44 protein-coding genes, 2 tRNA genes and 7 pseudogenes (1 of these 53 running past the window's edge) are annotated in these 57,671 nt (G+C 36.6%); 19 read left to right on the forward strand and 34 right to left on the reverse strand.

Annotated features, from left to right (window positions below; translation table 11 throughout):
* Positions 1-878: tyrosine-type recombinase/integrase (locus tag ACFIJP_RS05740; RefSeq protein ID WP_375626204.1), on the forward strand; the 878-nt coding region annotated here is incomplete at its 5' end.
* A 200-nt stretch (positions 879-1,078) separates the two neighbouring features.
* Here the strand turns inward: ACFIJP_RS05740 and ACFIJP_RS05745 are convergent.
* The 3 genes and pseudogenes from ACFIJP_RS05745 to ACFIJP_RS05755 form a co-directional block, all read right to left on the reverse strand.
* A pseudogene (locus tag ACFIJP_RS05745) lies at positions 1,079-1,283 on the reverse strand (helix-turn-helix transcriptional regulator).
* A 68-nt stretch (positions 1,284-1,351) separates the two neighbouring features.
* Positions 1,352-1,940 (reverse strand): annotated as a pseudogene (locus ACFIJP_RS05750) (lambda exonuclease family protein).
* A gap of 68 nt (positions 1,941-2,008) precedes the next feature.
* Positions 2,009-2,263 (reverse strand): hypothetical protein, encoded by a 255-nt coding sequence (locus ACFIJP_RS05755; RefSeq protein ID WP_375626205.1) that lies wholly within the window; start codon positions 2,261-2,263, stop codon positions 2,009-2,011.
* Positions 2,264-2,322: 59 nt separating this feature from the next.
* On the opposite strand from ACFIJP_RS05755, the pseudogene ACFIJP_RS05760 reads away from it, so the two are divergent.
* A pseudogene (locus ACFIJP_RS05760) lies at positions 2,323-2,848 on the forward strand (antA/AntB antirepressor family protein).
* A 51-nt stretch (positions 2,849-2,899) separates the two neighbouring features.
* Here ACFIJP_RS05760 and ACFIJP_RS05765 read toward each other — a convergent pair.
* Positions 2,900-3,199, reverse strand: a pseudogene (locus ACFIJP_RS05765) (BrnA antitoxin family protein).
* A gap of 6 nt (positions 3,200-3,205) precedes the next feature.
* A pseudogene (locus ACFIJP_RS05770) lies at positions 3,206-3,399 on the reverse strand (hypothetical protein); the annotation flags it as partial.
* A 176-nt stretch (positions 3,400-3,575) separates the two neighbouring features.
* Between ACFIJP_RS05770 and ACFIJP_RS05775 the strand changes: the two are divergent.
* A pseudogene (locus ACFIJP_RS05775) lies at positions 3,576-3,935 on the forward strand (hypothetical protein); the annotation flags it as partial.
* 326 nt (positions 3,936-4,261) lie between these two features.
* Here ACFIJP_RS05775 and ACFIJP_RS05780 read toward each other — a convergent pair.
* The 3 genes from ACFIJP_RS05780 to ACFIJP_RS05790 form a co-directional block, all read right to left on the reverse strand.
* On the reverse strand, positions 4,262-5,239 hold the full coding sequence (locus ACFIJP_RS05780) for an outer membrane protein (RefSeq protein ID WP_375626207.1): 978 nt from the start codon (positions 5,237-5,239) through the stop codon (positions 4,262-4,264).
* A gap of 560 nt (positions 5,240-5,799) precedes the next feature.
* Positions 5,800-6,072 carry a hypothetical protein gene (locus tag ACFIJP_RS05785; RefSeq protein ID WP_375626209.1) on the reverse strand — a complete coding sequence of 91 codons (273 nt, stop codon included), beginning with the start codon at positions 6,070-6,072 and terminating at the stop codon, positions 5,800-5,802.
* Positions 6,066-8,441: a mechanosensitive ion channel domain-containing protein gene (locus ACFIJP_RS05790; protein ID WP_375626211.1), complete on the reverse strand. Its 2,376-nt coding sequence runs from the start codon at positions 8,439-8,441 to the stop codon at positions 6,066-6,068. The genes ACFIJP_RS05785 and ACFIJP_RS05790 overlap by 7 nt, the downstream gene beginning before the upstream one ends.
* Positions 8,442-8,620: 179 nt before the next feature.
* Between ACFIJP_RS05790 and ACFIJP_RS05795 the strand changes: the two genes are divergently transcribed.
* The 4 genes from ACFIJP_RS05795 to ACFIJP_RS05810 all read left to right on the forward strand — a co-directional run bounded on the left by ACFIJP_RS05795 (position 8,621) and on the right by ACFIJP_RS05810 (position 14,424).
* Positions 8,621-8,998 carry a hypothetical protein gene (locus ACFIJP_RS05795; protein ID WP_375626213.1) on the forward strand — a complete coding sequence of 126 codons (378 nt, stop codon included), beginning with the start codon at positions 8,621-8,623 and terminating at the stop codon, positions 8,996-8,998.
* A 92-nt stretch (positions 8,999-9,090) separates the two neighbouring features.
* Positions 9,091-11,604, forward strand: a complete 2,514-nt coding sequence (secD, locus tag ACFIJP_RS05800) for a protein translocase subunit SecD (protein WP_375626215.1) — start codon at positions 9,091-9,093, stop codon at positions 11,602-11,604.
* A 99-nt stretch (positions 11,605-11,703) separates the two neighbouring features.
* Entirely contained in the window at positions 11,704-13,455 is a 1,752-nt protein-coding gene (ybaL, locus tag ACFIJP_RS05805) for a YbaL family putative K(+) efflux transporter (protein ID WP_375626217.1), read from the forward strand.
* 15 nt (positions 13,456-13,470) lie between these two features.
* Positions 13,471-14,424 (forward strand): YbhN family protein, encoded by a 954-nt coding sequence (locus tag ACFIJP_RS05810; protein ID WP_375626218.1) that lies wholly within the window; start codon positions 13,471-13,473, stop codon positions 14,422-14,424.
* A gap of 1,308 nt (positions 14,425-15,732) precedes the next feature.
* On the opposite strand, the gene ACFIJP_RS05815 is transcribed toward ACFIJP_RS05810, so the two are convergent.
* A tRNA-Lys gene (locus tag ACFIJP_RS05815) sits at positions 15,733-15,808 on the reverse strand.
* Between the two features lie 437 nt (positions 15,809-16,245).
* Here ACFIJP_RS05815 and ACFIJP_RS05820 point away from each other — a divergent pair.
* Positions 16,246-17,814, forward strand: coding sequence for a TerC family protein (locus ACFIJP_RS05820; RefSeq protein ID WP_375626220.1), 1,569 nt, complete (start codon positions 16,246-16,248; stop codon positions 17,812-17,814).
* 608 nt (positions 17,815-18,422) lie between these two features.
* On the opposite strand, the gene ACFIJP_RS05825 is transcribed toward ACFIJP_RS05820, so the two are convergent.
* The 4 genes and pseudogenes from ACFIJP_RS05825 to ACFIJP_RS05840 all read right to left on the reverse strand — a co-directional run bounded on the left by ACFIJP_RS05825 (position 18,423) and on the right by ACFIJP_RS05840 (position 20,449).
* Positions 18,423-18,551 carry a hypothetical protein gene (locus ACFIJP_RS05825; protein WP_375626294.1) on the reverse strand — a complete coding sequence of 43 codons (129 nt, stop codon included), beginning with the start codon at positions 18,549-18,551 and terminating at the stop codon, positions 18,423-18,425.
* 308 nt (positions 18,552-18,859) lie between these two features.
* Positions 18,860-18,991, reverse strand: a complete 132-nt coding sequence (locus tag ACFIJP_RS05830) for a hypothetical protein (protein WP_375626221.1) — start codon at positions 18,989-18,991, stop codon at positions 18,860-18,862.
* Between the two features lie 406 nt (positions 18,992-19,397).
* Positions 19,398-19,821, reverse strand: a pseudogene (locus ACFIJP_RS05835) (YbfB/YjiJ family MFS transporter).
* Between the two features lie 551 nt (positions 19,822-20,372).
* Positions 20,373-20,449, reverse strand: a tRNA-Arg gene (locus tag ACFIJP_RS05840).
* Between the two features lie 263 nt (positions 20,450-20,712).
* Between ACFIJP_RS05840 and ACFIJP_RS05845 the strand changes: the two genes are divergently transcribed.
* Both ACFIJP_RS05845 and ACFIJP_RS05850 read left to right on the forward strand, forming a co-directional pair.
* A complete protein-coding gene (locus ACFIJP_RS05845; RefSeq protein WP_375626223.1) occupies positions 20,713-21,486 on the forward strand; it encodes an NAD kinase in 774 nt (257 codons plus the stop codon).
* A 145-nt stretch (positions 21,487-21,631) separates the two neighbouring features.
* Entirely contained in the window at positions 21,632-23,035 is a 1,404-nt protein-coding gene (locus ACFIJP_RS05850; RefSeq protein WP_375626225.1) for a DEAD/DEAH box helicase, read from the forward strand.
* A gap of 58 nt (positions 23,036-23,093) precedes the next feature.
* Here ACFIJP_RS05850 and gltX (ACFIJP_RS05855) read toward each other — a convergent pair whose 3' ends face one another.
* The 7 genes from gltX (ACFIJP_RS05855) to ACFIJP_RS05885 all read right to left on the reverse strand — a co-directional run bounded on the left by gltX (ACFIJP_RS05855) (position 23,094) and on the right by ACFIJP_RS05885 (position 33,433).
* On the reverse strand, positions 23,094-24,467 hold the full coding sequence (gene gltX / locus ACFIJP_RS05855) for a glutamate--tRNA ligase (RefSeq protein ID WP_375626227.1): 1,374 nt from the start codon (positions 24,465-24,467) through the stop codon (positions 23,094-23,096).
* Positions 24,468-24,477: 10 nt separating this feature from the next.
* Complete coding sequence (locus tag ACFIJP_RS05860) at positions 24,478-26,139, reverse strand: NAD+ synthase (protein ID WP_375626229.1); 1,662 nt, start codon at positions 26,137-26,139, stop codon at positions 24,478-24,480.
* A gap of 123 nt (positions 26,140-26,262) precedes the next feature.
* Positions 26,263-27,642 carry a class II 3-deoxy-7-phosphoheptulonate synthase gene (locus ACFIJP_RS05865; protein WP_375626230.1) on the reverse strand — a complete coding sequence of 460 codons (1,380 nt, stop codon included), beginning with the start codon at positions 27,640-27,642 and terminating at the stop codon, positions 26,263-26,265.
* 68 nt (positions 27,643-27,710) lie between these two features.
* Positions 27,711-29,102: a glutathione-disulfide reductase gene (gor, locus tag ACFIJP_RS05870; protein WP_375626232.1), complete on the reverse strand. Its 1,392-nt coding sequence runs from the start codon at positions 29,100-29,102 to the stop codon at positions 27,711-27,713.
* 204 nt (positions 29,103-29,306) lie between these two features.
* Positions 29,307-29,876, reverse strand: a complete 570-nt coding sequence (locus ACFIJP_RS05875) for a DUF2059 domain-containing protein (RefSeq protein WP_375626233.1) — start codon at positions 29,874-29,876, stop codon at positions 29,307-29,309.
* 105 nt (positions 29,877-29,981) lie between these two features.
* Complete coding sequence (rpiA, locus tag ACFIJP_RS05880) at positions 29,982-30,686, reverse strand: ribose-5-phosphate isomerase RpiA (RefSeq protein WP_375626235.1); 705 nt, start codon at positions 30,684-30,686, stop codon at positions 29,982-29,984.
* 482 nt (positions 30,687-31,168) lie between these two features.
* Complete coding sequence (locus ACFIJP_RS05885) at positions 31,169-33,433, reverse strand: ComEC/Rec2 family competence protein (protein ID WP_375626237.1); 2,265 nt, start codon at positions 33,431-33,433, stop codon at positions 31,169-31,171.
* A gap of 112 nt (positions 33,434-33,545) precedes the next feature.
* Here ACFIJP_RS05885 and gltX (ACFIJP_RS05890) point away from each other — a divergent pair, with 112 nt between their 5' ends.
* The 7 genes from gltX (ACFIJP_RS05890) (at position 33,546) to ACFIJP_RS05920 (ending at position 41,612) form a co-directional block, all read left to right on the forward strand.
* Positions 33,546-34,976: a glutamate--tRNA ligase gene (gene gltX, locus ACFIJP_RS05890; RefSeq protein ID WP_375626239.1), complete on the forward strand. Its 1,431-nt coding sequence runs from the start codon at positions 33,546-33,548 to the stop codon at positions 34,974-34,976.
* A 262-nt stretch (positions 34,977-35,238) separates the two neighbouring features.
* The gene (gltA, locus tag ACFIJP_RS05895; protein WP_375626240.1) at positions 35,239-36,534 is read left to right on the forward strand and encodes a citrate synthase; all 1,296 of its coding nucleotides are present in this window, start codon (positions 35,239-35,241) and stop codon (positions 36,532-36,534) included.
* 722 nt (positions 36,535-37,256) lie between these two features.
* A complete protein-coding gene (locus tag ACFIJP_RS05900; protein WP_375626242.1) occupies positions 37,257-38,009 on the forward strand; it encodes a transporter substrate-binding domain-containing protein in 753 nt (250 codons plus the stop codon).
* 491 nt (positions 38,010-38,500) lie between these two features.
* Positions 38,501-39,253, forward strand: coding sequence for a transporter substrate-binding domain-containing protein (locus ACFIJP_RS05905; protein WP_375626244.1), 753 nt, complete (start codon positions 38,501-38,503; stop codon positions 39,251-39,253).
* A gap of 79 nt (positions 39,254-39,332) precedes the next feature.
* The gene (locus tag ACFIJP_RS05910; RefSeq protein ID WP_375626246.1) at positions 39,333-40,055 is read left to right on the forward strand and encodes an ABC transporter permease; all 723 of its coding nucleotides are present in this window, start codon (positions 39,333-39,335) and stop codon (positions 40,053-40,055) included.
* Positions 40,052-40,759: an ABC transporter permease gene (locus tag ACFIJP_RS05915; protein WP_375626248.1), complete on the forward strand. Its 708-nt coding sequence runs from the start codon at positions 40,052-40,054 to the stop codon at positions 40,757-40,759. The genes ACFIJP_RS05910 and ACFIJP_RS05915 overlap by 4 nt, the downstream gene beginning before the upstream one ends.
* Before the next feature lie 79 nt (positions 40,760-40,838).
* A complete protein-coding gene (locus tag ACFIJP_RS05920; RefSeq protein ID WP_375626250.1) occupies positions 40,839-41,612 on the forward strand; it encodes an amino acid ABC transporter ATP-binding protein in 774 nt (257 codons plus the stop codon).
* 20 nt (positions 41,613-41,632) lie between these two features.
* Here the strand turns inward: ACFIJP_RS05920 and lpxB are convergent, their stop codons facing one another.
* From lpxB to ACFIJP_RS05985, 13 genes are all read right to left on the reverse strand, one after another.
* Positions 41,633-42,829, reverse strand: coding sequence for a lipid-A-disaccharide synthase (gene lpxB, locus ACFIJP_RS05925; RefSeq protein WP_375626252.1), 1,197 nt, complete (start codon positions 42,827-42,829; stop codon positions 41,633-41,635).
* A complete protein-coding gene (locus ACFIJP_RS05930) occupies positions 42,822-43,694 on the reverse strand; it encodes an LpxI family protein (RefSeq protein WP_375626253.1) in 873 nt (290 codons plus the stop codon). The genes lpxB and ACFIJP_RS05930 overlap by 8 nt, the downstream gene beginning before the upstream one ends.
* A 2-nt stretch (positions 43,695-43,696) precedes the next feature.
* Positions 43,697-44,521 (reverse strand): acyl-ACP--UDP-N-acetylglucosamine O-acyltransferase, encoded by an 825-nt coding sequence (gene lpxA / locus ACFIJP_RS05935; RefSeq protein ID WP_375626255.1) that lies wholly within the window; start codon positions 44,519-44,521, stop codon positions 43,697-43,699.
* Between the two features lie 24 nt (positions 44,522-44,545).
* Positions 44,546-45,013 carry a 3-hydroxyacyl-ACP dehydratase FabZ gene (gene fabZ, locus ACFIJP_RS05940; protein ID WP_375626256.1) on the reverse strand — a complete coding sequence of 156 codons (468 nt, stop codon included), beginning with the start codon at positions 45,011-45,013 and terminating at the stop codon, positions 44,546-44,548.
* A gap of 1 nt (position 45,014) precedes the next feature.
* Entirely contained in the window at positions 45,015-46,061 is a 1,047-nt protein-coding gene (lpxD, locus tag ACFIJP_RS05945) for a UDP-3-O-(3-hydroxymyristoyl)glucosamine N-acyltransferase (RefSeq protein ID WP_375626258.1), read from the reverse strand.
* A gap of 65 nt (positions 46,062-46,126) precedes the next feature.
* Positions 46,127-48,523, reverse strand: a complete 2,397-nt coding sequence (gene bamA / locus ACFIJP_RS05950; protein ID WP_375626260.1) for an outer membrane protein assembly factor BamA — start codon at positions 48,521-48,523, stop codon at positions 46,127-46,129.
* A gap of 203 nt (positions 48,524-48,726) precedes the next feature.
* The gene (locus tag ACFIJP_RS05955; protein ID WP_375626261.1) at positions 48,727-49,875 is read right to left on the reverse strand and encodes an RIP metalloprotease; all 1,149 of its coding nucleotides are present in this window, start codon (positions 49,873-49,875) and stop codon (positions 48,727-48,729) included.
* A gap of 15 nt (positions 49,876-49,890) precedes the next feature.
* Complete coding sequence (locus ACFIJP_RS05960) at positions 49,891-50,706, reverse strand: phosphatidate cytidylyltransferase (protein ID WP_375626262.1); 816 nt, start codon at positions 50,704-50,706, stop codon at positions 49,891-49,893.
* A gap of 731 nt (positions 50,707-51,437) precedes the next feature.
* Positions 51,438-51,998, reverse strand: coding sequence for a ribosome recycling factor (gene frr / locus ACFIJP_RS05965; RefSeq protein WP_375626264.1), 561 nt, complete (start codon positions 51,996-51,998; stop codon positions 51,438-51,440).
* A 37-nt stretch (positions 51,999-52,035) separates the two neighbouring features.
* A complete protein-coding gene (pyrH, locus tag ACFIJP_RS05970) occupies positions 52,036-52,755 on the reverse strand; it encodes a UMP kinase (protein WP_012755043.1) in 720 nt (239 codons plus the stop codon).
* Positions 52,756-52,913: 158 nt separating this feature from the next.
* Complete coding sequence (gene tsf / locus ACFIJP_RS05975) at positions 52,914-53,837, reverse strand: translation elongation factor Ts (protein ID WP_375626265.1); 924 nt, start codon at positions 53,835-53,837, stop codon at positions 52,914-52,916.
* A 101-nt stretch (positions 53,838-53,938) separates the two neighbouring features.
* Positions 53,939-54,718 (reverse strand): 30S ribosomal protein S2, encoded by a 780-nt coding sequence (gene rpsB / locus ACFIJP_RS05980; protein ID WP_375626266.1) that lies wholly within the window; start codon positions 54,716-54,718, stop codon positions 53,939-53,941.
* A gap of 167 nt (positions 54,719-54,885) precedes the next feature.
* Positions 54,886-55,722, reverse strand: a complete 837-nt coding sequence (locus tag ACFIJP_RS05985; protein ID WP_273788136.1) for a cell envelope integrity EipB family protein — start codon at positions 55,720-55,722, stop codon at positions 54,886-54,888.
* 145 nt (positions 55,723-55,867) lie between these two features.
* Here ACFIJP_RS05985 and ACFIJP_RS05990 point away from each other — a divergent pair, with 145 nt between their 5' ends.
* Both ACFIJP_RS05990 and ACFIJP_RS05995 read left to right on the forward strand, forming a co-directional pair.
* Complete coding sequence (locus ACFIJP_RS05990; RefSeq protein WP_375626268.1) at positions 55,868-56,329, forward strand: RidA family protein; 462 nt, start codon at positions 55,868-55,870, stop codon at positions 56,327-56,329.
* A 133-nt stretch (positions 56,330-56,462) separates the two neighbouring features.
* A complete protein-coding gene (locus tag ACFIJP_RS05995) occupies positions 56,463-56,885 on the forward strand; it encodes an HIT family protein (RefSeq protein ID WP_375626270.1) in 423 nt (140 codons plus the stop codon).
* Between the two features lie 7 nt (positions 56,886-56,892).
* Here ACFIJP_RS05995 and clpA read toward each other — a convergent pair whose 3' ends face one another.
* On the reverse strand, positions 56,893-57,671 hold the end of the coding sequence (gene clpA / locus ACFIJP_RS06000; protein WP_375626271.1) for an ATP-dependent Clp protease ATP-binding subunit ClpA. It continues 1,573 nt past the right edge of the window; only the last 779 of its 2,352 coding nucleotides appear in the window; the start codon falls outside the window, past its right edge — the gene reads right to left on this strand; its stop codon occupies positions 56,893-56,895.

The following is a 57,671-nucleotide window of genomic DNA, read 5'->3' on the forward strand; positions in this document are numbered from 1 at the left end:
TTATACTTCCTAAATCAAAAACCGGTAAACTTGTTGAAGGTTCATTTGCATGGCTGCTTAAACAATACTTTAACAGCGTTCATTGGCATAGCCTTGCTAAAGCTACGAAAAGACAAAGAGAACTTATCCTTATGAAGGTATGTGATGCTATAGGAAACATTCCATACAGAGAAATAAAGAAATCACATATTACAGCGGGTGTTGAACGCCGCAAAGAAAAACCAACAGCTGCCCAAAATTTTCTAAAAGCCCTTAATGGACTTTTTAATTGGGCGATCGATCAAGAACTTCTGGAGAATAACCCAGCTTTAGGAATAAAAAGACCTCCTCTCAACAACAAAGATGGATTTGCTGTTTGGACAGAAGAAGATGTTGAAAAATATTATCACCATTGGTCACATGGTTCACATGAACGCGTCTGGATTGATGTTCTTCTTTACACGGGTTTGCGTCGTGGTGATGCGGTACGAATTGGTTGGAAAGATGTCAAAGATAATATCATTCATCTCAAGACAGAGAAAAGTAAATTCCAAACAGATGTTTTTCTACCCATTTTGCCTGAATTAGCAGAAACTCTAAAAATTGGTCCTATTGGAAATGAAACATTCATTTGCGGAAAAAACGGAAATAAACTCGTAAAAGAAAGTTTTGGAAACTTATTTCGTGAAGCGTGTAATGCGGCGGGAATCAAAAAATCAGCACATGGCTTAAGAAAATTAGCAGCAACACGCGCCGCTAATTCTGGTGCAACAGTATCACAACTCAAGGCAATTTTTGGATGGACCGACGACAACATGGCATCTCTTTATACAAAAAGCGCAGATCGCAAAAGGCTAGCTATAGAAGCGATAAAAAAGCTCCAAAAAAATGAGGGATAGTGCTATAAAAAACATTAATGGAATCAATAACGATAAATTTCCCCCATATCGCAATAACTCATTTATTTTATTTAAAATTATTGAATCTCTTTTGGGCACCATGTGATTTTTTAAACATATTGAAATATATAGATTTTTTCTTTAAATAGCCATTTTCAGACCAGCTTTTAGACCACCTTCTACGGTTTATACAACTTTACCTAATTTACTCCTATTTTCTCCTTATTTTTCTTTGGAGTGACGGTTAAGATCTCTTTCTTTCTCCACCTCACTGCTCTACCTAGCTTATATAGTTCTGGAAATACCCCTTTGAAATACCCAATTACAAATTGTGGTTGTGGATACACTAAAAAGCTTTGCACATTCACGGGTTGTTACATATCTATCTCCATCATCAAGTATCATCTCATTGCCTTTCTCTTTTTTATATTAATTAAATGGGCGGGGGTGTTGGGGGAAGCACCCCCATAGGTTTAAGCGGCTTTTGTCAAAATCTTGTGCATCTCTTGTTCTATTTCCGCTAAGAAGGTTTCAACAGTTTTATTAATCTCTTCAATGTGTTTCTCATCATGGAGGATGCGTTTGATTTTCATTCTCAAACCAGTAGATTTACCTACAAAGTTTGGATTATAGTTCATGAAATCACACCATTTGCGTCCGGTGCATGCCATTTGGAATTGCATCTGTACGTGATATTCTGGCTTGATTTCGTCATATACAAAAAAACGAAGATGAGTCGTTGATTGTGAACATTTGACTTCAATTAAACCGTCCTCTCCAATGAACCCATCAGGACTTGCATCAACTATTTCTATTGTAGGATGTTGGATGAATCCACATTCTATTATATCGACATTATAAATGAATGCATATTCTTTCAAGGTATCATCCTCATGTTCAATGCCCCATTGCATAGCAGGTGTTGTATGAGATTGGCTTATTTCCCCTGTTAAGCGCTCTTATTATGAGTTTCATTTTGTAATCTTCACATTTGCTTTTCAGCAAACATTTTGCTGCCTTACTGAGTACGCTGTAGACATTAGATGCGGTGACTTTACCCAAGCGTGCTTGAAACTATTCTGCTGTTCGTTGCTCCATCTCACACCGCCGTTTGTTGCTCTTATTGTGCTTTATTCATTTGCGAGAGCATTGCTTTTTTTCAAAGAAAACAAAGCGGTTTGTGCTTGTTTATAAGACATATCTGTGAAGTTTTTTACTCCTATGAAAGAGAGAAGCTTACTTTCATCCGATCTTGTCTGTTCTATTAATTCTCTGATCTCATTCATTTGTTCAAGAGAGACACCTGAAAGAAGCATTGTTCCATCGTGCGTAGGTGAGAGTAGAACCAACCGCTTGGATGTTATTTTTGCTCCCTGTAGCATCAAAAGGAAATATTCCTTTTATTGAGTGTCAATCAAAAACATCTAAACACAAGGAGTTCTTTATGAACAATCTTATAGAAATTAGAGAACAGGTTATTAATCCGGAAGCTGTTCAAACAGTAAACGCACGCGAGTTGCACACATTTTTTGGAATAGGAAAACGTTTTTCTAATTGGATTACAGATCGTATTAATCAGTATGAATTTGAAGAAGGAAAAGATTTCATAAAAACACAAGATTTGCGGTTCCCAAAATTGGGAAGCGTAAAATCTAGGGCTGTTACAGCAATTAATTATCACCTTAGATTAGATATAGCAAAAGAGTTCTCAATGGTTAAACGCAATAAGAAAGGACGTCAAACATGTCGCTATTTTATTGAATGCGAAAAAAGTTGAAAAGCCAATCTGTTGATTATGAATTATTTTCTTATGAGTGTTTAAAAAAACTGCCGGTGTTGAAGAGATCTTAGGATTGATGATAAGACGTTTGTTAGATGCAAATGGACTCGAAAAAGAACTTGAACATTATAAAGCTCTCATTAAAGAAGTAAAACAGGTCTTAAAAAGATCTTTCATGAAAGCTGCATAAGTAAAAAACAGAAATCCCCTCCTCTTTCTTAAAAATGAGGAGGTGGTTGCTTTAGATACCACTTGCTTTTTTAAAACTTCCCCATACGCACGCGCCAGTCTCTCCCCGGTTTCTTACAAAGAGGCAATAACGTTTTGGTAAAGAAATAAAGTAACCGCCTATTTGGGAGATTCAACTGGTAGACGCCCATATTTGCGGCGTTCTTGTGCTACATATAAAAAAAGAAGCAGGTAAAACTTCTTTAGCTGGCTTTAGGCCTACAAGTTCTTCATCTGTTAGTGGTGGAGAATCCACAGCGTCCCAATCTTCTTTTGTGTAGCCACATCCTGTTTCAAAGGTTTTTTTAGTCATTGAAAACCTCTCTTTCTTATTCTCTTGAGGAAAATTGATAATGGACACCGCTTCATTGCCAAGCTTTGCAAAAACAACAACTACGATGCCATCAGAAAAATGTCCAATAGCCCTCATGCGATTTGAATTTGTGCACCAATAAGAGCATGTTCCCAGTCAAAGTAAATAACATCAGCAAAATCAAGCTTATGTTTATCAATGTTTAAAGCTCTTTTTGGTCCATCCTACACTATCTTCATATACTTTTATGTACACGAAAAATATCACACCATCAATAAAATTAAAGTGTACAATAATTCGCACAAACCATTTAAAATAGAGAAACTATGAATAAAAAAAACGGCATAGCATATCGGTTCGTGCGTTTGTGAAAAAGATGCGTGTCTCTCCTAATACGGTTGTTTCACGATTTAAAACAGGCAAATTTGATGAGGCTCTTTTTGAAGATGGTTCTATCAATGAAGCTCTTGCAATAGCCATATGGAATGAGAATCCAACAAAGCGCCCTGCTTCACTTTTAGCGCCTGATGGACAACCACAGACAAAGATAAAACAAGCCTCCACAGATGGAGCCAATGAATACAAAATAGAACTGGAGCAGATGCAAGTTCCGCTTGAAAGCGAAAAAATTGCACTTGAACGACTACGCGAAACAACCGTTGACCGTGAAGAAGTAAAGAGAGCAGCCCGTGAGTTTGGAAGAGCGCACCGTAATGCCATGTTGAATTTTCTTCATCTTCTAATTGTTTAGATAGAAAAACTATCTTTAAGTTTACTTTTTTAACGCTATAACGATATTATCATGTGATAACCGCAATAATACAAAAAACGAATCATTCCTTCTTTGCAAATAAATATTTTAACTATACCTTGTGAACCAAAGAATTTTTATTCTTAACAATTAAGAATTTAAATAATTCTCTCTTATCTCCTCATCATCACTCAAAATCAAAGACCCTTTCTTCACTATAAAATAGCATTTACAATGCATACCATTTAAAAAATAAAGGCCCTATCAAAGAGATAGAACCTTTTAAATTTAAGCTCCTTTATCCTACAAAACTAGAATTTGTAAGCTATTCCTGCGCGAAAATCATTCGTCTTATACTTAACTTCAATCTCGTCTTTAAATTTCTTTTTACCAAAATCTGAGTAACGATACTCCGCACGCACAACAAGATGATCTGTCATTGCAAAATCAACACCACCACCGAGAGTATAACCAATCATCGTTTTTGTTGCATCCGATGTCCTACTAAAGGGCTCACCTCCCTTAATTACTGTCGACAAAATATCCTGAAACTGTCCATAAGCAATACCACCAGCAATATAAGGCATCACACGCCCCGCAGAAAACCCAACACGCACCCGTGTAGCACCTGTCCATTTTTGTTTTAACGTATGATTAAAAGTTAAACTGTCTTTATCCTCTGCAACAGAGCGAGACAAGCCTCTACTCTGTTTCCTGACAAATTTTGCCCTTTTTCGACTTTTTCCTTCAGTGCCCGCTCCTTCAGTGCCCGCTCCTTCAGTGCCCGCTCCTTCAGTGCCCGCTCCTTCAGTGCCCGCTCCTTCAGTACCCGCTCCTTCAGTACCCGCTCCTTCAGTGCCCGTTCCACCAGCACTCGATTCATCAGCATGAAATCTTGTTTTTGTATCCTTTTTTTCCGTTAAAAGCATATCCGTATCAATCCCCACAATAAAATTATTACCGAGATCAAAATTAACACCTGCATAAAAACCACCTATAAATCCAGAAAGCTCAGGCATATACTGTTTCTCGACAGGTATCCATGGTTTACTTTTACTCTCCTCATCAGGATAGAGAGGAATATCAACATCACGCGTCATTGCAGAAGTCTTACCTGAAAAGCCACCCACTTGCCCCCCGAAATAAATACCTGCCCAAGAAAAAGGTGAAGAAGCAACAACTTCTGAGGCAACGTGTACTGGCTCCTCATGAGCCACCACATCTGCAGCCTGTACTATAGAAGATGAAATCAAAGAAAAAAAAGATGCTGTTATAAATTTTGTATTCATAAAATTATACCCCATTGCTAAATTTAAATATAATCAAAAATAACATTTAGAAAAACAAAGTTTTATAAAATCTTATGCCGAAAAATCGCATGTACTCCTTTATAGTTACATTTAAATCTATCACTAGATTAATATATCATTACATCAAAATTTAATATTATCAAATAAATTTTAAAATATTAGAATAATGAATACTTCAAATAATAAATATTTAATAAAAATACCTATTATATTTTTTAAATGATAAAATATAAAACATTTTGTATCAAAACAAACGCAAAAAATAACAAAATAGTATATTTTATAAATTTTTTTATGAGAAAAATTCTAAAAATGATGTAACTATTTTTAAAAAATCGATATTCATTAAAAATATTATAAATACCTCAATATTTTTATACCCAAAATGCATACTTTAGATTCCATATAGTATAAAAAATATACTTATTTTATACTACAATCATACCTTTTTTCTACCATTTTCTAAAGGATGAGATTATTAATACGACAATATCATTATCCTTCTAAACATTATCTCTAAATAAAAATTCTCAATCATTTTATTTAAAAATTGCTCTTCCCCTACTGATTTCTATATTATCATCTGCCTTTATTGCAAAACGGTCTTTATTAGGAAAAGTTATAAAACATCCCTTCATACAAATTGTAATTGTTTGATGAGTATTTAAAGAAACTTTTGAAGGTATACTTCCCTCGACAACAATGAGAGACTGTACCTTTAAATCTGTATTCTTCACTGTTGCGGCAAAAGCTGTTATGGTAAAAATATTCAATAGAATAACTGTAATCAAAGCATAAATATATTTCAGCATTCTAAGATTCCTTCCTCAGCAAAACGCTTATATAAGACAAATCGAAGAGCATTGGTTACATGAGAAGGTGAGGTAATATTAGGCACATAAATAGCTAAATTAAAGGAAAAACTCTTATGATCAAATGCTGTAAAACTCACCTGCGGGGTAGGATTTTTTAAAACGCCTTCTGTTGCAAAAGCAATCTCCAACAAAATTTCAGCAACATGCTCTGGAGCAACTTTAGATGATACAGTAACTGGTATATCAATTCGTCCTACTTTATTACGTCTAGTCCAATTACTAACGTTGTTATTAATAAGGCTTGAATTGGGAATAATAATCGTCTTACGCTGAATGGTCTCAAGTTCCGTTGCACGCACACTAATACGCTTAACAACACCACCTACTGATCCAGATTCTATATAGTCTCCTATTTTAAACGGTCTGCCAACTAAAATAATAAGTCCAGAGACAAAGTTTTGGACAATATTCTGTAAACCAAAACCTATACCAAGTGAAAGTCCTCCAGCAATAAGAGCGAAATTTCTAAGATCCAAACCTGCCATTGACAATCCCGTCAAAGCAGACACAACAACGCCTCCATAACTTATCACTGTTTTAATAGAATTCCGTATACCAGAATCAAACTCTCCATGAACCAACACCACACTATCTAACCAACCAATAAATCGGCGAATAAGAAACCAGCAAACACAAAAAGAAATAATTCCTGTTATAATAGAAATCAAAGAAAGAGTAATATTTCCAATCTGAAAACCAGTAACCAATTGCCACAATACTGCTTTCAAATCAGAATAGGAAAATCCAAACTGTACAGCAATTGGCATTGCACAAAATACAACAACAAATAAATTGAGAAAAACGCTCACAAAAACTCCCAATTGATTCATCGTTTTTTCTTCTAAATGAAACCTCTGCATCAAAAGATGACCAACCGTTGTTTTCATAAATTGGCCTTTAGTTCCAAGTGCTTGAGCGCTTTGTATTCCTAAATACATGAGAACTAAAAATGCTCCACCAATCATAATTTGCTGCATAATAAAACGTGCAAGACCAACATAACCTAAAAGATTTAACACAAAGAGCAGTACCCCCAAGCCAATAAGAGGAATGCGTATATAAAATGGCCAAAAGTATGGTTCTTTTTTTTCTCCTTGAAAACGCTTACGTCTAAATCGCAAAGGTACAAATGATATTATAAACAGCAATATCGCTACAAGAAAAACAGCAATAAAACTTTTAGCAATTGTCAAAGATAGAGGCGCTGAAATGATTTGATAAATACTATCAAGAACAGCATCAAATGCCAACACACCCGCTAAAGAAGTGAGTAAAATCACTAATTGATAAGCAGACGATGGTGCAATACTGAAAAGACGCGCATGGGGCATATTCGAAGATAAAAGAACAATTGCTAAGCGATTGATTAAAAATACTAAAATAATCTGACAACCTATCATATCAAAAACTGTTGTAAGCTTACCTAGATCTAAGTTAAAACTACGAAACAAAAACAACACAAGATAAACGCAAAGAGTACATATAAGCGAAGGTAAGAGAACTGAAATAAAGGCGATCAATAAGCGTTGTAAATAAGATATTTCCTCATTAGACTTCCTAAAGTGGCAATACACATGAACAAGAACTTTTCGAGAAAAATACGAAAGACCCAAAGTGATAAAAAGTGGAATTAAAAAGGAAAGAAATAGTTGTAACAACTTGAAATAAAATATAAAATTCCACCAAGAATTTAACAACAAAAGAAAATCTGATGAAGCCTCTTTTGTTTTTTGGGCGAGCTGTTTAACCATCGGAATCGAAAACTCAAACCTATACGTAAGCGTGCGTTTAAAAAGCTCCCGAGATTGAGAAATAGAAAGTTCAGCTATCCCATTTGCCGCTAAGAAAATTTCTTCAAAACGAAGCATGATACTGTTAATTTTAGCTTTTTGCTCTATCAAGTAAGAATACTCTTTCACTGAGCTTTTCAGTTTTTTTACGTCACGATGAAGCTCTGTTAATTGATCAAGAAGTGTATTAATCTCATTAAGAGGAGGACGCAAAACAAATGCTGCCTCAATAGCACGTTCACTGATATCTTGTGCACGTAACCGCAATTCTTCTAAAGAACGCTCATCTTCTGACTTTCTGTCAAAATCTCTTTTTAAAGTTTCACTATTTTCTTCAAGAGTCTCAATAATCAACTGCTGTTGTTGAATAATTTCATCAACTGAATAAGAATCTATTGTTTGTTCGACAATTGTATTTTGTGCACCCTTATTCCCCCATGCACCAGAATTAAATACAAAGATAATCCCCAAAAGAAGGAAAAGTATGTGGATGTTTTCTCTACAAAATGAATACATATCGACCTTATGCGCACAAAAAGGATTTTATCCCCCCTCCTTAATATGGTATAAAGCAGATATTTTCAACTTTTGTAGAATAATCTTATAAAAGCTTTCCCTTATCCTATAATACTGATAATAAGAGAAAAGGATAATAAATAAGCTGAACTCAATAAGATTAAAGAAGGCACTCTAGCATGTGTTTTTTGCACCTCTATTGCAAAAAAGAAAATTTTCTTCCTTTGACAACTTGGATTTTTCTATCCAGTTTAGGTGTATTCTTGACGAGCAACCTAGGAACGCGTGCCTATTTGATCAAACAGTCACACACTAATAATACCATTAAAACGAATAGATTTGATTTACACAATAAGCGTGATCAGTTGAATGTTACCACAACTGAAAACAAAAAACTTGTAACACTCCATACAGAATCTATTTTTACGAGAACCCTTCAAAAAATCCTAACATTGGATTTCTTTTTAATAAAGATTCCAGCTATTGATACGCGATTTCGTAGCGTTAAAACGCAATATTTCTCAAATAAACGCGCTCCTCCTAATGAACACACTTAAATTCTCTTCCTTGAATATAAAACGATCATCTTAATTTTACTTGTGCTTTTAACTTTGAATAACTGTTAGATTGCCTATTAGCGGAATATATCATGCGTACACCTGGTTGGTTAACTACCCTTTATTGTTTTATTCTTTTAAGCAGCATTTATGTTGCCTTACCCAATTTATTTTCATACGAACAAGTTAAAAACTCGAAATTCTTACCCGACACCCGTGTAGCACTTGGTCTTGACCTTCAAGGAGGCTCTTCTCTCCTGCTCGAGGTTGATAGCAAAACGTTAAAACGCGATCAGTTACACATAGTTTTAGGCAGTGTACGCAATGTATTGCGTGAAAAACAAATCCGCACCTCAAGTGTGCGTATCGTTGAAGATAGCATTATTGCCCTTATTTCTGATCCATCGCAAACTGAAAAAGCACTCTCTGCTTTGAAAACATTAATAACCCCCATACACAGTAGCTTTGGTACAACAGAACATAACATCACGATCAGTGCTCAAAATGAAACTCTCCGCGTCACATTAACGGAAGCTGGTATAAAAGACCGTGTAAGCAATGCTATTGAACAAAGCTTAGAAATCATCCGTCGCCGTATAGATCAAGTTGGTGTTTCAGAACCAGCCATCCAAAAGGTCGGAAATGATCGTATTATGGTCCAATTGCCCGGACTACAAGATCCAAAACAACTACGTGATCTTTTAGGAACAACCGCTAAGATGAGTTTTCATCTTGTTCCTTCTAATGTGGACCCCAATAATCCCCCTATAGGTGTTTCTATTCTTCCTGGATATACTGATGCAACACAACATTATGCGATTTATGATCAAATCGCTTTAGATGGAAATGTCCTGAAAGATGCCCGTGCAGGTTTTGACCCCCAAATACCAGGACGTTCCATTATTTCATTTACTCTAGATTCCGCTGGTGCAAAAATATTTGCCGATATAACACGACAAAATATTAACCGTCCTTTTGCTATTGTTTTAGATAATAAGGTTTTAACCGCTCCGACCATCAATAGTGTCATTCCCAATGGACAAGGTCAAATTACAGGAAACTTTGACCCAAAAGAAGCCTCAACTCTGGCTGCTTTGCTTCGTGCTGGTTCCCTCCCCGCACCACTCACGGTCATTGAAGAGAGAACCGTAGGTCCAAATCTTGGTGCTGATGCCATCCAAATGGGACTTTACACCGGCATAATTGGCTTTATTCTTGTTGCAATTTTTATTTTTCTTCTCTACCGCATTTGGGGATTAATTGCCAATATAGCACTAGCTCTACACACGATTTTAACATTTGCTGCACTGAGTCTTTTGGGAGCTACGCTTACCCTGCCTGGTATTGCTGGTATTATTTTAGGCATCGGTATTGCTGTTGATGCTAATATTCTCATCAATGAACGTATCCGTGAAGAAAGTCGAAAAGGTGTGGGTGCTTTTGCAGCCCTAGATCGTGGATTTAAACACGCTTTTGCAACCATTGTTGATGCAAATGTTACAGCAATTATAGCGACCGTCTTACTATTTTGGTTCGGTACTGGTCCCGTTCGTGGTTTTGCCGTAACAATGTTGCTTGGTATTATCATCTCCATGTTTACAAATATCACCATTGTACGCATCATCATGATTTGGATCGTTCGTAAATGGAAAATTAAAAAATTGCATATTCACTCTGCTTTCAACATCCTGCCACAAAACACAACTTTCCACTTTATGAAAGCACGCTTCATTGGTATTGGCGTCTCAATTGTTTTGTCAATGGCTTCAGTTTTTCTCTTTTTTAAGCCTGGATTGAATTTCGGAATTGATTTCATTGGCGGAAGCCAAATGAGTATTACCACGAAAGCACCAGCAGATCTAGCAACTCTGCGTTCCAAGCTTTCTACTCTTAATATTGGTGAAGTTACCTTGCAAAATATTGATAACGAAAATACCGTATTAATTCGCATGCAGAAACAAAGCGGTAGCGAAGCACAACAAACCATCGCCATTGATAAGGTCAAAACAGCTGTACAAAATATCTATCCCGATACCACATTCGATCAAATAGAAGTGGTTGGTCCCAAAATTTCAGGCGAGCTTGCCACAGCTGCTTTTACTGCTGTTATTCTTGCGGCTATTGCCATGTCTCTCTATATATGGTTACGCTTCGAGTGGTTCTTTGCCATTGGAGCAATTATCACTCTCATTCTAGACACCACAAAAATGATTGGCTTTTTTGCTTTATTTCAATTTGATTTTAATTTAACGGCTATCGCTGCACTCTTAACAATTGTTGGATATTCTATAAATGATAAAGTTGTCGTCTATGATAGGATGCGCGAGAATATGCGTCTTTATAAAAAAATGCCGTTGCGCGAGCTGATTGATCTGTCAATTAATCAGGTTCTTGTACGTTGTTTTTTTACATCAGCCACAACAATTCTTGCTATGCTCCCCATGGCGATATGGGGTGGAAGTGCTGTGCATAATTTTGCATTGCCCATGGTCTTTGGGATTATTATTGCAACATCATCCTCTATCTTTATTGCTGCTCCTATTTTACTCCTGCTAGGAAATTGGTGGCGTGAACGAAATAATCGTGCGAATACCAAAGTGAAATAAAAATGCCCTTTAATACGTATGATACATTTCGCCTCTCTTCTCATAGAAATATAATCATTTTCATTCATTCGCTTTTTGATCAAGAATAGTAAATAATCCATGCTCCACGACACACCACTTATCACAACTATTGTTGCAGGTTTATGTTTAGCATTTCTCTTGGGAATGATTGCTAGCCGTTTGCGTATTTCACCACTTGTAGGCTATTTGTTAGCTGGTGTTATTGTGGGACCCAATACAGGTGGATTTAAAATAGATTCCGTCATCATTAATCAACTTGCTGAAATTGGCATTATTTTGCTGATGTTTGGTGTTGGGCTCCACTTTTCATTAAAAGATCTTTTATCTGTCAAAGCTATTGCTGTCCCCGCTGCTATTGCACAAATGGCATTTTCTACTTTTCTAGGTTTGTGCCTTGGTTTGATTATGGGATGGGGCTTCAGTGGTAGTTTGATCTTCGGTCTTGCTTTATCCATAGCAAGTACTGTTATCCTGCTACGTGCTTTGCAGGAGCGTCATCTTATTGAAACAGAAAAAGGACGCATTGCAGTTGGATGGTTGATTATTGAGGATTTAGCAATGGTCCTTATACTTGTTCTCATCCCTTCCTTGGCAAGTGCCATCAGCAATACCAAAAAAGAAGCGTTTGATCCTCTTGTTCAATGGTTGGATTTAAGTATTTGGGGTATTTTTGGTCTCACCATCCTGAAAGTGATTGTATTTATTGCACTTATGCTCGTCATTGGGCGACGCGTTATCCCATGGCTTTTAAAAATGAGCGCACAATCGGGATCCCGTGAATTATTTCGTCTTAGCGTCTTTGCTATTGCATTAGGAGTAGCTTTCGGAGCCGCTCATTTATTTGGTGTTTCCCTTTCTCTTGGTGCTTTTTTTGCTGGTATGGTCATGAGCGAATCAGAATTAAGCCACCGTGCCGCAGAAGAATCTTTACCACTGCGCGATGCCTTTTCTGTTCTCTTTTTTGTTTCTGTAGGCATGTTATTTGACCCAGAGAAACTCTTAACTCATTTTTTTCCTCTCTTAGCAACCTTATTCATTATCGTAATCGGAAAATCTGCTGTTGCCTTTTTCATCGTTAAGGCTTTTCGCTATTCTAATGCAACAGCTTTGACTATTTCTGCAAGCCTTGCCCAAATCGGAGAATTTTCCTTTATCCTTGCTGGTTTAAGTTTAAGCTTAGGACTTTTAAACAATGACGCTCATGATTTAATTCTTGGAGGAGCAATTTTTTCTATTTTGCTCAATCCTCTTGTTTTCATTGCCTGTAATAAAATTAAAAAACGTCTAGAAAAAAATTCTGCATCTTCACAAAATGCCCAAACAATTATTGATATTGATCCACAAGATCCCGACCAAGATTTTTTACCGATGACCTTAAAAAATAACCATATCGTAATTATTGGCTATGGTCGTATCGGTAAGTGTGTTGCATTATCTTTAATAAATAGAGGTGAACCTATAGTGATCGTAGAAGAATCAAAACGCCTCTCTGATAAAGCGATTGCAGATGGCTTTGAGGCTATTTGCGGTAATATCATTCAACAAGAAATAATGAACGCAGCAAATATAAATAATGCACATAAAGTTGTTATTACAATGCGAAGTACCATTGAAGTCGGAGAATGTATCGTGAATATCCGTGATATGAAGAAAGATATCCAAATAATCACACATGCATTATCCGACACAGAAACAACATATCTCATTGATTTAGGTGCTGATGTTGTAGTAACAGATGATGAAGAAATTGCCAATGGCATTATAGAGTATATAACAGAACGAAAATCTGTAAGGAATATGCTCAATCATGAAAATTTACAGAAAACATAAAATGGATACAGAATCGTGAAAATAAAGCAATTTATATGGCCATTGATTGGTATCTTAGCAATGCTGGTATCTATTCGAATTCTTTACATGAAGCTCTCTGCCATTTCATTTGGGGATGTATTGGAGCGCTTGAGCAATTTAAATGCACAGCACTGGTTATTAGCCTGTTTATGTTCTCTCCTAGCTTATGCTGCTCTTGCTGGATATGATCGAATTGCCTTGCAACATCTAGGCCATAAAATTTCTTGGATTTTTATCGCTATATGTTCATTTACAACCTACGCTCTTTCACACAATATCGGTGCTTCAGTTTTTTCTGGTGCCGTTGTACGCTATCGCGCCTATAAAATGAAAGGGTTAAACGGAACAGAAATCGCAATATTAGTAGGTTTTTGCTCTTTTACTTTTGTAATCGGTACAATCTTACTTTTGGGAATCGTTTTGGTGCTGCAACCCGAAATTATCACCCTCATTCATAAAGAACTTCCTGAATGGCTAGGAACAACAGCTGGAGCAATTTTACTCAGCTGTATAGCACTTTATACGTTTGGCAGCTGGCTTCAGTTAAAACCCTTACGCTTAGGTAAGAAAATTCAACTTTCTTATCCACGGTTGAAAATTGTTATTCAACAGCTTCTCATTAGCCCTCTAGAGCTTTTAGGAGCAGCAGGAATTATATATGCTGTTCTCCCACACAATGCAGATATTCATTTTATCTCTGTTCTTGGTGTTTTCCTAGCATCTTTTACGATAACTCTTCTCTCCAATGCTCCAGCAGGAGGAGTAGGAGTTCTTGAAGCTCTCTTCATAACAGGTATGCCCAATATAAATCCAACCGATGTTATTGCAGCACTTATTGTCTTTAGAATGTTTTATTTGATTATACCGCTCATCATTTCATTATTTGTGGTCGCCATTTTTGAAGCGCATCAATATTGGAAAAGAGCCTCCAAAACACCACCTGAATAAATAAAAGGCTATCAACGACTTCTTTTTTGTATGCCTATAAAGACTATAATCTATACTAAATTCGATTGTATATGTAAATTAATACAATCATTATTTGTATTTATCTTTTTTATATTGAAACTTGAAGGTCCCCTTTTATAAGAATCTTACTTTACGAAAAACATAGAAATATTTATCTATTTTCCTTCAAAAAAACTCCCATAAAATTGGATACTAAAAGTACTATTTCATAGTGTAATCGATTTTTATGTTAGATAAAGCACATGATTGCAAAACTTTTTGCAAAAAACAAATGCGCAAAATTAAAAACCTCTATCTGAAAATAATTTCATTTTATTGTTTGAAAAGAAAATTTATTATAGATAAAGAATACCTAAAGAACCCTTTTAATGAAAGAGCAAGCCTGCACCATTATACTATTTTTCCAATGTTGTGATAACTTTTAGCGCTTCAGAACGTTAATAAGAATCATTTTTATGCTTTTCTTCAATAGTCTTTATCCACACGTTAATCTCATTTATGATGCAAAAATAATAATTTTAATTAATTCATTATAAGAGGGATTGAAACAAAAGAAGTTTATTACAATAAAGTTTTTTTTCAAAAAAGAATAATTAATTATTATAAATCAATATATTATAATGATTCTGAGCAGCTTTCTTAATGTTTATCTTTTTAGCGGTTAAGCTAAAGGCAAAACAGTATAGCGTAACTGTAAGGTCTAATATTTAAAAACTTGAAGCCTTATTAAAGCTTATTTTCTGTCGTTTAGCAGGTATTAGCTTTAAACAATTAAACTGATCTAATTTTATTCCTGTTATGTCCATCTAACTACTTTGTTTTATCTTGATTTATCCTCTTGGAATACTGATGATTATTACAGAGATTTTTTGTTTAAGTAGGAGAGTTATCAAAAAATATCCACGCTACTGACACAACTAAAATGTAAAGTTTCTTCTATCTTTAAACAATATGCCAAAAATCCAAAAAAAATTTAATCAATTTATATTAAAAGAAGTGAAAACTGTTGATTTTTATACCCCTTTAATAACACAATTGTCGGTAAGAAACTTCTCCTTACCAATTGCGATTAAAAAAAAGAAACAATACGCATTAAAAGATCTTTAAATATCTTTTGGAAGTTCTTTAAGCCCTCTAAAAGTACAAAACCTGATGACTAAGCTATATCAACAATCTTCACTTTTAAACAAACGCATATGGGGAAATCCTACTTCCCAATTTTATTTAGCAACTCGTATCTTAAAAAATTTACGCAATCAATTAAGTTATTTATGGTATAAAATCGAATGGTGGGTGATGAGGGGATCGAACCCACGACCCGCTGATTAAGAGTCAGCTGCTCTACCGACTGAGCTAATCACCCATAAGCTTCCCAAAAGATGAGAATGAGCGTTTCTATAACGCTCCTAAGGATGGATGTCCAGATATTTTGTTGTTTGTTATATAGACTCATTGTCTGTAAGGTTAAAAATATGATATTCTCCACTTGATCTTATATAAAAATAACCCCATTATAAGAAACCTTATAAATAAATGTTCTGATTGTTATACAGAATCTATAGTTGGAGGATTATCGAGCATAATGCCCGAGCAAAATTTAGAGGAACCTTCTTGTGGTTTTAAGCGGGATGGGGCATCATTTTGTTTTATCAGTAATCACATGCATTCAAGCAATATTTTGCTGGTTTTTTCGTTGAATATAAATTTTTTTACATTCAATGTTCATGATCCAATATACGAATAAAAGCCTATGAATTTTTTTTGTCAATCGCGCGCTTTTAAGCTTCTAAAAGGTAAGGAATGATGGAATGGATCACTGATCCCCATGCGTGGTTTGGTTTGATCACGTTGGTTTTTCTCGAAATTGTTTTAGGAATAGATAACCTTATCTTTATTGCAATTTTAGCTGAAAAATTGCCACTGCATTTGCGTGACCGCGCACGCTTTCTAGGTCTTACTTTAGCATTAATTATGCGGCTTTTCCTTCTTACAGTTATTGGATGGGTTATGAGACTCGATAGAGTCATTCTTTCACTTTCATCTTTTGTATTTAGTTGGCATAGCTTTATTTTAATCGGTGGTGGAGCCTTTTTGCTAGCAAAGGGAACGCTAGAATTACATGAAAGGTTAGAAGGGGTATCACATGAAAGAAAAACAGGCCTTGGTTATGCTGTTTTTTGGCAAGTAATCGTCCAAGTCGTGGTGCTGGATGCCGTTTTTTCACTAGACAGTATTATTACCGCAACAGGTATGATTGCAAAAGAGCAGGCAGCAGTTATGTATATTGCAGTCATAGCTGCTATGGGAGTAATGATGTGCGGATCTGGTGCTCTTATGCGTTTTATTAATCGTCATCCCACTATTGTAATCCTTTGTCTTGGTTTTTTGATGATGATTGGTTTTACTCTCATTGTTGAAGGATTTGGTTTTCATATTCCAAAAGGGTATTTGTATGCTGCTATTGGTTTTTCTGTTCTCATCGAAGTTTTTAATCAAATTGGACGTCGTAACCGTGAAAAAATGATTAAAACGAATGATCTACGCAGTAGAACAGCTGATGCTGTTTTGAGGCTCTTAGGAGGAGGAAGCAAAGATAGTCACCTTGCTGAGACTGTAGATGTTATTGCTGAACAGGCCGCAGCATCTGAGTTGTTTAGACCAGAAGAAAAGGAGATGATTCGTGGTGTTCTTGATTTAGCTGATCGCCCTGTTCGCTCTATCATGTCGCCGCGTAATGAAATTGAATGGTTAGATTTAAATGCTGATGAAAATGAAATGCGTGAAGAATTACAAAAGGTTAAACATAGCCGCTTAATTCTTGCGCGTGAAAAAGTGGATGAATTTGTTGGCGTTGCGTTGACAAAAGATCTTCTTTTGAATTTGGCTGAGGGGAAAAAGATTAATTGGAAAAAAGCTATGCGAGAACCCCTCGTTGTTCATGAAAACACAAGTGTTTTACGATTGATGGAGCAATTACGTCATTCTTCGATTCAGCTTGCAATTATTGTTGATGAGCATGGATCTTTTGAAGGAATTGCAACACCAACCGATATTCTTGAAGCTATTGCAGGAGACTTTCCTGATGACGATGAAGAACTCATGATCGCAGAACAACTTGAAAATGGCAGTCTTCTTGTTGAGGGATATGCTGATATCCGCCGTTTAAGTGGTTATCTTGGGCGTAACCTTGTGGATGAAGCAGATCGTTATACGACTCTGGCAGGCTTTATGCTTTGGCAGTTTGGTCATTTACCAAATGAGGGAGAAAGTTTTGAAACTGATGGTTTACACTTTAAAGTGATTGAAATGGAACGCCGAAACATATCTAAAATTCTTATTTCTCCAATTGTCTTACCAGAAAAAAGCTAATTCTTTTTATAAGCAAGATGAATAAAAAGATTTTTTTATGATTAAAAATTGAAAAGAATAAGAAGTTGATGACTTAATTGCATTTCATTATTTTTATATTTTTTAAGCGTAAAGTAATGAACATACAAAAGTTATGTTATCAATAAACTTTCCATTATAAAAATTTTCATTGATGATTTACAAAAAGCTGTAAGAGAAAAAATGATGCAAAATTATTTGTCAATGGTCATTAATCTCAAAAATTATGAATATATACAACATATTGATTTATAATAATTATTTATTATAACATTAGCTTCACATCAAGAAATCATCTTTCAAACATCAGATTTCTGCCAATGGATAGAACTCCGCCATTGTTGGGTTCACTCAACTAATAATGGCAGCGTTAAACTAGACTCTGGTTCCTATAATTTTTTGAGATCTTCTTGATATTTCTTATCTTTTGTTTCGATAAATTTAGCTATTTTTTTCCTTCCAAGAATGAAGCTCCACCTCTCTAGAAAGCTCTTATTAAGAACTTTGTTTTTCTTCCACATGGCTCATATTTTTTGCTACTTTTGCAATTAAAGTGTAGCTGAGTTTCTTAGATTTCACCACTTCTTTGGCTAAAGCCAATGCACGTTCAAGATGAGTCTTTTGGGTATTTTCATCAAAGCTAAATGATCCCCTGCACTGAAACTTTGATAATAAGATTGTAAGGTTGCAACATTACCCAATAAAGCCAGTGCACCAATATGAAGTAGCTATAATCTGCATCATCTATCTTGATAACCTTATTGCCTCAACTTCACTCTTTTGCCAAGGTAGTGCTCCATATCTGGAATAAAAGCATTTATGAAGATCAATTTTTTTCTATCGCCTATTTCAAGAGATAATCAAGCTTAATTCCAACCAATCCGCATATATTTCTTCTTCACAAACTCTCAACCCCTTTTTATAAAAATCAAGTTGTAGATCTTGTAAGTGCTGAGAATTGATAGGGATCAATTACCATGCAGGCAGTAGCTAAAATACCAGTACTAATCGAAACTCCAACATCAAATTACGGATAACCTTTGATAATTGCGTCATTATAAAGAATTTGTACTTCACAATCTGGTAGTTGATAACGTGCTGAATAATTATCTACCTCTTTAATTTTTTCAACAGACCAATCAAGATTTTTGAAGAACACTGTTGCACTCTCCATGGCTAAAAAATTCTTTGCTCTACCTCAAAAGAGGTTGTATCCATATCAAAAGTCAAAAGCGAAGCAGATTTTTGCAAATAAAATTGATAACGCCGTATAAGAGAAGAATCTTATCATAAAAAACACACAACAAAGTCAATAGTTTGTGTGAAATTATTTCATATGAATTCCATTTAGAATTCACACTTTATACGTGATTCAATTGACCATTTTTTATAAACAATTGCCATGTATGAATAGACTATAAAAAGCAAATTATGATGCAAATGTTATAAGGCATGTAAACATTCAAATAAAGTGAAAAGCAGCTATCATTCATAACAGTTCATAAACTTTATGATACGTTTTTATCACACACAAATCGCATTGTTAAAAACGTAATCGTTTGAAATTATCGATAACATAAATTGCATGCGCTTAAAGAATAGCATACTTCAAACCAAATGTTTGTCGCATCACGCGCCCTGTTCAAACTAATAATAACATATTCATTACCTAATAGAATACCAACTCCTGCACCTGCATAAAGCGAAGCAATAATCCACCCATTATGGCTATGCTGCATGACCATAATAGAACCCAAAACCACCATTGCTGCACTCGCAACACGAGAAGCAAAACGGATCAAGTGTTAACGCCATGGAAATAATAAGTGCACTCATTACTATAGCTGCACAAGATAGCATGTGAGGAGCAAGAGATATATTCCGAATTCTGCCAAACGTAAAGAACATACTCCCAACTAAATAACCACCGTAATTAGCGCTAGCTATATAAAAAAGTTGATTAAAGGTAAACAATCCCTCATCCAACATAACTGGCAATATTGGTGTATAGAGAAATCACCCGATACCCATTCTCAAAACCATAATAACCATACCGAATACAGCGTTTTGAAACAATTCAAATTTTGACGATTATTTTTATCCCCATTATTATTCCTTTAACTGGTGATATTCCTCATCCGCGTTCCATCTCACCATAAAAGCCTTTAGCTCGAAAAATAGAATAAAAGAAAATTTAGCTATCTATTTTAATGCTCAAAACAACATATTTAGCGATCTACTGTCAAAAATGCCAGATCAATTATACAATAACATATTGAATTAATTATGTATTTTTATGTTATAAATGTTTTATAGTTAAATTGAAAGCATATTTAGATAATCTTGCTTTTTTATCTCGATATTCAAAATGACTAACCGAGAAGTTATGTACACAACCGTAAATCTTACTTCTCTTAAAATCATTTTCTTCTTCGCTATAAAACTTAATAAACAACTCAAATGGACCATTTTCATGAAAGAGGAAATTAGCTTCTTTTTTGGTAATATTGTTATTTAGAATGATATGCAGTTGAAGAATTTGGTGCACCCGACAGAATTCGAATCTGTGACCTCTGCCTTCGGAGGGCAGCGCTCTATCCAGCTGAGCTACGGGTGCTTCAAACTGATTATTAAAATCAGTTATGGTCTTTTAACTAATCATACTCTTAGCTTCAATGCTAAATTATCATTCTAATAAAAAAATTACTTGTTTGTAACTTATCTAACGATGCACTCCTCTTACTTTTCAATGATACTTTACCTTGAAATAACTTCTCTTTATTCAATGCTCTTTTTATTATAAAAAGAGCTTTTGTTACAACTTCAAAACTCTCAAAAATAAATTACAACATACATTATAAGTATCAGGATAATTTTTAAATGACTACATTACCAAGTCGCTTTCATTTTATTTCCGCAGAAACTGAGGACGCTATCAAAGCTACCCATAAATTAATTTCCGTTTATGGTCATTCTTCTCTGGAAGAAACTGATATTGTTGTTGCAATCGGTGGTGATGGGACAATGTTACAAACCGTACGAGACGTCATGAACACAGGCAAACCTATTTATGGCATGAATCAAGGTTCTGTAGGATTTCTTATGAATGAATTTCATGAAAAAAAATTGCCCAATCGTATTGCTGTCGCACATAAAAAAGAAATTCATCCCCTGCGCATGATTGCAAAATCTGAATGTCAAGATTCTATCGAGGCGCTTGCAATTAATGAAGTATCCCTCTTTCGGCAATCTTATCAAGCCGCAAAAATTCGCATCACTATTGATAACAAAGTACGCATGGAACAATTAAGTTGTGATGGTGTCCTCGTCGCTACACCAGCTGGATCGACCGCCTATAATTTATCAGCACAAGGACCTATTTTACCTCTTATGGCCCCCCTTATGGCCCTCACTCCCGTTAGCCCTTTTCGCCCTCGGCGTTGGCATGGAGCTTTGCTTCCCAATACAGTAATAGTGCGCTTTGATATGCTTGAACCTGACAAACGCCCTGTCAACGCTGCTGCAGATAATATTGAAGTTAAATCTGTCCATTCAGTTACTATTTCAATGGCAACAGAAGTAACAGCTTCAATCCTTTTTGACTCAAATCATTCATGGGATGAGCGCATTTTATCAGAACAATTTCGCTATTAATGATTGTATTATGCTTTTTATGTGTATATGATTGTTATAGTTAGTTTTTTTGTGAAAACATCTTAACACTCTTAAGAGTATAGAATATTGGTTATAATTATCATTTAGATAGCGCAGTTAAAATCACAGAGCAATTGATAAAAAAATGATACCATCTTTAAACAGTTTTGCTGATTTAGGTCTTTCCGCAAAAGTTATTAATGCGGTGGAATCAGCGGGATATACAGCTCCAACACCTATTCAAAGTGAAACAATTCCACATGTCCTTCAAAGAAAAGACGTTTTAGGAATCGCCCAAACGGGAACAGGTAAAACCGCTTCTTTCGTATTGCCTATGCTCACTCTCCTTGAAAAAGGTCGTGCAAGAGCACGAATGCCCCGTACGCTCATCTTAGAACCAACACGGGAAATTGCAGCTCAAGTTGAAGAAAATTTCGACAAATACGGAATAAATCATCGTTTAAATGTTGCTCTTTTGATTGGTGGAGTTTCTTTTGAACTCCAAGATCGCAAACTTGAACGGGGAGCTGATGTTCTTATAGCAACACCAGGGCGCCTTCTCGATCATTGCGAGCGCGGTAAACTGCTCCTGATGGGCGTTGAAATCCTTGTTATTGATGAAGCTGATCGCATGTTGGATATGGGCTTTATTCCTGATATTGAACGCATCTGTAAGCTAACTCCTTTTACACGTCAAACTTTGTTCTTTTCTGCAACAATGGCGCCAGAAATTGCAAAAATAACAAAGCAATTTTTACATTCTCCTGTTTCTGTTGAAGTTACAAAAGCATCCTCAACCGCAACCACAATTACACAGCGGCTCGTCAAATCGGGAAGTAAGTCATGGGATAAAAGAGCTGTTTTGCGAGAACTTATTCATAATGAAGGTGCAGAACTTCAAAACGCTATTATTTTCTGTAATCGGAAAAGAGATATCTCTGAACTTTTTAGATCTCTCATCAGACATAATTTTAGTGTAGGTGCGCTTCATGGAGATATGGACCAATACTCGCGCATGAGCACATTAGCCGATTTTAAAGACAATAAACTCACACTTCTTGTTGCATCTGATGTTGCCGCCCGTGGACTTGATATCCCCGCCGTAAGCCATGTCTTCAATTATGACGTTCCCACACATGCTGAAGACTATATTCATCGAATTGGTCGTACAGGGCGTGCAAATCGTAGCGGAAAAGCTTTTACAATTGTCACAAAAGCTGATCAAAAATATATCAATGCCATTGAGGAAATGAGTAATGAAAAAATTGAATGGCTCAATGGAGATCTCTCAACTTTAATAGCCGATGATCAAACAGAAGATATTGTTGTAAAGAAAAAATCTTCAAAATCACCAAAGAAAACTGCTCCAAAAGAGCCTGTTGCTCACACTAAAAAATCTGTAGAAGAGAATGAAACAGAATGTATCAAAAATGCAAATGATAAAGAGAAGCCATCTGAGCAACAACGCCCACGAAAAAATAAGAATTACACGCCCCTTGGATTTGGTGATGATATTCCTGCTTTCATGCTTATAAAAACGTGTAAATAAATTCGCTCTTTACTCTCTTTAAGAGTGAAATGAACGAAATGCTTAAAAAAAGCCGCTCTTATTTCCTAGAGAGTCTTTCTGCTACCTTTTCACGCCCTAAAAGCTGCAAAATTTTTCCCATTTCAGGTCCATGATCCATGCCTGTAAGTGCCTGACGTAATGGCATAAATAAAGCTTTTCCTTTCCGACCTGTTTTTTCTTTTAATGCTGTTGTCCAAATTTTCCAACTTTCCTCATTCAAAGCACCTTCAGGTAAGAAATCGAGTGATTGACGCACAAATACACGATCCTCTAGTGCCACTGTATCAAAATTCTGTTCATCATGAATGATTTTCCACCACAAAACAGCATCATTGACTTTATTAATATTGTTTCTTATCGCGTTCCAGAAATATTCCGCCTTATCTCCCTCAATAGAAAGTTTTTTAAGGCGCATTTTTACTTCTTCATAGGTTAACTCATGGACAAGATGACTATTCAAAGCAAGAAGATCAGCAATATCAAATTTTGCAACGGATCTTGACGTATCTTGGAGATTAAAATGCTCTAAAAGCGCTGCTTGATTAGGATAGGGATGCACATTTTGCGATGTCCCAATCAAAACGGCAAGGCATTGAACAGCTATAGATTCAAATCCTTCTTCCCTTAGAGAACTAATAGAAAGATCATTGTTACGTTTTGAAAATCCTTTTCCTAAAACTGTCGCCAATAAATTGGTATGAGCAAAAACCGGTAATTCTGCATTAAGAGCTTTAAAAATAGCAATTTGAGCGCCTGTATTTGTAATATGATCATCCCCACGAATAATATGCGTAATAGCCATATCTACATCATCAACAATAGAGGGCAATGTATAAAGATAGCTTCCATCTTCACGAATAAGAACAGGATCTGAAAGAGAAGCCAAATCAATCGTCTGCTTTCCCTTTATTGCATCATTCCAGCAAACTTCTGTTCGCTTTGTTTGTAAAGGATCACTTTCAAAATTAGGAAGAAGAAAACGCCAATGGGGTTTACGACCTTGAGATTCAAAGTTTTTTTTCTCTTCTGCTGTCAATTTTAATGCTGCACGGTTATAAATAGGAGGCAATTTGCGTGAAAGCTGGATTTTACGACGTCGCTCTAATTCTTCTGCAGTCTCATAACAGGGATAAAGAAGCCCGCGTTGTTTGAGAATTTCCGCAACTTCATCATATCGATTAAATCGCTTAGATTGGTAATAAATTGAATCTGGTTGAATACCAAGCCATTCAAGGTCAACAGCAATAGCATCGATATATTCTTGTTTAGAACGTTCAACATCTGTATCATCATAGCGCAAAATAAATTCTCCCTTATACGCTTGCGCATAAAGCCAATTGAAAAGCGCAATACGGATATTGCCAATATGAATATAACCTGTTGGAGAGGGAGCAAAACGAACTTTAACCATAAAATAATACTCAATTTTTATCGCGAAAATGATTGACTATGGGATAGCGACGATCGCGTCCGAAATTCTTGTAACTGATTTTTACACCGGGTGCAGATTGTCGTCTTTTATATTCGGCACCATAAAGAAGCTGTTCAACTTTCTCAACAGTTTCCCGTGAATACCCACGTTTAATAATATCACAAATACTCATGTCATTTTCTATAAGAGATTGCAAGATATCATCTAGAATAGGATAAGGCGGAAGAGAATCTTCATCTTTTTGATTTTCCCGCAGCTCTGCAGAAGGCGTTTTTTCTATAATATTGGATGGAATGACAATTCCTTCTGGTCCTTTCAAATTGTGCAAGTGATTTTTATTGCGCCACTCAGCTAATGCATAAACCTGCATTTTATAAATATCCTTAATAGGATTAAACCCGCCATTCATATCACCATACAGTGTTGCATATCCCACAGCCATTTCCGACTTATTGCCTGTTGTCACTACCATTGAGCCAAATTTATTGGAAAGTGCCATTAAAATAGTCCCACGTACACGGCTTTGAAGATTTTCTTCTGTCACATCAGACGGCAACCCTAAAAAAACTGGCGCCATTGCGTTCAAAAAAGCTTCAACAGGTTGCTCAATCGGTATTATTTCATAATGACATCCTAGAAGTTGTGCACACTCTTTAGCATCTTTTAACGATTCTTGTGAAGTATAATGATAGGGCATCATAATGGTGCGAACTCTCTCAGAGCCAAGAGCATCCACCGCCATTGCCGTACACAGGGCTGAATCAATTCCTCCTGAAAGACCAAGAATAACATCCTTAAAGCGATTTTTATTAACGTAATCTCTCAACCCTAAAACACAAGCTTGATAATCGGCCGCTAATCCATTGAGAAGACTTTCATTAGGACCTGAAATACAGTGCCATCCCGTCGTTATTTTTTGCCAATGGCTCAAAGCAATATGGCTATCAAAGTGCTTCATTTGAAATATCTTTTTTCCTTCTCCATTCAAGGCAAAAGACCCGCCATCAAAAACGAGCTCATCTTGACCACCAACTTGATTAGCATAAATAATTGGTACCCCAGATCGTAGAGCTTGCGTATGAACAACATCTATACGTTTTAAGGTTTTATTACGATAGTAGGGAGATCCGTTAAGGACAAGAATAATTTCCGCTCCTTTATTACCAAGCTCCGCACAAAGTGAAGAATCATTCCAAATATCTTCACAAATCACTATTCCTAGTCCTACCCCACGATAGATAAGAGGCTCAGGTCGTGGGCCTGAAGAAAATAAACGCTTTTCATCAAATTCAGCATAATTAGGTAAATCAAACTTCAAATTTTCGGCAATGACTCGCCCTTCATCAAGAAGCATGACACCGTTGTAAATATTGCCATTGCGTCTTAATGGAAGACCAATGACAATTCCTGGTCCACCTACGGTTATCTTTGCTAATTTCTTAACAGTCTCTTCACATGTTTTTGTAAAAGCAGGTTTTAGAACAAGATCTTCCGGCGGATAAGCGCTTATAAAAAGTTCCGTGAATAAAACAAGATCAGCCCCCTCTTCTTTGGCCTTTTGATGTGCCATGGCAGCTAAAGAAAAATTCCCCTCAATATCACCAACAATAGGATTTAATTGGGCAATTGATACCCGAAAATCATTTTTCATAAGCCTTTGTATCATTTCATCAGTTTAGCAACCACAACTTTATTCTTCATCATCAGGAAATATCACTTTTTTAAAAATTCTCTTCTGCCATAATGACCTAAAAGTATATTAGGCAAATTTTTCCTACCCACCAGCAGCAATTCCTAACGAATCATTCGCACGATTTTTTTTAAGGAGTTCAGCAACAAGAAAAGCCAATTCTAACGCTTGATCTGCATTTAACCGTGGATCACATTGCGTATGATAACGATCAGATAAATCGTCTACAGAAATAGCATGCGCCCCTCCTGTACATTCAGTAACATCACGACCTGTCATCTCAATATGAATACCTCCTGGATAAGTTCCCTCTCCACGATGCACTGCAAAAAAATTCTCTACTTCTTTTAAAACATAATCAAAGGGACGCGTCTTATAACCATTGGCAGTAATTGTATTGCCATGCATTGGATCACATGACCATATAACCGCACGCTTCTCACGTTCAACGGCACGGATGAGTTTAGGCAGATAACTTTCAACTTTATCATAACCAAAGCGCGTAATGAGAGTAAGCCGCCCCAGTTCGTTTTCAGGATTTAAAATATCAATTAATTTTAAAAGCTCATCAGGTTCAATGGAAGGACCACATTTTAATCCTATAGGATTTTTAATGCCGCGACAATATTCAACGTGAGCATGGTCAATCTGACGTGTACGGTCACCAATCCATAACATATGACCGGATGTTGCATACCAATTTCCTGAAGTTGAATCAATCCGAGTCAAAGCCTCTTCATAACCAAGCAAAAGTGCTTCATGACTGGTATAAAAAGATGTTTCACGCAATGAAGAATGTGTTTTGGATGTAATCCCTATAGAACGCATAAAATCAATTGATTCAGAAATACGCTCTGCCAATAATTCATAACGTTCCCCCTGCGGACTGTTAGAAACAAAACTCAACATCCATGTGTGAACATTTTCTAAATTAGCATAGCCACCTTGTGAGAAAGCACGCAATAGATTAAGTGTTGCCGCAGATTGGCGATAAGCCATAGACATCCGTTGCGGATCTGGAATACGAGAACCGGCTTCAAATTCAATGCCATTAATAATATCCCCACGATAAGCAGGAAATTCAACTCCCTCTTTGCTTTCGATATCAGAAGAGCGAGGCTTTGCAAATTGACCAGCAATACGACCAATTTTAACAACTGGTTTAGAACTACCAAAGGTTAAAACAATCGCCATTTGCAAAAATACACGAAAAAAATCACGGATATTATCAGCTTCATGTTCTGCAAAGCTTTCGGCACAATCACCACCTTGCAATAAAAAAGCTTGTCCTTTTGCAACGGCTGCTAATTCATTTTTTAAATCACGTGCTTCACCGGCAAAAACTAAAGGAGGATAGCTTCTCAGTTTTCGTTCAACATCTTCTAACATAGACTTATCCGGATAAGTCGGAACTTGTTTAATTGGCCTTGTTCTCCAGGAGTCAGGCGCCCATTCTTTTATCATTACACTCTCGCTAAAGATTAATCTTAAAGATTGGCATATCAAAAGCTTTTTACCGCAATATATGCTGTTTAACTTTCTATTTTCTTCCCATTTTCATATATATAACTTGGTTTATACATCGTTACCAATTCTTCTGCCATCGTTGGATGCACGGCCATCGTTTCATCAAAGATATCCTTCGTCAGCTTTCCTTTGAGAGCTATCCCTATAAGCTGTGCCATCTCACCAGCGTTTTCCCCTAAAATATGAGCACCCACAACAATACGGCTTTCACCATCAACAATGAGTTTCATAAGCATTTTCTCTGAACTCCCAGAAAGAACATTACGCATAGGACGAAAAACTGTACGATAAATTTCAAGACGCTTATAACAACGTACCGCATCTTCTTCTGAAAGACCAACTGTTCCAATCTCTGGCTGAGAAAAAACTGCCGTCGTAATTAAATCATAATCAGGTGTCGTGGGAATATTCTCAAACGCAGTCTTCACGAAACACATTGCATCATGAATCGCTACAGGTGTTAATTGAATATGGCCTGTTACATCACCAACAGCCCAAATATGGGGTATATTTGTTGTCATTCTTTCATCAACAACAACTGCACCAAATTCATCCACTTGAACACCTGCCCGCTCAAGTCTTAAACCCGTTGTATTTGGTACACGCCCCGTAGCCAACATAATCTGATCAGCACTAATCGTTTGCCCATTTGATAAAATAACTTCATAACAATTTTCTGCAGCCTGCACTTTAGAAATTGTTACGCCATAGAGAATAGAAATCCCTTTTTCAATCATTGCATCATTAAGCAATTGCCGCAAATCATGATCAAAACCACGAAGGATTAAATCACCACGATGGAGCAGCGTTGTTTTTACACCTAATTCATGAAAAATATTAGTAAATTCAACACCAATATACCCTCCACCAACAATGACTATTGATTTTGGGAGTTGATCAAGGTCAAAAATCTCATTAGAAGTGAGGCAAAATCCACCGCCTTCTATGGAAGTATTTGGTGCAACTTTTGCCCCTGTTGCAATCAAAATTTTTTCTGCACTTACCCGCTCACCCGTGGCAGAAAGCTCTAATGTGTGATCATCTACAAAAGTAGCACGACTTTCATAAATATGCACATTGTTATTCTCTAATCCCTTACGATACAGCCCTTCTAACCTTGATATTTCTTTATTTTTAGCCGCAACCAACTTTTCCCAACTAAAAATTGGATCCGCATATTCCCACCCAAAACCAATACTTTTCTTAAATTCTTTTACATATTGTGATGCATAAACATAAAGTTTTTTGGGAACACAACCACGAATAACACAAGTGCCCCCTATCCGATATTCCTCTGCTATAGCAACACGCTTACCGAGTCCTCCAGCAAGCCGTGCTGCACGCACTCCACCAGAACCACTTCCAATAACAAATAAATCAAAGTCAAAAGAGCCCACGAATTATTCCTTCTTATGTATCTGCAAGAATAGGCTAAGATCATTTATTATCAAATGAAAGTCTTTTTTTCTTTTGAAGAAGCATTTTTTATAAAGCCGTATTCTAAAAAGACCTACTCTCATTAAAATATTAAAAACGGCGGGAAAACCGCCGCTATTTAAAAAATCAGAAATTGCCCATTGGTTGTCATGATATTAATCAAGCTATTTTTTATTTTCTGAAGATTCTGATTTTATAGGCATATTTGTAGGCATAGTAGACTTATTCAAATTAAGTATTTCAGACATCTCTTTTTTCACATTTTCTACAAGATCCCGCATAAGCGCAGAACGCCATACATCAAATGCTGAATAAGAATCACGTGCGATATTGGGGACTTCTGTCAAAAACTTTTTACCGGTATCAGAACTGTAGAATGCTGTTATTGCATCAAGCTCTTTTTGAGTAAAATATTTTGCATATACATGAGCAATCTCTTTTTCTAGATCAGAGCGCCTTTTAATTAAAGCAAGCGCCTGCTTATCAACAATATCAGAAATTGCCTCTGCCAAATTTGGATCATCCCTCATCAGTGCAGTTTTAAGATCGTCTACCGCATTTGGTAAAAAACTATCAAACTGATCCGTTGCGTGAATGGCACTTATAGCCTTTCTAGCTGAAGCTAAATGTTGATCGCTCACACCTTGTGCATAAGCCATTCCAATATTCACAATAAAAATAGCAATTGCACCAAAATATACGACAAAACGCTGAAAAGAAAATATTATTCTCATTTAATGATTACCCCGATCGCTAATTATAATTTTAATTCGTTTTCTATCTAAAATCTTTAAGATCTTTTTTTACTGTGCTAACATATCGTCATGAAACTGTCTTCTCTAAAAATCAAAAGATTCTAAAATTTTTGTTTGACCATCAGCCATAGCTACAATTGCACGTGAAGCCAATCCCAAAAAAAGGCCATGCTCAACAACACCAGGAATGGAAAGAAGTGCGTCCGATAATGGTTTTGGTTGCAAAATGCAGCCCCAAAATGCATCAAGAATAAAATGACCACCATCTGTTTCAAAAGGATTTTTTCCATTCATTCGCAATGCAATTTCTCCAGAAAGCCCTAAATCATCAGCGACTTTTTCGATGGCTCTGCATGTTGTATGGATACCAAATGGATTAACTTCAATTGGTAGTGCAAAAGCACCAAGTCGTTTTACCACCTTTGTTTCATCAGCAATGACAAGCATTGCACGAGATGCCGATGCTACAATTTTTTCATACAACAATGCCCCCCCTCCACCTTTAATGAGCATCATCTCAGGACCAATTTCATCTGCTCCGTCAATATCAAGATCCAATTCAGGTATTTGTTCTAAAGTGCTAACAGGCACTCCAAACTTACGACAGAGTTGTTCAGAATATCGTGAAGTAGCAACACCAGTCACTCGCAAACCATCCGCAACACGCTCACCAAGAAGACGAATAAATTCATTGACTGTCGAACCAGATCCAATACCAAGCCGCATATCATCTTCAATAAATTCAAGCGCTTTAATAGCTGCCATTTTTTTTAACTGCTGAACATCCATGAATGACTTTGCCTTTTATCCGTATAAGCAACATTTACCATCCCTATTACCACCGATAATAATGATAATAAAAGATAACCTCTTGACGCAATCTATTTAAATTTACCATCATCTTTTGCTTGAAGAGATGTTACTCGTTATAGAAATATATGATAAGAATAAAATAGAATAATCAACAATTATCTTTTTTATTTCTTTGAGAAAATTTGTTAGCATTTTTCTCATTCAATAAGAATGTTTGATTTATCTTGTGCTATCAATAGGATGCACAAAGATGTGCATCTTAATTTTTTTTGAAAAATTTAAAATGATTAGATATAAAAATCATCTGTTTCTAGAAAACTCTAGATTATTATCCCGTTTTAATGACTTTGATAAACTTACTAATTTAAATACCGCAAAATTTTATCAGAAAAGTCTTCTATTATTTTTTGTTTTGTCATTATCCAAATGTGAAGCAAAATATGATAGATTATATTTTTTTATGAATGCTGTCTGTGCATATTCCATGGTCTATGAAACCCTGGCGAAGACCAAATAATATCTCCACCTTTGGTCATCATAACGCTTCCTCGTGATAACAATTGTTGAGGCGTAAATATTATTTTTGCCTTCCTATAACATGTTGGATTACGCATTACAAATGTCTGAATGAGAATATCTGCCTCTACACACTGATCTGTTTCTCTTTGTAAAACAACTACTTTTAATCCATTCTCTAATAATGACGTACATACATGATAATCACAAATAAATTGTCCGTGCAAAGAAGGACCATATTTTGTTGGTTTAATCGTTTCATTCACACGAAATGACTTTTTCCATATGGATGTCGTGAACTTAGAAATATGGTAACGGTCAATATATAATTTTTTATCATGGATAACGCCCACGAGACGCATATTATCTGCTATAATCAGTTGTATAGGTGAATGCATTACACAAATAGAAATACCAGCCAAAATAAACAAACTAAAAAAGAGCCGGATGGGTGTTTTGCAAAAAGTCAGTCCAACCAAGCCTATACTCAATAAAACCAACGCAGATAACGGCATAAAATCAGGATTCAAATCAGGAGAAATAGCCTTGATCGCAAGCGCAATCTTTATCACAAGATCAACACCAAACCCCATAATTTGAAGGGGGAGCCATTCGAATCCTCCTAACATTGCGAGAACTGCAATTAATCCAAAAGGAATGACGAAAATTGAGATGACAGGCAAAGCAAAAGCATTACTGATAACGCTCAAAGATGCCGTATTAGAAAAATGATAAGCAGCATAAATTCCACTTGCACTCCCTGCAACAAGGGAAGAAGCACATGTTGAAAGTATCGATAAGAAAGCAAAATTTATCACTCCTCCTCCAACATAAGAGGGGGTTGTTTTTCTTTTACGAAAAAATGATCTTCCACTCCACCAATCAAAAAAAGCGATCAAAGCAGCAGTCGCAGAAAAGGACATTTGAAAGCTAGGACCTAATATTTCATGGGGTGTAATCGCCAGAGTTATCAACCCTGCAATAGAAAAATTACGCATTGTTATAGCAGAGCGATTACACAATATAGCAACCAACATAACAGCAATCATCACAAAACTTCTTTGCGCTGATATTGCTAAGCCCGACAATAACAAATAAAAAGCTGTTATCATAAACGCAACGATAGCAGCAAATTTTTTACTGGAATAATAGGAAGAAAAAACTGGAAAAAATGCTAAAAAACTACGGATACTCAAAAGAACTATGCCGCTTAACAACGCCATATGTAAACCTGATATTGATAAAATATGGGCTAATCCAGCCGTACGTAATGCTTCATTTGTCTCATTTGAAATGCCAGCACGCTGCCCTGTTATGAGAGCAGCAGCAACACTCCCCTTTTCTCCTTCAAGGGCCATACGGATTCTTTGTGTCATCTTCGTGCGTAAATTTTCAATTTTCTGTAGAATGATAGCGAATATTCCATCAGGCTGCGAAACCGATATTTTTCTTGGTTTTCCTAAATAAACGCCTTGTGCCCCAATTCTTTTAAAATAATTATGAAAACTAAAATCGTAGCCTCCTGGACGCACTGGCCCAGAAAATGCACGAATCTTAACTTTCCCATATAGTCCATCACCAATTTCTAAGCCAGATGGCAAATATCTTGCCGATAAACGAATACGATGAAGACTATGGCATAATATGGACTTTTCTGTACTCAAAACATCCAAAACTAAACGAAATCCTCCTTTGGCGCCTGACTCAATAGAAACAATTCTTCCCGTCAATGTAGTGACAATGTCACTGCTTAACATGGGTGTTGCAATACGCCACGTTTCTATTTTTGCCGCTAAAGCACCCAATATAATACAAAACAGAAATCCCACGGGAATCCATATTTTTCGATAAAAACGTGCAACATAGAATATTCCCAGAAAAATACTGACCAACGCCCCCAATTGTCCCCAACTTGGTTCCCACTCTAAATGAAAATACAAAATGATTCCTAGGGCAAAAAAGACTAAAATCAGCGAAAAAAGGATACCAAAAGAAACTTCTTTACTAATACAATCTTCTAACCATTTGCGAAAAAAAATGATTACTTCTTTTAAGAATGTCAATAAAAAAAGTTTTTGTTGGTTATAGCTACCGTTCTTTGCATCATCATATCTAGAAAAAACACTCTGCCCTATTTTGCATGGCTTTTTTCTTTCTGTAACAGATTTTTCGGATAAACCCTCTTTAACTTTACTTTGATAAAACATCCGCCCCCCCACTTTAACTCGCAATATGGCTATTGCACACCCCGTCACCTATGCTAACATGACTTTTCTATAAAGTTCCATAAGAAATATCTTAGTTTAAAGGAAAATATTCGTGTCTGTTATTACTCGTTTTGCCCCTTCACCCACTGGCTTCCTTCATATTGGTGGTGCTCGTACTGCTCTTTTTAATTGGCTTTATGCAAAACATACCGGTGGAAAAATGCTTTTACGAATTGAAGATACAGACCGAGAGCGCTCAACAGAAGCAGCTGTAAAAGCTATTATAGATGGCTTGCACTGGATGGGGCTTAATTATGATGGCGCCCCTATTTCGCAATTTGAACGTGCTGAACGTCACCGCCAAATCGCCGAACAGTTGGTCAAAAACGGCAAAGCTTACTATTGCTATGCTTCACCTGAGGAGTTAGCTGAAATGCGTGAAAAAGCCCGTGCAGAAGGGCGCCCACCACGTTATGATGGACGTTGGCGCGACCGTGATAGTTCTGAAACTCCTAAAGGTGTTAAGCCTGTTATTCGCATCAAAGCCCCTCAAGATGGAGAAACGATTGTACATGATCGTGTTCAAGGTGATGTCCGTTTTCCTAATAAAGATCTCGATGACTTTATTATTTTGCGTTCTGATGGTTCGCCTACTTATATGCATGCTGTTGTCGTTGATGATCATGATATGGGTGTAACACATATTATACGCGGTGATGATCATCTTACAAATGCAGCACGCCAAACAATTATCTTCAATGCAATGGGGTGGGACATTCCTGTTATGGCCCATATTCCTCTTATCCATGGTGAAAACGGTGCAAAATTATCAAAGCGACATGGTGCACTCGGTGTTGATGCCTACCGAACAATGGGATATCTTCCTGCTGCTTTGCGTAATTACCTTGTCCGTTTAGGTTGGAGTCATGGTGATGACGAACTGATGTCACTGAAAGATATGATTTCTTGGTTTGACATTGAAGATATTAACAAAGGTGCTGCTCGTTTTGATCTCAAAAAGCTCGATTCCATCAACGGACACTATATGCGCATGAGTAATGATCAAGAACTTTTTGATGCCGCTCTTAATATTCTACCAGAAACCGATAGGGGAGCACAAATTATTGAAAGACTTGATGAAAAACGCCGTGTTCAATTTTTAAAAGCAATCCCGCATTTGAAAGAACGTTCAAAAACACTGTGCGAACTGATTGACAATGCCTCCTTCATTTTTACACAACGACCTTTACAACTTGATGAAAAAGCACAAATGCTCTTGGATAAAAATGGACGAACCATTTTAAACGATCTTTATCTTGCCCTGAAAGCTTGCCCCTCTTGGGATACAAAAAACCTAGATGAAACACTTCGCTCTTGTGTACAAACGCAGAATCTCAAGTTTGGATCTATCGCCCAACCACTTCGCGCAGCTCTTACAGGATGTGCAACATCACCAAGTGTTTTGGATGTTCTTATTTTATTAGGACGCGATGAAGCTCTTCATCGCATCAAGGACCAACTTATCACACCAATATGCCCATGATGTGTACTGAGTATATTTCCTCAAATAGGGATCTATAGAGATATCTCAACGCGCCCTAAAAGAGTTTTTTATGTTATATCATTGAAATACATTTTTTATTGAGTAATAATGATCAATGAGGGAATATTTTTAGATTGCATGTACTCACTTTTGGAGGCAATCTACCCTTAATATAAGTAAGAAAAGCTTCAGTTATACATCCCCCACTCTGATGAAGCAGAGTCTTAATTTTTAGAAGTGAAGGATCTGAAAGGAATACCGAATGTCTGAGAGTAACGCATATATTATTGTGAATGATAGAAAAGTAGAGCTTCCCTTGCGTAAAGGTACGATTGGACCTGAGGTCATTGCAATTGCTTCTCTCTACAAAAAAACCGATATTTTTACTTATGATCCTGGTTTTACTTCAACAGCTTCTTGTGAATCAAAAATTACTTATATCGACGGTGATAAAGGCATATTGCTTTATCGTGGTTATCCTATTGATCAATTGGCTGAGAAAGGAGACTTTCTCGAAAGTTGTTATCTTTTACTTTATGGTGAACTTCCAACACAGCAAGAAAAAAATGAATTTGATCGATGTATTATGCAGCATACCATGGTACACGAACAGTTTGCACGCTTCTTCCATGGCTTCCGCCGTGATTCTCATCCTATGGCCGTCATGGTTGCCTGCCTTGGCGCTATGTCTGCGTTCTATCACGACTCTATTGATATTACAGATCCTCACCAGAGAATGATTGCTTCTGTTCGTCTTATCTCAAAAGTTCCAACGCTTGCTGCTATGGCCTATAAATACAGTATCGGACAAGCATTTGTTTATCCACGTAATGATCTTAGTTATGCTGCAAATTTCCTCCGTATGTGCTTTGCTGTTCCTTGTGAGGAATATAAAACAAACCCTGTGCTTGCTCGGGCGATGGATCAAATCTTTATCCTTCATGCAGATCATGAACAAAATGCTTCTACATCTACGGTACGTCTTGCTGGATCCTCGGGTGCTAATCCGTTTGCCTGTATTGCAGCAGGTGTTGCATGCCTTTGGGGACCAGCACATGGTGGTGCCAATGAAGCATGTTTAAAAATGCTACAAGAAATAGGTTCTATTGAAAGAATTCCTGAATTTATTGCACGTGCAAAAGATAAAAATGATCCTTTCCGCCTTATGGGCTTTGGGCACCGTGTCTATAAAAATTATGACCCACGTGCAAAAATCATGCAAAAAACCTGTCATGAAGTTTTAAAAGAACTCAACATTCAAGATGACCCGCTTCTTGATATTGCAATAGAACTTGAAAAAATTGCCTTAAGTGATGAATATTTTATTGAGAAAAAGCTTTATCCCAATGTTGATTTCTATTCCGGTATTACATTAAAAGCTCTAGGCTTTCCAACTGAAATGTTTACTGTTCTTTTTGCATTGGCACGCAGTGTCGGGTGGGTGGCTCAATGGAAAGAAATGATTGAAGACCCTGCACAAAAAATTGGTCGTCCTCGACAACTCTACACAGGCTATGCTATGCGTGACTATGTTCCTATAGATGAACGTGCAAATTAAAAAAAGAAATCAATAAAGCTTTAGTTTACTGAAGCTTTATTGAAAATAATCCAAAAATATCCTTTGAGAATTTTTATAAAACGTGATTTTAAAACTCTTTCTACAGAGGTAACATCATCATAAAAATTAAAATTCTAAGTTTTAAATTGAGAATACTCTTCTGCAAGTTAGCCAAACATTTAGCAAAAAGAAATTGAAAATTTTACCTTATAATTCTCATTATCTTTAATGGAAGTGTATTTCCTGTCATTCCCTCGTGTTTAAAAACCTTATTGCATATTAAAATCTAGCAATGTAACAATTTTACTTTCTATCTTCTCCAGATAAAATTGCAAAAGGCTTACATTAAGTGCTTCTTTAAAATGCCAAAACTTCTTATCTCTCTTCAAGTAGATTAGAATAAAAATACTTTACATTTTGTCCTGTTAAGAGCTGAAATTTTCTTCGTATTTAAGTTAATAGTTTTCCTTTTAAATCTAACTTGTTGATTTTTTAAGTAAAATTATTAAAAATCATTATATAATCAACAAGAGGTGTACTTTTTTCCTGTATTTTTTATTCCCATACTTGATAAAAATAAATCATTTTTTTGATAATGATATCCAGCATAATGATAGCAAAATGAACGCAGATAAATTTTTTACATTGCTCCAAAAGAGCTTACAGATTATAAAAATGCATGATGGTTTCATATTTGCCAGCTTATCTAATAGGAGAACATAATGAAATTATTAGCAGGAGCTCTTATAATAAGCGCAACACTGTTTACCCTATCGGCCAATTCTCAAACGCTGAAAATTGCAAGCGATGCCTCTTATCCGCCATTTAGTTATATTGACTCAAATAACGAACTTCAAGGGTTTGATATTGATATATCTTATGCGCTTTGTAAAAAAATGAATGTTGAATGTACTATTGTCACACAAGACTTCGAGGGGATGATTCCTGGTCTTCTTGCAAAAAAATACGATGCTATCGTTTCTTCCCTTTCTCCTACAAAAGAGCGCTTACAAAAAATTGATTTTACAGATCCTTACTACAGTACTGTACTCGCTGTTATCGTTACCAAAAATTCGGGGATTAAAGAAATCTCAACACAAAACTTTAGAGGTAAAAATCTTGGAGTACAATCGAATACAACACAAGCTGCATATGCGGAAGATTATTATGCCTCTGAAGGAGTGAATATCAAACTTTATCCTACAGCAATAGAAGCTAATCGTGATCTTTTAAGTCATCGGCTTGATATCATTATCTTTGATAAATTAAAAGCATTAAATTGGCTTGAAAATGAAGGAAAAGATTGCTGTATCCTCCTAGGAACTCTAGAAGAAACAAATTTTCCTGTTGCAATTGCACTCCGTCAAAATAATAACGATCTTAAAAACAGTTTTAATAAAGCAATAGAAGAAATCCGTGCTGATGGAACCTATGAAAAAATTATGAAAAAATATTTTACTTTCAATATTGATTAGATATCACTATGAGTTAAAATTCAGTCTTTATATTTAAGGAATATTTTAAACTCTTTATTGGGCATGCAAATGTAATTGGGAATTCGGCATTTTTATAAGAAAATTTACATTTATCAAAATAATTTTAATTGTTGCTCGATATCTAAACGTTTTATAGAATATAATGACAACAATAAGATTGTATTTTTATGGTATCAAAATCTAATTTTTTCTTTATGTTCAAATTGAATAGCTTTATTTTCAAGAAAAATCCTCAGTTTTTACTCATGAAATGATTCAAATCAATCATTTCATGAAAATTAAGCTATCATACAAGCAATAAGATATTTATTCTTTTTTTATCAATAAAAAAGATAATTTTTTTGATAATAATGTCCAACATAATGATCTAAAATAAACATCAATAAATTTTTGAATTGCTCCAAAAAAGCTTACAGATTATAAAAACATAGTGATTTCATATTTTCCCGCTTATCCAATAGGAGAACATCATGAAACTATTAGCAAGAGCTCTTATAATAAGCGCCGCACTATTCACCCAATTGGCTGATGCGAAAACATTAAAAATTGCGAGTGAAGGCACATACCCTCCCTTTAGTTATATTGACTCAAATAATAAATTGCAGGGACTTGATATTGATATATCTTATGCACTTTGTAAAAAAATGAATGTTGAGTGTACTGTTGTCACACAAGATTTCGAGGGAATGATCCCTGGACTTATTGCAAAAAAATATGATGCTATCATTGCCTCCCTTTCTCTCACACAAGAGCGCTTACAAAAAATTGACTTCACAGATCCTTACTACGATACAGCACTGGCTGTTATTGTTACCAAAGCTTCGGGAATTAAAGAAATCTCAACACAAGACTTTAGAGGTAAAAATCTTGGTGTACAATCAAATACAACACAAGCTTTCTATGCAGAAGATCATTATGCTTCTGAAGAGGTGAAAATCAAACTCTACCCTTCCACAATAGAAGTGAATCGTGACCTTTTAAATCATCGACTTGATGTGATTATTGTTGATAAATTACAAGCATTAAATTGGCTTAAAAATGAAGGAAAAGATTGCTGTCTCCTCTTGGGAACTCTAGAAGAAACAAAATTTCCTGTTGCAATTGCACTGCGTCAAAATAATAATGATCTTAAAAATAAGTTCAATAAGGCGCTAAAAGAAATCCGTTTGGATGGAACTTATGAGAAAATTATGAGCAAATATTTTACAAGTGATGTCTATTAAATATCAATATGATATTTAAATGAAACCTGCTAGTTATTTTTAAAAAATATTATCTAACTCTTTCATGAGGAAAACAAAAATGATTGAAAATTTAGCATTGCTATCATTTAGCAATGGTGGATGGGGGGCGGTTATACTTTCTAGTGCAGGAATGACATTGTCATTGGCATTATGTTGTGGACTTCTAGGACTTCCTCTAGGTCTTCTAAATGCAGTGATGATTCGATCCAATATTAAGATGGCCAAAGCTATGGCACGCCTCTTTTCAACGGTATTTCGTGGGCTACCAGAACTTTTAACTTTGTTTTTAGTTTACTACGGGTTACAAAGCCTTATTCAAAATGTCTTTGACTATTTTAATTTTGAAATCATGTTCAGTATCAATGCTTTTGTTGCTGGTGTTCTTGCACTTAGTATGGTTCTTGCAGCTTTTTCTTGTGAAGTTTGGCTTGGAGCATTTAGTATTTTTGATAAAGGCCAATATGAAGCGGCTGAAGCTTTAGGCCTTTCACAGTCAACCACATTTTTTCGTATTGTCTTCCCTCAGCTCATCCGAAATGCCTTGCCAGGACTTTCTAATAATTGGCTTACTTTACTGAAAGATACATCCCTTGTTTCAACCATCGCACTTGTTGACCTCATGCGACAAACGAATTTAGCTGTCGCTGCTACCAATAAACCCATGCTATTTTATCTTGTAGCATGCTTACTCTATTTGTTATTTTCAGCGGTTTTTGCTGCAATCTTACGCCATTTAGAAACATACACTCAAATAGGCTATAAAAAGGTGCTACGTCAATGATTCCTGAGTGGCTTTATTTCCTTTTCAATCCTGATCTTTTAAGTCATTATGGACCAAAATTTATTAATGGCTTTACTGTTACTGTTGAGCTTGTTTCTATTTCTTGTTCTCTTGGTTTTTTTCTTGGTATGCTTATCGCTTTTGCACGTTTATCAAAAAATACATTTTTACAGTATTGTGCAAATGCTTATGTCTATTTTTTCCGTGGCTCTCCTTTATTAGCTCAACTCTTCCTTTTTTATTATGGACTTGGTTCAATGAATGACTTCTGGCAACAGGTTGGTTTGTGGTGGTTTTTTCAAAACGCGTGGTATTGTTGTCTTTTTGTTTTTACTCTCAATTCTGCTGCCTATCAATCTGAGATCTTTAAAGGAAGTTTTCTATCCGTAACAACTGGGCAACGTGAAGCATCAAAAGCTTTAGGTCTAAGTAACTCTGTCACATTTTTTAGAGTTATTCTTCCACAAGCAATGATTGTAGCGTTACGCCCCCTAGGAAATGAGTTGATTTTAATGATTAAATCCAGTGCTCTTGCCTCACTTATTACTGTTTATGATTTAATGGGGGTTGCTAAACTCACTTATTCACGGACTTTCGATTTTCAAGTTTACGTTTGGGCTGCTCTTATCTATCTCTTTATCGTTGAACTCATTCATCGTTTTATTGTTTTTATCGAACAGCGCCTCACTCGATATTTACGGTAAATAAAAATGATCATAAAAAACTTCACAAACAAAAATGTTGAATTAATCAAGTTATTCATCAATGAAAGAATAAAATAAGATGAATTTGAAAAATAATAAATCGATCTCTCCCTGTAAAAATACTGTGATCTCTATTCGAAATCTAAATAAATGGTATGGAAACTTTCGGGTCCTACATGATATCAACTTTAATGTTCAGGCTGGTGAACATATCGTTATTTGTGGACCATCTGGATCAGGAAAATCAACGTTAATCCGTTGTATTAATCAATTAGAACAAGCACAAAAAGGTTCAATCTGTATCCATAATGTTGATATCCATACCGCTCCTATACAACAGCAAAAGAGTGTTCTTCGTAAAATAGGAATGGTCTTTCAGAACTTTAATTTATTTCCCCACATGAGCGTTATACAAAATTGTATTTTAGCACCTATGACAGTTCAAGGACTTTCTAAACAACAAGCACAAGAACGGGCAATTCGTTACTTAACGCATGTTGGTATTGAAAAACACTGTGAAAAATATCCCTTACAACTTTCTGGTGGGCAACAGCAACGTGTTGCGATTGCCCGTGCACTTTGTATGGAACCTGAAGTTATGCTTTTTGATGAACCAACCTCTGCTCTTGATCCAGAAAGTGTGGGAGAAGTTTTAGACGTGATGGCTCGATTGGACGATACAGGGATCACAATGCTTTGTGTTACCCATGAAATGGGCTTCGCACGTAAAGTCTCAGAAAGAATACTCTTTTTAGAAAATGGAAAAATTATTGAAGATACAGCCTCTGAAGAATTTTTTACTAATCCTAAAAGCCAACGTGCTTGTAATTTTCTGGCTAAAATTAAATATTAATTATTAACATATTGCTTTATTTATACAATTTTATTCCTGCTTTTTAAAAGAGTGATAATTGTTTGTGCGCCAACAACCCCCGATGGTACTTCAGTTTTCATTTTCTGTTCTACCATCTCAAAGGCATCGAGTTGTGCCTGTCGTATTAAAGGATTAAACAAAAGTTCTTCTACTTGTCTTGCTAACATGCCTGGGCGTAGAAATTCATCAAAATATTCCGGTACAATAGGCTTATCAGAAATAATATTGGGAAGAGCTGCACTCCATAAAATTATTTTAGGGAAAATAAAGAATTTAGAAAAACGATCAAGTTTATAGCAAAGGACCGTTGGAATTTTAGCTAATGCTAATTCAAGCGAAACCGTTCCAGATGCTGCAAGTGCAACATCTGCTTGTGCAAAAGAACGCCATTTTGCATCTTCACCAACTACAATTTCCACTTTGCTTTTCCAGCCTTGTACAAAATCACGAATTTTATCCGCTAAACGTGGTAAGGTTGGTAAAATAATACGTAAATGAGGAATACGTTGTACAAGAATCTCTACTGTTTCTCGAAAAATAGGCATTAAGGAATGAATTTCTAAATTGCGTGATCCTGGTAAAATAACTAATGTAGGCGATGATGTTTGTGTATCGATCAAATTTCTTTGTTCTAATTGGCATTTTTTTTCTGACTGAACTATCAAAAGGGGAGGATATGTCAAAAGACGATGTCCAACGTAGGTCGTGGGAGGACCACCCAAATCTTGCATAATCTTTTCTTCAAAAGGAAAAACCGCTAAAACATGGTCAACAAATTTGCGCATAGCTTTAGCGCGCTCTGGACGCCAGGCCCAAACGGTTGGTGCGACATATTTTATGATCGGAATAGAAGGCGCTAAAACGCGCACCTTTTTTGCAACACGATGCGTGAAATCAGGACTATCAATAATAATGAGGCAATCAGGTTGTTCTTGTGCAATAAATTTGGATAAATTGCGAATATGTAGCAACAATAATGGTAGTTTTTTAAACACCTCCTTTATACCTATTAAAGCAATATCATGGGAATCAAAAAAGCTTTTTAAACCTAATGCCTTTAAATGCCTCCCCCCAACACCAATCAAATGAATATCGCATCCTATCTGTTGTGATAAACAAGAAATCAAATCAGACGCAAGTAAATCACCAGATTCCTCCCCTGAAACCACAGCAATCTTTAAGAAACAATTATTCATGACCAAACTTTTCAAATGTCTCTATAAATAGAGAATATTTGTTGGCTTTTTCTATTGTTGTTTTCACCGATAATATTAGACTTCTATTTGCCTCCACTGCAACACCAGATAAACCACTCTTTGTAATATTCATTATTGTCGCGGGCCCAATTGATGGTAAATCAACGCGATTATCCTGTTGTGGTTTTGCACATTTTACAAGAACGCCACCTTTAAGGGGAATTTGCCCTCTTTCTCGCATTTCACAAACACGCCACAACATATTATCAGTTCCCTCAGCGCCCTCCAGTGCAACCACCCTTCCTTGGACAACAACAACGGCTTGCCCGATATCTAATTGACCTAAAAGCTTTGCTGCTTCTGCTGCTAAAAAAATATCTTTTTTCTCTTTTCGCGTAGCACGCCGCACTGTTAAATCAAACTCTATGGGAGCTAAAAGATCTGCGACTATCTCGTGAGCACCAACAACACGAAAACCATACGTTTCAATAATCCGTATAAAAGCTTTTAATAACGCATCATCCCCTCTCTTCAAAGCTCCGATTAACTTAGGAAGAGCTAAAAATGTTGTCCAGTCCAGTCGCAATTGTTTAAGAAGTGGGCGCTTTTTCACACCACCTGCCAAAACAACATTATAAATTCTAGCCTCTTTTAAGATTTTAATGAGTCGCGCTAACTCCACAATTGATAGCTCGCAATGCTCATAGCGATAAAGAACAGAATCCGCCTCACCACGCAAAAGCACAAGAAAAGGATTCTCTCCATTCTTCTCAAGAGCCTGCGCAACAGTAATCGGTAGAACACCATTTCCTGCTATAATAGCAGTACGGCCGGAAAGAAAACTTCTGGCTCCCCAAATAGGCATTTTTAATCCTTATGTTCTTTTATTCTATCACCTTCAAATTTTGGTGTACAATAAAAACGTTTTCCTTCTTCCTTAATAAAATTAACTATATCAAGAACAGACTGAGAAGAAGAATAGAAAGAAGCAACATCACTGACACGCTCTTTAAATGGTTTGCTATGATCAAAAAGCATAGCAACCGCATGACGGAGTGCATGAATATCTTGACGCTCAAGTCCCGCACGCTTCATGCCAATAATATTGAGTCCAGCAAGTTTTGCCTGTACCCCAACAGCTGTTCCATAGGGAATGAGATCACCAACCAATGCTGATACACCACCAATAAATGCATGATGCCCAACACGAACAAATTGATGCACAGCAGCACCCCCACCAATAATTACATAATCACCAATAATAACATGGCCAGCTATCATCACATTATTTGCGAATGTTACATGATTCCCTACATGGCAATCATGAGCGATATGCGCATAACAAAAAAATTGGCAATTATCACCAACCACTGTCATTCCTACACTCGAATCGGAACCCCTATGCATTGTTACGCCTTCACGAATCGTGCAGTTTTTACCAATCGAAAGAGTCGTAGCCCCTCCCTTATGTTTATTATTTTGCGGATCTGCTCCCAAAACTGCATGAGAAAATACTTTACTCTTGGCTCCTAACGTTGTCTTCCCCATTATCACAACATGACTCATCAAACTGCATCCATCACCAATAACAGCATCTGAACTAATATGACAAAACGGTCCAACTTGTACATTCTCACCAAGCTGCGCTCCTTTCTCCACAAGAGCAGTTGGATGGATTTTCGTACCGGACATTTTTAAATTCCCATCAAATATCTTTTATTCTTCTTCGACAATCATCGCAGCAATTTCTGCTTCAGCGACGCGGACATCTTCTACTTTTGCAACGCACGAAAAACGTCTCATACCAGACCTTTTTTTCAAAAGCTGAACATGAATCTTGAGTTGATCACCAGGCATAACCGGCTTACGAAATTTCGCATTATCAACTGTCATAAGGTAAACTAAATTTGTTTGCTTATTGCCTAAATTTAAAAGTGCTATTGCTCCTGCCGTTTGTGCCATAGCTTCTAAAATCAAAACTCCAGGCATAACAGGCTTCGCGGGAAAATGTCCCGTAAAATGCGGCTCATTAATCGTTATATTTTTAATACCAATAGCTCCTTGTTCACCATCAATATCAACTATACGATCGATTAATAAAAATGGATAACGGTGCGGCAATATTGATAATAGTTTTTCAATATCGACAGCCTCTAAGTTTTTAGTCTTTTCACTGCTGATCATATCAGCGTTTCTCCTTTTTAACTTTTCCCATACTGCGCAACGTCGCTACTTCACGAAACCATTGTTTAAATGGTCGTGCTGGACTACCTCCCCATTTTTCGCCATCCGGAATGTCATTCATAACACCACTACGAGCAGCAATCTGAACACATTTACCTATTATGATGTGATCGGCTACTCCGACACCTCCGCCAAGCTGAGACATATCCCCTATCGATGTACTTCCCGCAATGCCACATTGAGCGGCAATAAGACAATAGCGGCCAATTTTTACATTGTGGGCAATTTGAACAAGATTATCAATCTTGCTTCCTTCACCAATAACAGTATCTTGAAATGTCCCACGATCAATTGTCGTGTTCGCACCAACTTCTACACCATCCTCAATAATAACGCGACCAAGCTGTGGAATTTTCTCGATTCCAGAAACGCCCCCAATATAACCAAAACCATCTTGCCCAATGCAAACACCAGGATAAAGCTGAACCTTATCACCTATTATAGAACACTGAACTGTTACCTTAGGAGCAATATAGCAGTCACATCCAATACGGCAATTTTCACCGATAACAGCTGTGGATGAAATAAGAGTTCCTGCACCAATCTCAACATTTCTACCAATAACAGCTCCCGCTTCAATACACACATCATGTGCCAACTTAGCCGTTGGATGAATATGCGCATGCGATGAAATCCCCTTGGGTCCCAACCAAGGCATTGGCTTGACAGAATCTGGAAACAAAATACGACCAATCTGAGCAAAGTCACGCTGTGGTGTGGATGTTACCAAAATTGCCATAGTTTCGGGAACTTTAAAAACAATCTCATTCGTACAAAAAACAGCAACAGCGGAACTGTCCAGTAAAGCATCAGAAAACTTCCGATGCTCTACAAAAACAAGAGAACCCTCCACAGCACTCTCAAGTGAAGAAAGAGTATTGATAACTTTATGAGAAAACTCTGGATTAAGAAGCTTTGCACCCGTCAACTCAGCAACATTTGCAACTGTCAATTGCCGGGACGGCGTAAAAAAAAATGTATCCGCCATCAAAACACTTTCTCTCCCAGCTTAAGCTATTCTCTTCAAGTTTTTCCTTCTTAAAATCGCTCAAATCAGAACTTTGTAGAAATACCAAAATTCAATTGTTGCAAACGATCACCTTCCTGCTTCGTTATTGGCCAAGCATAATCAAAACGCAAAGGACCAAACGGAGAATCCCACATCAAACTCACACCTGCAGATGAACGCCAAGCACTTTTGGTATTGGTAACAGACGGTTCACCCTTAAAAACGGCTTTATAATTATTGCCATAAAGCGTGGCAATATCCGCAAATAAAGCACCGCGCAACCCGAACCCTTCAGGCACAACAGGGATAGGAAACTGTACTTCAGCAGTCGCATTCATATATGTTGTTCCCCCCAAGAAATAAACCTCACCCTTACTGGAAACCTGACGCGGACCTATTCCATTATATTTGAACCCTCGAATCATATCAGTATTCGCTTTAAACATATCGAAAATACGAACACCATCTCGACCCATTCCGTGGATATAACCACCCCCAAAGGAAAGCAAACCAACAATATCCTTCTGGTCAGAAAGAGTCTTGTACATCATCGCCTTACCCGTGGTCTTCAAGAACTTTGCACTTCCACCAAGCCCTGCATATTCCTGAAGAAGATGCACGTACCACCCATCATGGGGGGATCTCATATCATCAATCGTATTATAGGTGAAACCATAACTAATTGATGAACGTTTCCAAGGGCTTTGTTTTGCAGCTTGAACAATCGCACCAGAATATTTCCCATATAATGCTATTACGTCACTCTCTTTGTCAAAATCATACTCTCCGCCAAAATCATATTCTTCCTGCACGTAAGAATAAGCTAAATTAGCAGATAATTGATTATTAATAGGTAACGAAAACCGCAGCGATCCACCTGTCTGTCGTACATCATAAGCTTTATCAGCACGATAAGTACTACGAAAAACATCAACACCAGCAGATAAACGATACCCTAAGAAATAAGGATCAACAAATGATAAATTATAATTACGAGATTTTTCTTGCCCTGCACCCAACCCTAAACGAACATATTGACCACGTCCCCCAAGATTACGTTCAGTAACAGAAACTTCAAGTGACATACCAGGACTTGTTCCCCCTGTTGTATATCCTCCAGAAAGAGAGAGATCTCCTGTTGAAGCTTCAACGACATCTATTACCAAAATAACTTGGTCAGATTGATCTGTGGGAACCATTGAAATATTAACAGCTTTGAAGAAACCTAAACTTTCTAGACGACGTTTTGCCCGCTGTAATAAAGTTTGATTGTAAGCATCCCCTTCGTTTAAATCAATCTCACGGCGAATGACGTAATCACGCGTTTTCTCATTGCCACGTATATCAATACGCTGAATATAAGCACGTGTACCCTGTTCAATATTATATAAAATTGAAATTGTATGATTTGCTAAATTACGATTTCCCCGCGGCTCAACTTTAGCAAAAGCATATCCCGAATCAGCAACCTTGTTATTAATAATTGCAACAGACTGTTCAATATCTTCTGCACTATAAACATCACCTGGCTGGGTTTTAAGCCCCCTTTTCACAGATTGAACGTCAATTCCATCAACATCACTTTCAACCTGAATATCACTAATTTTATAGCGCACCCCCTCATCAAGAACGAAAGAAATTTTATATGTATTGCTTGCTGCATCAAAAGTCGCTTTAGAAGAGACTACACGAAAATCTGCATAACCACGATTATAATAAAAGCGACGTAAAGCTTCTTCATCAGCAGCGAGACGCTCTTCACTGTAAACATCACCTCCCAACAACTTCGAAAAAATTCCTGAAGTTTTTGTTGAAATCACATCACGCAAACGGCGACTTCCAAAGACACTATTCCCCTTAAAAGTGATATCACCAATCTTTGTTTTTTGCCCTTCAACAACATTAAATACTACATTAACTCGCCCTTTTCCAAGGTTAATCGTTTGAACGTTGACAGTGATATTATTACGACCAAGAGTTTTATAAGCTTCACGAATTGTATTTATATCAGCAGAAAGCTTAGCAGAATTAAAAGGCTCATTCGGTTTTAAAGAAATAAACCGCTTAAGATCTGGATCTTTAAAAGATTTATTTCCCTGAAACAATATCTGATTGACAACCTCATATTCTTTTACGAATACAACCAATTTATCACCTACCGGATTTATTTTAACATCATAAAATAAACCCAATTCGAAAAGATTCTTCACAGCATTATCAACATCAGCACTGGAAACCCCTTGTCCAGCCTTAATCCCGATATTGTCTCGAATTGCCTGAGAACTTACAAACTTATTCCCACGAACCTCAATAGAACGGACTACAGACGCTTGTATTTCTCCAACCGCAGCAATTGACATAAAAACCGTTGCTGGGGCAATCATCCCCATTTTTAACACCAATACAGATGCTGCATTTAAAAACTTTGAATTTGTAGTCATTGGCTTTTTTACCTTACTCTTGTTCCTTGGACATGATGCCTTAAAAAGCTAACTGCCATAACAACCTCTTTACAGCGAGACTTTTCATTCCTTAATTACTCATTATAATGTACGACGCCACAACATTTTGCAGACATGGTAAACAACCTTCAATTTGTTTTCGCTATTATTACTCAATTTATAAAGCGTTTTCCATAATTTAATTAGCTAAACCAACAAAAATAATCATTAAAAAAGACAAAGATCATAAAAAGGAGAAGAATGGAAAAACCTAAACGAAAAATAATTCCCTGGATTTTAGCAGATATTTCCCTCCCAGTAATGACCTCAATGACATGCAATAAAAGATGCCCACCATCAAGCGGTAGAATCGGAAAAAGGTTAATAAGCCCAACACTTATTGAAAGAAAAGCCGCTAAATTCAACAAAGAGACAAAACCTGTCTCGCTCACTTTCCAAGCAATTTTAACGGTTTTAGAAGGTCCACTTAGCCGACAACGGTCCTCTTTTCCTCCTATTAAACGACTCATAAAAAGAACGGTTTGAGTGACGATAAACACAGTACGGTCTGACGCTTCTCTTACGGCTGTTACAAAACCATAGCGAATATGTTTTATATAAGTTGGATCTAAATGTGCAGGATTATTTAAATCAATAGGAACACCTACACCTATCATAGCACTTCGTGTTCGATTACCAAATCCATCATCTCGCTCAACGATTTTCGGAGTAATCACCGTTGTAAAGAATCGCCCCATGCGTTCTATTTTAAACTCTATGGGTTTTCTTCCGTGAAAAGCCACATAATTCATCAAATCTTCAAAACTTTCAACCCGTCGTCCATCCATTTCAACAAAACGATCACCTAATTCCAAACCGGACTGAAGAGCAGGGCTATCTTTTACCAAAGAACCAATAACGGGCTCAATGGCTACACGACCATAGATAAAGAAAAAAAATGTTAGAATAACAACAGTAAAAAGGGCATTGAAAAAAGGACCGGCAAAAACAGTTGCTGCTTTTTTCCAAGCATGCGCACTAGCAAATGAACCGTCAACAATCAGAGATGATTGGGATGATGCCGTATCATTTTTTTCCTCATCCCCAACAAACTTTACATACCCTCCTACGGGGATAAGCGCTAAACGCCACTTCGTGCCATGCTTATCTGTATAACTCGCTATTTCTGGCCCAAATCCAAGCGAAAAAACTAACGCCCTAATACCACACCACCGACCAATGAGATAATGCCCAAATTCGTGCACAAAAATGATAATCATAATGATGAAAAGAATACTCAAACTTCTTAAAAGAAAATCACCCATAGTGACGATATAATTTAAAAGTCCCAAACTACCTTCTCCCAATTAGATCATACTAAAAAGATTAAAAGGTGCATCCATATCAGACATAAATGAACCAATTAAATAAAGAAGAAAAGCTGCCCCTACCAATCCATCTATACGATCCATAAAACCACCATGTCCAGGCAATAAAGAACTAGAATCTTTAACAGAAAACCGTCTTTTGAGCCATGATTGCCCTAAATCACTCAATTGTGAAACAATTGACAAAACAAGTGTAAGGAGAGGCACAAAAAAACTTGCTAAATTTATATCAAAAAATCCAAAAGCAACCCATATACCACCGAAAACTCCGACAAATGTACCACCAAGTGCTCCTGACCATGTTTTATTAGGAGAAAATTGTGGTGCTAATTTAGGTCCCCCTAATGCACGTCCGATAAAATACCCGCCAATATCTGTTCCCCACACTATCGTAAATAAGAAAATAACAACTTGGAACCCCAACATTTCATGATCCCGTAGAAAGCATAAAGCAACAACAGGAAAAGATGCATATAAAAAACCACAAAAAACCCAACCACTCTTTTTTATAGATATAATAGCCAACACCGCAGCCAAAACGATTAAAACACAAAAAATCAATGAAGCAGATACACTCAACACTAAAAAAAAGCCAAAGATCAAATAAAAGCTACTTGCTAATATTTTTTGTAAAATACACCATTTCTCTTTAGTAATACTCATCCACTCATAAAGAACAAAACCGCCAATACACCATACAAATAAAAAAAAGGAGATCCCTCCCAACCATGTTAGATACAATGCAATAAAACCAAACACAAAAGCTGTCAGAACACGATAAACCAAATTAGACAAAACAACATCCAAACAATAAAAATAGAAAATACAAGCTCTAAAATTGACGTAAGAAAAACCTCCCTACGCAATATTTTTATTTCATACTTGTATAAATTTCCCTTATAATTTATCATAAACAATTCAGTTTACCAAGATAGCGCTTATAAGACAAATAATCAATGAAAACAGCTTCGAAAATCTCCGTCAAGATTGATCCTAAAGTATTTTTTTAATATTTTCTCAAATATAAAATGAAAAAGCAGCTACCTATCCACATATAAATTAACTAATATAGGTTTCATATAAAAACACTTCTCTATCAAATATTCGTCGTAAAAAAATGAATTACACCATATAGCATCTGCTTCATCGATTATACTCACATGTTTTATAATGGAAAATAAGAGAAAGGTTAGGCTTGTTTTTTTGTGTTATATTCTTTCCCCAACCCTCATCTTAGAATATTTAAATAATTTCTAAGAATGCTTTCATTATGCTGTTTAACAAAGACATGCTAAACTGAAAGCCCTCACCATGCTGCTCAATAGCGTCTTCCAGCAAAGGACATGATTTACCACGCAGATTAAAAAATTAAAACATCTGCCCTTTCAAATCAATCTCTCCCATATCAAAATGATAAAATACCTTCCTGCATCACACCTTGTTATCACAGAGCACACCACTTCCCTTATCTATAGAAACAATTTACAGGCTGGGAGTAAACATCCTTTTCTAACAACAAAATCGTCTTAAACGTGCATAATTTCAGATTCTTTTACGGCTAAAATTTTATCAATATCAGCAATCGTTTCATCTGTGAGTTTTTGAACTTTTTCAGACAAACTATGGGCTTCATCTTGTCCAATTTCACCATCTTTTTCTAACTTTTTCAAATTGTCCATACCATCCCGACGAACATGACGTGTAGCAACACGCGCTTGCTCTGCATAGTGATGTGCAATTTTTACAAGTTCTTTACGGCGCTCTTCATTCAACTCAGGCAAAGGAATACGTAAATTCGTACCATCAGTTATGGGATTTAAACCAAGACCAGAATCGCGAATAGCGCGCTCTACAGCTCCTACCATCGTTTTATCCCATACAGAAACAGAAAGCATCCGAGGTTCGGGAACAGAAATATTAGCAACCTGATTTATGTGCACAACAGAACCATAAGATTCAACGGTCAACGGCTCTAATAAACTGGCCGATGCACGTCCAGTCCGCAAACCACCTAATTCATGTTTAAAAGCCGTAATAGCACCATCCATGCGACGTTTCAGATCATCTATAATTGATGTAACATTCATATTTCTGTCTCCTTCAATTGTCCTTTGAAGCTTACCCTTATTCTGATACTATTGTAAAGCGTCCTGTTCCATTCAAGACCTTAGCCAAACCGCCCTTTTCATGAATGGAATACACAATAATCGGTACATTGTTCTCACGTGCTAAAGTAACCGCCGTTGAATCCATAACAGATAATCCCCATTGTAACACTTCAACATGTGTTAATTGGTCAAAACGTTTAGCCGTAGGGTCTATCTTTGGATCTGCTGAATAAATACCATCAACTTGTGTTCCTTTAAGAAGGACATCCGCACCAATCTCAGCTGCACGCAAAGTAGCAGCAGAATCAGTGGTAAAAAATGGATTTCCTGTACCGCCCGCAAAAATAACAACTTTTCCCTGATTCATATAAGCTATTGCTTTACGTTGCGAAAAACTTTCACAAATTTGTGGCATAGCAATCGCAGAGAGTACAACAGTTTCAACCCCTAATTTTGTCAAAGATGTTCGCAATGCTAAAGAGTTGATAGCAGTTGCAAGCATTCCCATATGATCCCCTGTAACTCGGTCTCCACCATGTGAAGCAACAGCAACGCCACGAAAAATATTTCCCCCACCGATAACAACTGCAACTTCTATCCCCATTGTGCGCACTTCTGCAATATCAGCGGCAATACGATCTACAACAGAAACATCAATGCCAAAACTTTGCCCCCCCATAAGAGCTTCACCAGAAGCTTTTAAAAGAATACGTTTATACGGAAGTGCTAATGCCATTAATAATCTCCCCAAAAGCACATTTACTTTTTGCTTTTGACATCACGAAGGGCACCACTTTTTTTCACGTGACGCCCTCTCAACAATTACATTGCCCACACCAGAGATTCTACAACCAACGATATGATTTTAAATCTCTAATCAAGAGTTTGCAATAACTAGCCTTTTACAGCAGCAGCAACCTCTGCAGCAAAATCAGACTCCTCTTTTTCCACACCTTCACCCAATGCAAAACGAATAAAGCCTGTAATTTTTGCTGGTGCACCAATTGATTTCTCAGCATCCTTTAAAGCTGCCTCAACAGTCATATCAGGATTCATAACGAAAGCTTGAGAAAGCAAAACAACCTCTTCAAAAAACTTACGCATACGTCCTTCTACCATTTTTTCAATGATATTTTCAGGCTTTCCAGACTGACGTGCTTGATCTGAAAAAACTGCTTTTTCACGCTCAACAGCAGCAGCATCAACATCTTGTGCTGTAAGTGCTAAGGGATTGGTTGCCGCAATATGCATTGCAACTTGCCGACCAAAAGCAAGAGCAGCCTCTTTATTTCCTGTTGTTTCAATCGCAACCAAAACACCAAGCTTACCAAGACCATCAGCTACACTATTGTGTATATAAGTCGCAACAACACCATTCTCAACAGACAATTTAGCGGAACGACGAAATGTCATATTTTCGCCAATTGTACCAATTGCATCTTTAATCGTAAGCTCTACAGTTTTCTCAGAACCGGGATAAAGAGAAACAGAAACAGATTCAACATCACCTGGCGTATCCAAAGCAGCAATTGCTATATTGCGCACGATGTCTTGGAATCCGGCATTGCGTGCAACAAAATCTGTTTCAGAATTAACCTCAACCAAAACCGCATTTAAATCTTTTGATACGACTCCGATTAATCCTTCAGCCGCTGTACGACCAGCCTTTTTATCTGCTTTAGCTATTCCTTTTTTACGAAGCCAATCAACAGCAGCTTCCATATCACCACTGGTTTCAGCTAGAGCGGCTTTACAGTCCATCATACCAGCGCCAGATAGTTCTCGAAGTTCTTTTACTTGTGCAGCAGTAATGCTCATATTTGCCTCTTTATTTTGTAATAGTGAAAGCGTGCCCCCCCCTCTGCACGCCTATAACTTCTTCTTTAGACAATAAAAGTACCTTAATTAGGCGTTTTATATTATTCAGAAACTTCTGAAACCGCATTTTCTTTCAAAATAGGCTCCACAGGCGCATCAACTTGAGCTCCCAAATCAATACCCATTGCTCCTTGCTGGCGTGCAATACCATCAAGGGCAGCACGAGCAAAAAGATCGCAATAAAGAGAAATTGCACGCGAAGCATCATCATTACCTGGTATCGGATGCGTTACGTCATCAGGATCGCAATTGGTATCAATAATAGCAATCACTGGAATACCTAAACGTTTTGCTTCTTGAAGGGCAATATTTTCTTTATTCGTATCGATGACAAATATAAGATCTGGAACAGATCCCATATCTTTAATACCACCAAGCGCACGATTAAGCTTTTCACGATCACGTTCAAGATTTAAACGTTCTTTTTTGGTAAAACCTTGCGCCTCAGCAGCAAGAATTTTGTCAAGCTTTCGCAAACGATGTATCGAATTGGAAATCGTTTTCCAGTTTGTGAGCATGCCACCAAGCCAACGTGCATTAACGTAATACTGGGCAGAACGATTCGCCGCATCAGCGATAATGTCAGATGCTTGCCTTTTCGTACCAACAAAGAGAATACGACCACCACGCGCAACAGTATCTGAAACAAGTTTAAGCGCTTGGTGTAAAAGCGGAACGGTCTGAGCAAGGTCAATAATATGGATATTATTACGCTGACCATAGATATAGGGAGTCATTTTGGGATTCCAACGATGAGTCTGGTGACCAAAATGCACACCTGCTTCTAAAAGCTGGTGCATAGTAAAATCGGGTAGTGCCATAAATCTTATCCTTTCCGGTTCAACCTCCGCGGAAAAAGCAGGAAAACCTACTACCGGCGGATGCTTGCTAGAATTTTCTCACAAATTATTTGCAAACACCCAAACTCCGCGTGTGGAATAGTGCAAACATACTAATATTTGATTCTTTTTCAAGTCATTTTCTTTAATCATTTAATATTTGCATTTTCACATTGATTAAGATCTTTTCCAAGTTCCAAGAATTCGAGACTGTTCAATTTTGCACGCACTGAAAAAGTTCCATAATCTATATGAAGATCACGCATGATACCATTCTCATGTAAGAGAAAACTGCTACGATAAACCGGCAAACCATCTTTATTTTCTCCATCATCAAAATAAGAAATTGTAACAGGCCAATATTCGTCTTCATCCAATTTTCTCACTTTTTCCGTTTCGCTATCAGATAAAAGCGCCTTCTTTTCCCCTATGACGATACTTTCTTTTATAACTTTATCTGCTTTATTTGTCCCATCAAATACAGTAACATTGTAAAAATGATGCCCTGCTTTTGCATGGCGGATAATATTTTTTAGTTGCATCATTGGAAATTCAGCCATTGCAAGCTTATACTCTTTTTCCTTTGGCTTTTTTAAGGTAACTGTAATACCATCTTGAGTACGCTCCGCGACCCCCTCAGCACGATGCGCAACCTCTTCTCCCTCTTGATCTGTAATATTAAAACGAAATGTACGGCTGTCTCCTGTTTCATAACTCGTCGTCTGTTGATCCGTTAAACGTACCGGCATATCTTCAATGTGAACACGACTAATAAAACGAAAACGTGTGCTATAGCCTTGGCATGCCGAACCAGTAAGCTCGTAAACCATTCGCCCTGACATCGCAGAAATTGTCATGTCATGAGAAACGCTATCGAGATGAAAATCATAAATTGCTCGATGAGGCACAATAAAAATAGGCTCTTCAGCTCTCGCTGTACATAAAAAAACAATATATAAAATTATTATAAATAATGATCTAATCATTCCCAAATTCCAAACTTTATCCCCGTTGCATAACATCATACAATAAGGCAAAAAAGGCTAATTTCTCAATTAACCACACATTTCCTTAAATCAAAAAATAGATTATACAATGAATGTATTATAGAGCAGCTATGGAGTTTAAATTATGACCAATATGATTGAAAAAAACTTAGAGGAATTCGGAATCACTCTTCCTGAAGTAATCTCCCCCCTTGCCAATTACATCACCACTTCACAAAGTGGCAATCAACTCTTTATTTCTGGACAACTCCCTCTTATTAATGGAAAACCAATAGCCATCGGTAAAGTTGGTGCAACTGTGAATACCGAACAAGCCCAAAAAGCATCCGAAGCTTGCGCTCTCAATATTCTCGCTCAACTCAAGGCAACTCTAGGTGACTTAAATAAAATAAAACGTGTGGTAAAAATTACTGTTTTTGTGGCTGTAGATTCTCATTTTACCGATATTCCTTTTGTTGCCAATGGAGCTTCTAATTTATTTGTCAATATTCTTGGTGACATTGGAAAACACGCCCGTTCTGCTATTGGTGTTGCCTCTCTTCCTATGGATGTTCCTGTAGAAGTTGAAGCCATCATAGAAATCTAAGCCTTCATTAAGACAGAGCCCCATCCTAAATATAACTAAAGTCAAAATACTTCTTTGTCTTACACTCTGATAAACTTTGCATTTTTTCGTTTTTAATTAAAATCTTAAACTTATAATAAAAGGAAATATTTGTATGAAACAAGCTTATGACAATAACAATATTTTTGCTAAATTGATTCGCAATGAAATCCCTTCTGTTCGTGTCTACGAAGATGATGATGTTATTGGATTTATGGATATCATGCCACAGGCACCAGGTCATACGCTGGTCATTCCTAAAAAAGGCTCTAGAAACTTACTTGATGCGGATACTGAAACATTATTTCCCGTTATTAAAGCTGTTCAAAAAATTGCAAATGCCGTCAAAAAAGCCTTTCAAGCAGATGGCATAACTGTCATGCAATTTAATGAATCAGCTAGTCAACAAACCGTTTATCACCTCCATTTTCATATTATACCACGTATGGAGGGAATAGAACTTACCCCTCATAATAATATGATAACGCCTACAGAAATACTTGAAGAGAATGCAAAAAAAATCCGTGCAGCCTTATAACACACTCTTAAGTTGTTGTGCTTTTTTTTCCTACACGTTTTTTTGTAAAATTTTCCATTTTACTTTTCTTTGAACTTGCAGATATATCGGAAGATGAAATTTCCAACTGTAAGCTTTCTTTTCTGCAATTTGATTTTTGTGTCAATACGCGAACAATGCCACCGTTGCGTAACTTTCCAAATAAAATTTCATCAGCTAATGGCTTTTTAATATATTCTTGTATAACACGCCCTAATGGGCGTGCTCCCATCTGAGAATCATATCCTTGATTGGAAAGCCATAAAGTTGCAGAAGGGCTTAATTCAAAACAAATTCCCCGATCAGCTAATTGTGCTTCAAGCTGAAAAATAAATTTTTGCACTATCTGATTGATGATTAAATGAGATAAAGGTGCAAACGGAATAATTGCATCTAACCGATTACGAAACTCTGGTGTAAATAACCGATTGATTGCTTCTATATCCTCACCATCACGATGTACCTTCCCAAATCCAATAGCTGATTTTGCCATATCTGAAGCACCAGCATTGGTTGTCATAATCAAAATAACATTGCGGAAATCAATTTTCTTACCATTATGATCTGTTAATCTACCATAATCCATTACCTGCAATAAAATATTAAATAACTCTGGATGTGCTTTCTCAATCTCATCTAGCAATAGGACTGCGTGAGGCTTCTGATCAACAGCATCTGTAAGAAGACCTCCTTGATCAAACCCTATATAACCTGGAGGAGCTCCGATTAAACGTGCTACCGTATGCCGTTCCATATATTCTGACATAT

Source organism: Bartonella sp. MU37NMGALS, assembly GCF_042194015.1.
Taxonomy (GTDB): Bacteria; Pseudomonadota; Alphaproteobacteria; order Rhizobiales; family Rhizobiaceae; genus Bartonella; species Bartonella grahamii.

What these genes read in the sequence shown, in the direction of transcription:
- ACFIJP_RS05780 (WP_375626207.1), bottom strand. Translation starts at nt 5,239, where the DNA reads ATGAATACAAAATTTATAACAGCATCTTTTTTTTCTTTGATTTCATCT.
- ACFIJP_RS05785 (WP_375626209.1), bottom strand. Translation starts at nt 6,072, where the DNA reads ATGCTGAAATATATTTATGCTTTGATTACAGTTATTCTATTGAATATT.
- ACFIJP_RS05790 (WP_375626211.1), bottom strand. Translation starts at nt 8,441, where the DNA reads ATGTATTCATTTTGTAGAGAAAACATCCACATACTTTTCCTTCTTTTG.
- ACFIJP_RS05795 (WP_375626213.1), top strand. Translation starts at nt 8,621, where the DNA reads ATGTGTTTTTTGCACCTCTATTGCAAAAAAGAAAATTTTCTTCCTTTG.
- secD (WP_375626215.1), top strand. Translation starts at nt 9,091, where the DNA reads ATGCGTACACCTGGTTGGTTAACTACCCTTTATTGTTTTATTCTTTTA.
- ybaL (WP_375626217.1), top strand. Translation starts at nt 11,704, where the DNA reads ATGCTCCACGACACACCACTTATCACAACTATTGTTGCAGGTTTATGT.
- ACFIJP_RS05820 (WP_375626220.1), top strand. Translation starts at nt 16,246, where the DNA reads ATGATGGAATGGATCACTGATCCCCATGCGTGGTTTGGTTTGATCACG.
- ACFIJP_RS05845 (WP_375626223.1), top strand. Translation starts at nt 20,713, where the DNA reads ATGACTACATTACCAAGTCGCTTTCATTTTATTTCCGCAGAAACTGAG.
- ACFIJP_RS05850 (WP_375626225.1), top strand. Translation starts at nt 21,632, where the DNA reads ATGATACCATCTTTAAACAGTTTTGCTGATTTAGGTCTTTCCGCAAAA.
- gltX (WP_375626227.1), bottom strand. Translation starts at nt 24,467, where the DNA reads ATGGTTAAAGTTCGTTTTGCTCCCTCTCCAACAGGTTATATTCATATT.
- ACFIJP_RS05860 (WP_375626229.1), bottom strand. Translation starts at nt 26,139, where the DNA reads ATGAAAAATGATTTTCGGGTATCAATTGCCCAATTAAATCCTATTGTT.
- ACFIJP_RS05865 (WP_375626230.1), bottom strand. Translation starts at nt 27,642, where the DNA reads ATGATAAAAGAATGGGCGCCTGACTCCTGGAGAACAAGGCCAATTAAA.
- ACFIJP_RS05875 (WP_375626233.1), bottom strand. Translation starts at nt 29,876, where the DNA reads ATGAGAATAATATTTTCTTTTCAGCGTTTTGTCGTATATTTTGGTGCA.
- rpiA (WP_375626235.1), bottom strand. Translation starts at nt 30,686, where the DNA reads ATGGATGTTCAGCAGTTAAAAAAAATGGCAGCTATTAAAGCGCTTGAA.
- ACFIJP_RS05885 (WP_375626237.1), bottom strand. Translation starts at nt 33,433, where the DNA reads ATGTTTTATCAAAGTAAAGTTAAAGAGGGTTTATCCGAAAAATCTGTT.
- gltA (WP_375626240.1), top strand. Translation starts at nt 35,239, where the DNA reads ATGTCTGAGAGTAACGCATATATTATTGTGAATGATAGAAAAGTAGAG.
- ACFIJP_RS05900 (WP_375626242.1), top strand. Translation starts at nt 37,257, where the DNA reads ATGAAATTATTAGCAGGAGCTCTTATAATAAGCGCAACACTGTTTACC.
- ACFIJP_RS05905 (WP_375626244.1), top strand. Translation starts at nt 38,501, where the DNA reads ATGAAACTATTAGCAAGAGCTCTTATAATAAGCGCCGCACTATTCACC.
- ACFIJP_RS05910 (WP_375626246.1), top strand. Translation starts at nt 39,333, where the DNA reads ATGATTGAAAATTTAGCATTGCTATCATTTAGCAATGGTGGATGGGGG.
- ACFIJP_RS05915 (WP_375626248.1), top strand. Translation starts at nt 40,052, where the DNA reads ATGATTCCTGAGTGGCTTTATTTCCTTTTCAATCCTGATCTTTTAAGT.
- ACFIJP_RS05920 (WP_375626250.1), top strand. Translation starts at nt 40,839, where the DNA reads ATGAATTTGAAAAATAATAAATCGATCTCTCCCTGTAAAAATACTGTG.
- lpxB (WP_375626252.1), bottom strand. Translation starts at nt 42,829, where the DNA reads ATGAATAATTGTTTCTTAAAGATTGCTGTGGTTTCAGGGGAGGAATCT.
- ACFIJP_RS05930 (WP_375626253.1), bottom strand. Translation starts at nt 43,694, where the DNA reads ATGCCTATTTGGGGAGCCAGAAGTTTTCTTTCCGGCCGTACTGCTATT.
- lpxA (WP_375626255.1), bottom strand. Translation starts at nt 44,521, where the DNA reads ATGTCCGGTACGAAAATCCATCCAACTGCTCTTGTGGAGAAAGGAGCG.
- fabZ (WP_375626256.1), bottom strand. Translation starts at nt 45,013, where the DNA reads ATGATCAGCAGTGAAAAGACTAAAAACTTAGAGGCTGTCGATATTGAA.
- lpxD (WP_375626258.1), bottom strand. Translation starts at nt 46,061, where the DNA reads ATGGCGGATACATTTTTTTTTACGCCGTCCCGGCAATTGACAGTTGCA.
- bamA (WP_375626260.1), bottom strand. Translation starts at nt 48,523, where the DNA reads ATGACTACAAATTCAAAGTTTTTAAATGCAGCATCTGTATTGGTGTTA.
- frr (WP_375626264.1), bottom strand. Translation starts at nt 51,998, where the DNA reads ATGAATGTTACATCAATTATAGATGATCTGAAACGTCGCATGGATGGT.
- pyrH (WP_012755043.1), bottom strand. Translation starts at nt 52,755, where the DNA reads ATGGCATTAGCACTTCCGTATAAACGTATTCTTTTAAAAGCTTCTGGT.
- tsf (WP_375626265.1), bottom strand. Translation starts at nt 53,837, where the DNA reads ATGAGCATTACTGCTGCACAAGTAAAAGAACTTCGAGAACTATCTGGC.
- rpsB (WP_375626266.1), bottom strand. Translation starts at nt 54,718, where the DNA reads ATGGCACTACCCGATTTTACTATGCACCAGCTTTTAGAAGCAGGTGTG.
- ACFIJP_RS05985 (WP_273788136.1), bottom strand. Translation starts at nt 55,722, where the DNA reads ATGATTAGATCATTATTTATAATAATTTTATATATTGTTTTTTTATGT.
- ACFIJP_RS05990 (WP_375626268.1), top strand. Translation starts at nt 55,868, where the DNA reads ATGACCAATATGATTGAAAAAAACTTAGAGGAATTCGGAATCACTCTT.
- ACFIJP_RS05995 (WP_375626270.1), top strand. Translation starts at nt 56,463, where the DNA reads ATGAAACAAGCTTATGACAATAACAATATTTTTGCTAAATTGATTCGC.